At 53.4% G+C, this 55,578-nt stretch carries 61 protein-coding genes (1 of these 61 only partly in view); 35 read left to right on the top strand and 26 right to left on the bottom strand.

Annotated elements, in window-relative coordinates; genetic code table 11:
• The 6 genes from J2X61_RS22850 to rsbW (J2X61_RS22825) all read left to right on the top strand — a co-directional run.
• Positions 1–894: the 3' portion of a PP2C family protein-serine/threonine phosphatase gene (locus tag J2X61_RS22850; protein WP_310190815.1), read on the top strand. Its footprint begins 243 nt before the window's first position; the window shows 894 of its 1,137 coding nt (coding positions 244–1,137); the start codon falls outside the window, past its left edge; its stop codon occupies positions 892–894.
• 122 nt (positions 895–1,016) lie between these two features.
• The gene (gene glgB, locus J2X61_RS22845; RefSeq protein WP_310190812.1) at positions 1,017–2,918 is read left to right on the top strand and encodes a 1,4-alpha-glucan branching protein GlgB; all 1,902 of its coding nucleotides are present in this window, start codon (positions 1,017–1,019) and stop codon (positions 2,916–2,918) included.
• A gap of 7 nt (positions 2,919–2,925) precedes the next feature.
• The gene (locus tag J2X61_RS22840; protein ID WP_310190810.1) at positions 2,926–4,107 is read left to right on the top strand and encodes a glucose-1-phosphate adenylyltransferase; all 1,182 of its coding nucleotides are present in this window, start codon (positions 2,926–2,928) and stop codon (positions 4,105–4,107) included.
• Positions 4,108–4,134: 27 nt separating this feature from the next.
• Positions 4,135–5,235 carry a glucose-1-phosphate adenylyltransferase subunit GlgD gene (gene glgD / locus J2X61_RS22835; RefSeq protein WP_310190807.1) on the top strand — a complete coding sequence of 367 codons (1,101 nt, stop codon included), beginning with the start codon at positions 4,135–4,137 and terminating at the stop codon, positions 5,233–5,235.
• Positions 5,236–5,363: 128 nt separating this feature from the next.
• Positions 5,364–5,696, top strand: a complete 333-nt coding sequence (locus J2X61_RS22830) for an STAS domain-containing protein (protein ID WP_274472146.1) — start codon at positions 5,364–5,366, stop codon at positions 5,694–5,696.
• Complete coding sequence (gene rsbW / locus J2X61_RS22825; protein ID WP_310190804.1) at positions 5,693–6,109, top strand: anti-sigma B factor RsbW; 417 nt, start codon at positions 5,693–5,695, stop codon at positions 6,107–6,109. The genes J2X61_RS22830 and rsbW (J2X61_RS22825) overlap by 4 nt, the downstream gene beginning before the upstream one ends.
• Positions 6,110–6,309: 200 nt before the next feature.
• Here the strand turns inward: rsbW (J2X61_RS22825) and J2X61_RS22820 are convergent, their stop codons facing one another.
• Positions 6,310–6,765, bottom strand: a complete 456-nt coding sequence (locus tag J2X61_RS22820; RefSeq protein WP_274472148.1) for a Dps family protein — start codon at positions 6,763–6,765, stop codon at positions 6,310–6,312.
• A 162-nt stretch (positions 6,766–6,927) separates the two neighbouring features.
• Here J2X61_RS22820 and J2X61_RS22815 point away from each other — a divergent pair, with 162 nt between their 5' ends.
• The 11 genes from J2X61_RS22815 to J2X61_RS22765 all read left to right on the top strand — a co-directional run bounded on the left by J2X61_RS22815 (position 6,928) and on the right by J2X61_RS22765 (position 14,671).
• Positions 6,928–7,383: a DUF948 domain-containing protein gene (locus J2X61_RS22815; RefSeq protein ID WP_274472149.1), complete on the top strand. Its 456-nt coding sequence runs from the start codon at positions 6,928–6,930 to the stop codon at positions 7,381–7,383.
• A gap of 15 nt (positions 7,384–7,398) precedes the next feature.
• Positions 7,399–7,767, top strand: a complete 369-nt coding sequence (locus J2X61_RS22810; RefSeq protein WP_310190801.1) for an STAS domain-containing protein — start codon at positions 7,399–7,401, stop codon at positions 7,765–7,767.
• A complete protein-coding gene (gene rsbW / locus J2X61_RS22805; RefSeq protein WP_274472151.1) occupies positions 7,764–8,222 on the top strand; it encodes an anti-sigma B factor RsbW in 459 nt (152 codons plus the stop codon). Before J2X61_RS22810 ends, rsbW (J2X61_RS22805) begins: the two co-directional genes overlap by 4 nt.
• Positions 8,219–8,989, top strand: coding sequence for a sigma-70 family RNA polymerase sigma factor (locus J2X61_RS22800; protein WP_274472152.1), 771 nt, complete (start codon positions 8,219–8,221; stop codon positions 8,987–8,989). The genes rsbW (J2X61_RS22805) and J2X61_RS22800 overlap by 4 nt, the downstream gene beginning before the upstream one ends.
• A 265-nt stretch (positions 8,990–9,254) precedes the next feature.
• On the top strand, positions 9,255–12,071 hold the full coding sequence (locus J2X61_RS22795) for a CHASE3 domain-containing protein (protein ID WP_310190796.1): 2,817 nt from the start codon (positions 9,255–9,257) through the stop codon (positions 12,069–12,071).
• Complete coding sequence (locus tag J2X61_RS22790) at positions 12,068–12,934, top strand: CheR family methyltransferase (protein WP_310190792.1); 867 nt, start codon at positions 12,068–12,070, stop codon at positions 12,932–12,934. Before J2X61_RS22795 ends, J2X61_RS22790 begins: the two co-directional genes overlap by 4 nt.
• A gap of 114 nt (positions 12,935–13,048) precedes the next feature.
• Positions 13,049–13,582 (top strand): DUF1003 domain-containing protein, encoded by a 534-nt coding sequence (locus tag J2X61_RS22785; RefSeq protein ID WP_274472155.1) that lies wholly within the window; start codon positions 13,049–13,051, stop codon positions 13,580–13,582.
• Positions 13,583–13,674: 92 nt separating this feature from the next.
• Positions 13,675–13,839: a DUF1328 domain-containing protein gene (locus J2X61_RS22780; protein WP_274472156.1), complete on the top strand. Its 165-nt coding sequence runs from the start codon at positions 13,675–13,677 to the stop codon at positions 13,837–13,839.
• Positions 13,840–13,902: 63 nt separating this feature from the next.
• On the top strand, positions 13,903–14,283 hold the full coding sequence (locus J2X61_RS22775) for a YflT domain-containing protein (RefSeq protein ID WP_274472157.1): 381 nt from the start codon (positions 13,903–13,905) through the stop codon (positions 14,281–14,283).
• 36 nt (positions 14,284–14,319) lie between these two features.
• On the top strand, positions 14,320–14,466 hold the full coding sequence (locus tag J2X61_RS22770) for a hypothetical protein (RefSeq protein WP_310190789.1): 147 nt from the start codon (positions 14,320–14,322) through the stop codon (positions 14,464–14,466).
• Between the two features lie 37 nt (positions 14,467–14,503).
• The gene (locus J2X61_RS22765) at positions 14,504–14,671 is read left to right on the top strand and encodes a hypothetical protein (protein ID WP_310190786.1); all 168 of its coding nucleotides are present in this window, start codon (positions 14,504–14,506) and stop codon (positions 14,669–14,671) included.
• Positions 14,672–14,963: 292 nt separating this feature from the next.
• Here the strand turns inward: J2X61_RS22765 and J2X61_RS22760 are convergent, their stop codons facing one another.
• From J2X61_RS22760 to J2X61_RS22740, 5 genes are all read right to left on the bottom strand, one after another.
• Positions 14,964–15,164, bottom strand: coding sequence for a cold-shock protein (locus tag J2X61_RS22760; protein ID WP_274472160.1), 201 nt, complete (start codon positions 15,162–15,164; stop codon positions 14,964–14,966).
• A 72-nt stretch (positions 15,165–15,236) separates the two neighbouring features.
• Positions 15,237–15,437 (bottom strand): cold-shock protein, encoded by a 201-nt coding sequence (locus J2X61_RS22755; RefSeq protein WP_274472161.1) that lies wholly within the window; start codon positions 15,435–15,437, stop codon positions 15,237–15,239.
• 391 nt (positions 15,438–15,828) lie between these two features.
• Positions 15,829–17,442, bottom strand: a complete 1,614-nt coding sequence (locus J2X61_RS22750; protein ID WP_310190783.1) for a copper amine oxidase N-terminal domain-containing protein — start codon at positions 17,440–17,442, stop codon at positions 15,829–15,831.
• A gap of 176 nt (positions 17,443–17,618) precedes the next feature.
• The gene (locus J2X61_RS22745; protein ID WP_310190781.1) at positions 17,619–17,987 is read right to left on the bottom strand and encodes an LSm family protein; all 369 of its coding nucleotides are present in this window, start codon (positions 17,985–17,987) and stop codon (positions 17,619–17,621) included.
• Between the two features lie 132 nt (positions 17,988–18,119).
• Positions 18,120–19,679, bottom strand: a complete 1,560-nt coding sequence (locus J2X61_RS22740; RefSeq protein ID WP_310190777.1) for a copper amine oxidase N-terminal domain-containing protein — start codon at positions 19,677–19,679, stop codon at positions 18,120–18,122.
• A gap of 185 nt (positions 19,680–19,864) precedes the next feature.
• Between J2X61_RS22740 and J2X61_RS22735 the strand changes: the two genes are divergently transcribed.
• The 3 genes from J2X61_RS22735 (at position 19,865) to J2X61_RS22725 (ending at position 23,512) form a co-directional block, all read left to right on the top strand.
• Positions 19,865–20,404, top strand: a complete 540-nt coding sequence (locus J2X61_RS22735; protein ID WP_274472165.1) for an NfeD family membrane protein — start codon at positions 19,865–19,867, stop codon at positions 20,402–20,404.
• A 26-nt stretch (positions 20,405–20,430) separates the two neighbouring features.
• A complete protein-coding gene (locus J2X61_RS22730) occupies positions 20,431–21,888 on the top strand; it encodes a flotillin family protein (protein WP_274472166.1) in 1,458 nt (485 codons plus the stop codon).
• Positions 21,889–22,024: 136 nt separating this feature from the next.
• A complete protein-coding gene (locus J2X61_RS22725; protein WP_310190773.1) occupies positions 22,025–23,512 on the top strand; it encodes an HD domain-containing phosphohydrolase in 1,488 nt (495 codons plus the stop codon).
• A 60-nt stretch (positions 23,513–23,572) separates the two neighbouring features.
• Here J2X61_RS22725 and J2X61_RS22720 read toward each other — a convergent pair whose 3' ends face one another.
• The 3 genes from J2X61_RS22720 to J2X61_RS22710 form a co-directional block, all read right to left on the bottom strand.
• On the bottom strand, positions 23,573–24,862 hold the full coding sequence (locus J2X61_RS22720; RefSeq protein ID WP_274472167.1) for a hypothetical protein: 1,290 nt from the start codon (positions 24,860–24,862) through the stop codon (positions 23,573–23,575).
• The gene (locus J2X61_RS22715) at positions 24,849–25,415 is read right to left on the bottom strand and encodes an RNA polymerase sigma factor (RefSeq protein WP_274472168.1); all 567 of its coding nucleotides are present in this window, start codon (positions 25,413–25,415) and stop codon (positions 24,849–24,851) included. The genes J2X61_RS22720 and J2X61_RS22715 overlap by 14 nt, the downstream gene beginning before the upstream one ends.
• Before the next feature lie 199 nt (positions 25,416–25,614).
• Positions 25,615–26,871 carry a hypothetical protein gene (locus tag J2X61_RS22710; RefSeq protein ID WP_274472169.1) on the bottom strand — a complete coding sequence of 419 codons (1,257 nt, stop codon included), beginning with the start codon at positions 26,869–26,871 and terminating at the stop codon, positions 25,615–25,617.
• A gap of 170 nt (positions 26,872–27,041) precedes the next feature.
• Here J2X61_RS22710 and J2X61_RS22705 point away from each other — a divergent pair, with 170 nt between their 5' ends.
• From J2X61_RS22705 to J2X61_RS22690, 4 genes are all read left to right on the top strand, one after another.
• A complete protein-coding gene (locus J2X61_RS22705) occupies positions 27,042–27,485 on the top strand; it encodes a hypothetical protein (RefSeq protein WP_274472170.1) in 444 nt (147 codons plus the stop codon).
• Positions 27,486–27,731: 246 nt separating this feature from the next.
• The gene (locus tag J2X61_RS22700; protein WP_310190768.1) at positions 27,732–28,961 is read left to right on the top strand and encodes an S-layer homology domain-containing protein; all 1,230 of its coding nucleotides are present in this window, start codon (positions 27,732–27,734) and stop codon (positions 28,959–28,961) included.
• A 119-nt stretch (positions 28,962–29,080) separates the two neighbouring features.
• Positions 29,081–29,770, top strand: a complete 690-nt coding sequence (gene araD / locus J2X61_RS22695; RefSeq protein ID WP_310190765.1) for an L-ribulose-5-phosphate 4-epimerase — start codon at positions 29,081–29,083, stop codon at positions 29,768–29,770.
• Between the two features lie 572 nt (positions 29,771–30,342).
• Positions 30,343–30,834 carry a GAF domain-containing protein gene (locus J2X61_RS22690; RefSeq protein WP_310190762.1) on the top strand — a complete coding sequence of 164 codons (492 nt, stop codon included), beginning with the start codon at positions 30,343–30,345 and terminating at the stop codon, positions 30,832–30,834.
• Here J2X61_RS22690 and J2X61_RS22685 read toward each other — a convergent pair.
• From J2X61_RS22685 to J2X61_RS22665, 5 genes are all read right to left on the bottom strand, one after another.
• Positions 30,827–31,276: a PilZ domain-containing protein gene (locus J2X61_RS22685; protein ID WP_274472174.1), complete on the bottom strand. Its 450-nt coding sequence runs from the start codon at positions 31,274–31,276 to the stop codon at positions 30,827–30,829. The two genes, J2X61_RS22690 and J2X61_RS22685, sit on opposite strands and share 8 nt — an antisense overlap.
• Before the next feature lie 80 nt (positions 31,277–31,356).
• Positions 31,357–32,505, bottom strand: a complete 1,149-nt coding sequence (locus J2X61_RS22680) for a polysaccharide deacetylase family protein (protein ID WP_310190760.1) — start codon at positions 32,503–32,505, stop codon at positions 31,357–31,359.
• 129 nt (positions 32,506–32,634) lie between these two features.
• Positions 32,635–32,907 (bottom strand): helix-turn-helix domain-containing protein, encoded by a 273-nt coding sequence (locus J2X61_RS22675; RefSeq protein WP_274472176.1) that lies wholly within the window; start codon positions 32,905–32,907, stop codon positions 32,635–32,637.
• A gap of 128 nt (positions 32,908–33,035) precedes the next feature.
• A complete protein-coding gene (locus J2X61_RS22670) occupies positions 33,036–33,677 on the bottom strand; it encodes a thiamine diphosphokinase (protein WP_310190755.1) in 642 nt (213 codons plus the stop codon).
• Between the two features lie 121 nt (positions 33,678–33,798).
• On the bottom strand, positions 33,799–34,044 hold the full coding sequence (locus J2X61_RS22665) for a hypothetical protein (RefSeq protein ID WP_274472178.1): 246 nt from the start codon (positions 34,042–34,044) through the stop codon (positions 33,799–33,801).
• Between the two features lie 134 nt (positions 34,045–34,178).
• Between J2X61_RS22665 and J2X61_RS22660 the strand changes: the two genes are divergently transcribed.
• Complete coding sequence (locus J2X61_RS22660) at positions 34,179–34,916, top strand: DUF554 domain-containing protein (RefSeq protein WP_274472179.1); 738 nt, start codon at positions 34,179–34,181, stop codon at positions 34,914–34,916.
• Here J2X61_RS22660 and J2X61_RS22655 read toward each other — a convergent pair.
• Positions 34,913–35,614: a response regulator transcription factor gene (locus J2X61_RS22655; protein ID WP_274472180.1), complete on the bottom strand. Its 702-nt coding sequence runs from the start codon at positions 35,612–35,614 to the stop codon at positions 34,913–34,915. The two genes, J2X61_RS22660 and J2X61_RS22655, sit on opposite strands and share 4 nt — an antisense overlap.
• 320 nt (positions 35,615–35,934) lie before the next feature.
• On the opposite strand from J2X61_RS22655, the gene J2X61_RS22650 reads away from it, so the two are divergent.
• Both J2X61_RS22650 and J2X61_RS22645 read left to right on the top strand, forming a co-directional pair.
• Positions 35,935–36,861, top strand: coding sequence for a sensor domain-containing diguanylate cyclase (locus J2X61_RS22650; protein WP_274472181.1), 927 nt, complete (start codon positions 35,935–35,937; stop codon positions 36,859–36,861).
• A 150-nt stretch (positions 36,862–37,011) separates the two neighbouring features.
• Positions 37,012–38,640 (top strand): S-layer homology domain-containing protein, encoded by a 1,629-nt coding sequence (locus tag J2X61_RS22645; protein ID WP_310190752.1) that lies wholly within the window; start codon positions 37,012–37,014, stop codon positions 38,638–38,640.
• A 786-nt stretch (positions 38,641–39,426) separates the two neighbouring features.
• Here J2X61_RS22645 and J2X61_RS22640 read toward each other — a convergent pair.
• Genes J2X61_RS22640 through J2X61_RS22620 form a run of 5 tightly spaced genes read right to left on the bottom strand, consistent with a single transcriptional unit; the run spans position 39,427 to position 41,389 of the window.
• Complete coding sequence (locus J2X61_RS22640) at positions 39,427–39,888, bottom strand: spore germination protein GerPE (RefSeq protein WP_274472183.1); 462 nt, start codon at positions 39,886–39,888, stop codon at positions 39,427–39,429.
• 3 nt (positions 39,889–39,891) lie between these two features.
• Positions 39,892–40,074, bottom strand: coding sequence for a spore gernimation protein GerPD (locus J2X61_RS22635; RefSeq protein WP_274472184.1), 183 nt, complete (start codon positions 40,072–40,074; stop codon positions 39,892–39,894).
• A gap of 2 nt (positions 40,075–40,076) precedes the next feature.
• Positions 40,077–40,871, bottom strand: a complete 795-nt coding sequence (gene gerPC, locus J2X61_RS22630) for a spore germination protein GerPC (protein WP_274472185.1) — start codon at positions 40,869–40,871, stop codon at positions 40,077–40,079.
• 42 nt (positions 40,872–40,913) lie between these two features.
• Positions 40,914–41,123: a spore germination protein GerPB gene (locus J2X61_RS22625; RefSeq protein WP_274472186.1), complete on the bottom strand. Its 210-nt coding sequence runs from the start codon at positions 41,121–41,123 to the stop codon at positions 40,914–40,916.
• Between the two features lie 38 nt (positions 41,124–41,161).
• The gene (locus J2X61_RS22620) at positions 41,162–41,389 is read right to left on the bottom strand and encodes a spore germination protein (protein ID WP_274472187.1); all 228 of its coding nucleotides are present in this window, start codon (positions 41,387–41,389) and stop codon (positions 41,162–41,164) included.
• 139 nt (positions 41,390–41,528) lie between these two features.
• Here J2X61_RS22620 and J2X61_RS22615 point away from each other — a divergent pair, with 139 nt between their 5' ends.
• Entirely contained in the window at positions 41,529–41,984 is a 456-nt protein-coding gene (locus J2X61_RS22615) for an Hsp20/alpha crystallin family protein (RefSeq protein ID WP_310190746.1), read from the top strand.
• Positions 41,985–42,068: 84 nt separating this feature from the next.
• Here the strand turns inward: J2X61_RS22615 and J2X61_RS22610 are convergent, their stop codons facing one another.
• The 3 genes from J2X61_RS22610 to J2X61_RS22600 form a co-directional block, all read right to left on the bottom strand.
• Positions 42,069–42,593, bottom strand: a complete 525-nt coding sequence (locus J2X61_RS22610) for a C40 family peptidase (RefSeq protein ID WP_310190743.1) — start codon at positions 42,591–42,593, stop codon at positions 42,069–42,071.
• 204 nt (positions 42,594–42,797) lie between these two features.
• A complete protein-coding gene (locus J2X61_RS22605) occupies positions 42,798–44,171 on the bottom strand; it encodes a sensor histidine kinase (protein ID WP_274472190.1) in 1,374 nt (457 codons plus the stop codon).
• Positions 44,168–44,920: a response regulator transcription factor gene (locus tag J2X61_RS22600; RefSeq protein ID WP_274472191.1), complete on the bottom strand. Its 753-nt coding sequence runs from the start codon at positions 44,918–44,920 to the stop codon at positions 44,168–44,170. Before J2X61_RS22600 ends, J2X61_RS22605 begins: the two co-directional genes overlap by 4 nt.
• 215 nt (positions 44,921–45,135) lie before the next feature.
• Here J2X61_RS22600 and J2X61_RS22595 point away from each other — a divergent pair, with 215 nt between their 5' ends.
• The gene (locus J2X61_RS22595) at positions 45,136–45,459 is read left to right on the top strand and encodes a hypothetical protein (RefSeq protein ID WP_274472192.1); all 324 of its coding nucleotides are present in this window, start codon (positions 45,136–45,138) and stop codon (positions 45,457–45,459) included.
• Between the two features lie 72 nt (positions 45,460–45,531).
• Here the strand turns inward: J2X61_RS22595 and J2X61_RS22590 are convergent, their stop codons facing one another.
• Positions 45,532–46,497, bottom strand: a complete 966-nt coding sequence (locus tag J2X61_RS22590) for an aldolase catalytic domain-containing protein (protein ID WP_274472193.1) — start codon at positions 46,495–46,497, stop codon at positions 45,532–45,534.
• A 168-nt stretch (positions 46,498–46,665) separates the two neighbouring features.
• Here J2X61_RS22590 and J2X61_RS22585 point away from each other — a divergent pair, with 168 nt between their 5' ends.
• The 4 genes from J2X61_RS22585 (at position 46,666) to J2X61_RS22570 (ending at position 50,466) form a co-directional block, all read left to right on the top strand.
• On the top strand, positions 46,666–47,493 hold the full coding sequence (locus J2X61_RS22585) for an inositol monophosphatase family protein (protein WP_310190738.1): 828 nt from the start codon (positions 46,666–46,668) through the stop codon (positions 47,491–47,493).
• Positions 47,494–47,563: 70 nt separating this feature from the next.
• On the top strand, positions 47,564–47,974 hold the full coding sequence (locus J2X61_RS22580) for a hypothetical protein (RefSeq protein ID WP_274472195.1): 411 nt from the start codon (positions 47,564–47,566) through the stop codon (positions 47,972–47,974).
• A 177-nt stretch (positions 47,975–48,151) separates the two neighbouring features.
• Positions 48,152–48,931 carry a hypothetical protein gene (locus tag J2X61_RS22575; RefSeq protein WP_310190735.1) on the top strand — a complete coding sequence of 260 codons (780 nt, stop codon included), beginning with the start codon at positions 48,152–48,154 and terminating at the stop codon, positions 48,929–48,931.
• Positions 48,932–49,110: 179 nt separating this feature from the next.
• Positions 49,111–50,466, top strand: a complete 1,356-nt coding sequence (locus J2X61_RS22570) for a dicarboxylate/amino acid:cation symporter (protein WP_310190733.1) — start codon at positions 49,111–49,113, stop codon at positions 50,464–50,466.
• A gap of 100 nt (positions 50,467–50,566) precedes the next feature.
• Here J2X61_RS22570 and J2X61_RS22565 read toward each other — a convergent pair whose 3' ends face one another.
• Together J2X61_RS22565 and J2X61_RS22560 are read right to left on the bottom strand one after the other, a co-directional pair.
• Positions 50,567–51,820: a BaiN/RdsA family NAD(P)/FAD-dependent oxidoreductase gene (locus J2X61_RS22565; RefSeq protein ID WP_274472198.1), complete on the bottom strand. Its 1,254-nt coding sequence runs from the start codon at positions 51,818–51,820 to the stop codon at positions 50,567–50,569.
• A gap of 226 nt (positions 51,821–52,046) precedes the next feature.
• A complete protein-coding gene (locus tag J2X61_RS22560) occupies positions 52,047–52,925 on the bottom strand; it encodes an FAD:protein FMN transferase (protein ID WP_310190729.1) in 879 nt (292 codons plus the stop codon).
• Between the two features lie 232 nt (positions 52,926–53,157).
• On the opposite strand from J2X61_RS22560, the gene J2X61_RS22555 reads away from it, so the two are divergent.
• The gene (locus J2X61_RS22555) at positions 53,158–53,841 is read left to right on the top strand and encodes a response regulator transcription factor (RefSeq protein ID WP_274472200.1); all 684 of its coding nucleotides are present in this window, start codon (positions 53,158–53,160) and stop codon (positions 53,839–53,841) included.
• Positions 53,838–55,358: a sensor histidine kinase gene (locus tag J2X61_RS22550; RefSeq protein WP_310190725.1), complete on the top strand. Its 1,521-nt coding sequence runs from the start codon at positions 53,838–53,840 to the stop codon at positions 55,356–55,358. Before J2X61_RS22555 ends, J2X61_RS22550 begins: the two co-directional genes overlap by 4 nt.
• The last annotated feature ends 220 nt before the right edge of the window (positions 55,359–55,578 follow it).

The following is a 55,578-nucleotide window of genomic DNA, read 5'->3' as shown; positions in this document are numbered from 1 at the left end:
GATATCCCGATTATTTTCGTAACGGCCATGGGCGATTCCAACAAGCTTGCGGAAGCTTTGGACGCCGGTGCGCTGGATTATGTGATGAAACCGATCAATAAGGTGGAGCTTCTGGCCCGTATCCGGTCTACGCTTCGTTTGAAATATGAGAAAGATTGGCACAAGGAACGCGACAAGCGGATCAAAACCGAGCTCGACCTGGCGAAGCAAGTCCAGCGCAGCGTGCTCAGCAGCCCGATCGATCAGGAGAATATTCAAATCTCCGCCGTCTATAAGCCTTCTTCCGAGCTGGCTGGTGATTTCTACGCGTGGTATCCGGTCGGACCGGGCCGTTACGGGGTTATTCTGCTCGATATGATGGGACACGGGATTTCTTCATCGCTTGTGTGCATGTATATTTACTCGGCTTTGAAGGATACGATTGCGCATATCGGCGATCCGGAAGGCGTCATGCGGGAGCTGAACGCGAGGATGTATCAGCTGCATCAGCCGGATAGCTTGATCAATTACTATTTTACGGCGATCTATATGCTCATCGATACGGAGCAGCATACGATCGAATATGTCAATGCGGGGCATCCGGCCGGACTTGCGCTGGTGGACGGCGAGGCTCGCGAGCTGACGGAGGGATGCTGTGCAATTGGCTTTTTTGGGGACATAGAAGTGACGAAGGGCCGGCTGCGCTATGAGCAGGAAGCCCGGATCGTGTTGTTCACGGACGGTTTGTCGGAATGGCTGGATGAGGAAGAACGGGATGGAGTGGCAGCAATCAAGATGGGTTTGCTGTCCGCAAACGGGCACGACCCCGAAGGTTTTGTCGAACGGTTAGATGCCCGCGAACAAAGCGAAACGCCGCAGGATGATATGTGTCTTGTGATGGTGAGCGTCTCCTGAAAAATGTAGAGCAGAACGCACAAAATTACCCTGATAATGGGAAATTTGTGCGTTTTTTGTTTCAATCGGCCCAAGCGTGTGTAATAACGTGTATGAATTTAATCAGCGGGGAGGAATAGGGAATGACCATGGCCTCAGCACCCAATCCGGACGCGATTTATTTATTACACGAGGGTACGCAGTATCAAAGCTACCGATTTCTAGGGGCTCACATCGTAGAGAGGGATTCCGTTAGAGGCGTTCACTTCGCCGTCTGGGCGCCCAATGCGAAGCAGGTGAACGTATCCGGCAGCTTCAACGGCTGGGATGGCCGACATCATGGCATGACGGCCTCGGATGGCGTATGGACGCTGTTCATACCGGAGCTTGAGGAAGGTACGCTGTACAAATATGAAATTATCACACTGGACGATGAATGTTATTTGAAAGCGGATCCGTACGCCTTCTCTTCGGAGCTTCGCCCTGGGACCGCCTCCAGAGTTACCTCGCTGGACGGCTATGTTTGGCAGGACGGGGAATGGCTGTCCGGGAAAGCTGAGAGCGGGTTGTTGCGTCAGCCATTATTGATTTATGAAGTGCACTTGGGAAGCTGGAAGCGCAAGGAGGATGGGGGCTTCTACAGTTACGTGGAGATAGCCGACCAGTTGGTCGATTACGTGGCCGAACACGGCTTCACGCATATTGAGTTGATGCCGCTTGCCGAGCATCCGCTCGACCAATCGTGGGGGTATCAGGTGACCGGGTATTACTCGGTGACAAGCCGGTTCGGCACCCCGCAGGAGTTCATGTATTTGGTGGACCGCTGCCATCAGCGGGGAATCGGCGTCCTTATGGATTGGGTGCCGGCACACTTCTGCAAAGACGCGCATGGCTTGGCCCGGTTCGACGGAACGCCGCTGTATGAATATGCGGACAACCGCAAAGGAGATCATCCGACGTGGGGGACACACGTGTTTGATTACGGGAAGCCGGAAGTGCAAAGCTTCCTGATCTCCAATGCGCTATTCTGGATGGACGTTTATCATATCGACGGACTGCGGGTAGATGCGGTATACAGCATGCTGACACTGAATTTCGGCAGAAAGGCGGAGGACTGCATCACGAACGAGCAGGGAGGCGAGGAGAATCTGGAAGGCATCGCGTTTCTCCGGAAGCTGAATGCGGTCGTTTTCGCGAGATACCCGGATGCCTTGATGATGGCCGAGGACTCGAGCTCGTTTCCCGGTGTGACACGGGGGGGCGACCAGGGCGGATTAGGTTTCAATTACAAATGGAACCTGAGCTTCTCATGGCATACGCTCGATTACATGAAGAAAAGCGATGAAGAACGGACAGGCCTGAAGCCGCAGCTCACACATTCGCTGGAAGAGGCGCGGAAGGAGAATTACATTCTTCCTTATGCGCATGATGAAATGGTAGAGCCGGATAAATCGTTGCTTGGCAAAATGTCGGGAACCGACAGCTGGCAGCGCTTCGCAAATCTGCGCGTACTTTACGCTTACATGATCGCCCATCCGGGCAAAAAGCTGCTGTTCATGGGCAGCGAATTCGGCCAGATGCGGGAGTGGAGGCCTGAAGCGGCGCTCGACTGGGAGCTGCTGAAGGACCCGGCGCATGAACAGCTTCGGCAGTATACGGCGGCTTTGAACCATTTTTACATATCGGAGAAAGCACTGTGGGAGCAGGACTTCGACCCTAGCGGGTTCGAGGATGCAGACTTGGAGGGGGCCTCGGACGGGTTGGTGCAGTTTACCCGGCAGGGGAAGGACGATGAGGAGTCGTTGATGGTCGTCTGCAACTTTAGGCCGGAGCCGCATGAGGGCTATCGCATAGGGGTTGCCAAGCCTGCGCGGTACCAGGAAGTCTTTAACAGCGATCGGCACGAATATGGCGGTTCGGGCGTAATGAACGCTCCTGTCCTCATAGCCGAAGAATGGTCGTGTCAGAATCGTCCTTATAGTATTGCAGTTACGATACCGCCCCTGGCGGCAGTGATGTTCAAACAAACTCAAACGGAAGGATGAGATTCAGATGAGAAAGCAGGAATGTGTGGCTATGCTGTTAGCCGGAGGCGAAGGCAGCAGACTTCGTCCGCTCACCCAGCATATGGCGAAGCCGGCGGTTCACTTCGGAGGCAAATACCGGATTATCGATTTTGCACTAAGCAATTGCCGTCATTCGGGGATCGGTACGGTCGGCGTGTTAACGCAGTACAAGCCTGCCGCATTGCATGCGCATATTGGGAGCGGGGACGTCTGGGCCGGTGCCGGCAGCGGGGGAATTACGATTTTGGACCGGAAGGCTGGCGCATCCAATGCCTACTCGGGAACAGCGAATGCCATCTATCAGAATCTGGACTATCTTCGGGCGTATAACCCGAGCTATGTTCTCATTCTTTCGGGCGATCATATCTATAACATGGATTACCGCAAAATGCTGAAGCATCACCAGGCTTCGGGGGCCGACGTCACCTTGGCGGTTATGCCTGTCAAGTGGGAGGAGGCGAGCAGGTTCGGTATTGTTACCACTGATAAGCGGGACCGGATTACCGAGTTCGTCGAGAAGCCGTTCAGACCGCAGAGCAATCTGGCTTCGATGGGAATCTATATTTTTAACTGGAAGACTCTGCAGGCGAGCTTGGAACAGGATGCCGGGCATACGGCGTCAAGCCATGATTTCGGGCAGGACATTATGCCAGGCTTACTGGCCTCCGGCGTCCATCTATCCGCCTACCCATTCGAGGGGTATTGGAAGGACGTCGGCACAGTCGAGAGTCTCTGGGAGTCTCACATGGATTTGCTCGGCTATCATCCGAAGCTGCAATTGGAACCGGAGCTTTGGCCCGTACTGACCAGGCGGCGCAATCTTCCGCAGAGCCATGTGGCGCTGGATGCCCGTGTCAATAATGCGGAAATCGGCGATGGCGTGTCCATATACGGCAATGTCAGCCATTCCGTGCTGTTCGACGGCGTGAGCGTAGGCGATCACAGCCGGGTGCTGAACAGTGTAATTATGCCGGGCGTACAGATCGGGCGCCATGCACTCGTGCTGAATGCTATTGTCGGCGAAGGCTCTGTGATCAAAGACGGCGCCATCGTAGGAAAGCCGGGCGAACCCGGCATCACCGTGATCGGCGAACGCACGGTTGTGGGACGGGCTTACCCGGCTGCGCTTCCTGCCAAGCTGACGGGAACGCGGTTGAATTTCATTTAGCCCGCCGGGTCCGAAGGAGGATGCTTTATGGAACATGTTCTCGGTATGATCGACCTGATGAACGACGGGGCTCATTTGTCCGCGCTCACACGCTGCCGGTGTACAGGCGCCGTCCCCTTCGGGGGCCGGTACCGGTTGGCCGACTTTGCGCTGTCCAATCTGAGCCGTGCCGGCATTCGGAAGGTCGCCGTGCTGCCGAGTCCCAAAGCGGACTCGCTGCTTCGGCATATGGGAGACGGCCGTCACCATGGCCTCGAGACGCTGGAGACGCTGCATGAAGCGTATGGCGACTGGCCGTACGGCCGTAACTGCCTTGATGCGTTGCAATCCAGGCAGGAAACGTACGTGTTGATTGCACCCAGCAGCGTCATTTATCTATCGCCGTACGAGCGAATGATGGAGGACCATATCGGCAGCGGCGCGGACATTACCGTGCTCTACAAGCATTGGAGCGAGCTGGACTCTTATGCGCATATGGGACAAGCGTACCGCTTGGAGATGAACGAGCATGGCCGTGTGGTGCAAGCCGTCCCTGCCTATCATGCGCTGCCGGATCAATCGCCGCAAAATATCGGCTTGGACACGTTCATCATGAAGCGGGACCTGCTGATCGATCTCGGCCGGTTCCGAGCGAAGCAACAGCGCAGTCTGACTATGAGCGAGCTTGTGTGGGCTCACTTGGACGAGCTGGATGTGCATGGGTTCATGAACCATGGCTATGCCGCTAACATTGACTCCATCGATAGTTACTACGCTCACAGTATGCACCTTTTGCAGCCGCAAGGGTGGCGGCAGTTCATGCAGCATCAAGAGGCTGTTTACACACGGCCGAATGAGGAGCAGGCGATAGCCTGCCACCCGCAAGCTTTGATTCGCAATGCCTTCGTGGCGCCGGGCTGCCGGATAGAGGGGTATGTGGAGAACAGCATCTTATTCGCCGGCGTTGCCGTTCAGCCGGGTGCCCAAGTGCGTAACAGCGTTATTATGCACGATTGCGTCATCGAGGCGGGAGCGGTCTTGGACAAGGTGATTTTGGACAAAGAGGTCACGATTGAGCGGGAAACGGTCGTTCGCGGCGAGTACACCCACCCATATGTCGGTGAGAAGCACGGTGTATTGTCCTCGTAGCAGGATTGTTCGGCTGGTGAGCCGTTTTCCTGCAACTGCTTAAGAGGCCGGCCTCGCCGCAAAGCTTGTGTAAAGCTCGGACGCTTGTTACACTTGAAGGAGCAAAGACGATAAAAGGAGTGTGGCTCATGTCAACAGTCAAGTTCCAGATTGATCAGGAAGAATTGGAGACATCCATACAGCTTCATCTCCGCGGAGAGCTTGATTTGGCGGCGGCTCTAACGTTCCGCCATGCGCTCGAAGCGGTCGTGCAGCGGACCGACAAGGCATTAGTTCTCGAAGTAGGCGAGCTCAAATATATAGACAGCACAGGGATCGGCATTGTGGTCTCCGCCATGAAGATCCGGGACGAGTTGAAGGCGCCGTTCGCGGTGCGCAACGTTCCTTCCGGCATTAGACGGCTCTTCGATCTGACGGGTATCTCCGGATTTCTGAATGAAGGGATCGAAGGAAGCGCATGAATGTCGTTCGACTGCATATCCCCGCAGCAGCGGAATATTTGGATATCGTCAGGCTTAGCCTGTATGGTATTGCGTCCAAGATGGGCTTCTCTTACGAGGACATCGAGGATCTGAAAGTCGCGGTCTCGGAAGCCTGCAACAATGCGGTGCTTCACGGGGAGACCTCGTCTCCCGTAGGCCAGATCCAGATCAGCTATGAGCTGGGGGATGGCAAGCTGACCGTGAAGGTGAAGGATGACGGCCCCGGTTTCGACTACCAGTGGCCAGCGGAGCCGCCGGCCGTGCCGGCTTCCGGTCCGGTGAGCGAGCTGCAATCCGGAGGCCTCGGTATGTACTTGATGCAGGCACTGGTCGATGAGGTGTCCGTGAACACCGCACAGGGAACCGAAGTTACACTAGTGAAATATGTTTAAGACGAAAGCTCGCCCCAAATCGGTTCATACCGGCTTTGGGGTGAGCTTTTTGCTTATGGCAGGCCTGCAAGGTGGGCAGCAGCGGATATTGGAAGCTCTATGCTTGGTCCCGTGGTACTGCGGGGATTCGCCCAATAGCGAGCCGTATTTCCGCAACTCGCAAGAAAGGCTGTTCACCTACGGTGAACAGCCTTTCTTGATTATCCGAGATATGCTTGAAGCATCCAGCTGTGTTTCTCCAGCGAGGAGCGAATCCCGATCAGCATGTCCGCTGTTGGCTGGTCCTTGCTCTCCTCAGCCAGCTCGATGGCTTCGGTCAGCTCCGTGCAAACCGTGTTGAAGTCGTCGGCCAGCTGTTTCACCATGTCCCCTGCAGACGCCCCCTTAGCCGCTTCTTTGATGGAGGAGAGCTCCAGGTGCTCCTGCAGGGTCGCCGTCGGCACCGCACGCAGCGAGAGCATGCGTTCCGCGATGACGTCCAGATGGAGCGCAGCTTCGGTGTATAGCTCTTCGAATTTGATATGCAGCGTGAAGAAATTCTCGCCTTTCACATACCAATGATAGTTATGCAGCTTCATATACAGAATTGAGAAGTTGGCGACCTGCTTGTCCAGGATGTCGGTAACCGCGTTTGTTTTGGTTGCTGTTTTCACCATGAGTAATTCCTCCATTCATTGGGTAAGGTTGTTTCTTACTTTCTTACCATGTACGTACCCTGTGCGGTGACTTTTGAAACGATGCCGGAAATTTGTTCGGAGTGTTTCATCCGCGAAGGTTCGGGGTATTGATAAGTAATCAAGCAAACAGGGGTGATTGGTATGTTAGTCCAAATTAGCGCAGCCATTGCTGCCGTAGCGTTCGTATTCCTTGTCTTCTATCTCATCCAAACCTTGAAATCGCTGAAGCTTTCTTTGGATCAAATCACTCTGACAATGGGCCAGATGAAGGAAGAGGTATCGCAAATTTCTTCAGAAGTGCAGGATGTCATTCTCAATACGAATGAAATGGCTGTCGATGTTCGAGGGAAGCTGGCTAAGCTGAATCATTTGTTCAGCTCTGTGAACGATATCGGCCAAGTGATCCATGAGCTGACGAGCTCCGTGAAGCAATCGGCAACGGGCCTCATCGATGCCGTCAAGCAAACGCGCTTACCGACAGAAACGCCGGCACTCAGCCGGAAATGGCAAACGATTTGGCAAGGGGCTCAGGTTTCCTTGGAAATGTGGAAGAAATTAAAAGCGAAGAAATCACCGCACGTCGGTGTTATGAAATAGAGAGGAGTCAATCTTGTGAATATACGTAAATTTACCGTCTACAAACAAACGAATGATAAGGAAAATATCATATACTTGAGTGGGGAGCTTGATCTGTCTGCAGCCTCCGAACTGGCGGCCGTATTGGATTCCGTCGTCTCCCAGAAGGATCAGCAGCTGACCTTGGATCTCAAAGAATTAAGATACATCGACAGTACCGGCATCGGCATGTTCGTCTCCGTGCTCAAAGTTAGAGCCGCGATGGGCGCACCGTTCCGTATACAGCATATCCCGTCCCGAATCGGGCGCTTATTCGAAATAACGGGCGTCGCCCGCTACTTCGTCAACGGCGAGCTTCAACTGCAAACACAAGGTCAATCAGAAAGGAAAGAAGAAATCATATGAGCCCATACATCGGACTTACGATCCCTGCCCAAGCGGAATATTTGGATATTGTACGACTTACCTTATACGGAGTGGCTTCTAAAGCCGGCTTTTCGTTCGAAGACATCGAAGATATGAAGGTGGCGGTGGCGGAAGCTTGCAACAATGCGATATTACATGCTTATGAACATGCCCAGTCAGGGACAGTGGAGATTCGCTTCGAGCAGCAGGATGGCTGCCTGCAGATCGCCGTCAAGGACCAGGGTGCAAGCTTTCATTATGTGCAGAGGGATTCCGAGGCGGTTACCCTGCATCACAAATCGATCGGCGAAGCGGCGGTGGGAGGTTTAGGTATATTCTTGATGCAAGCGTTGATGGATGACGTACAGGTACGGACGAACAGCGGCCAAGGCACAGAGGTTGTCATGAAGAAGCAGTTGGCAGGGCAGCTGAACAGAAAAGAGGAGATGGTATGAATGCTAATGCATCGTCCTCCAAGCCTTTATATGACATGTATGTGAAGATGAAAATCTACAAGGAAACGTCTTGCCCAGAGACGGCTACGGAATTGCTGCTGCACTACGAACCGATCGTTCGTATGGCGGTCGGCAAAATGTCACGGAGCCGTCCTGATTTATATGAAGATTTGTTCCAAGTCGGGCAGATGTCGATGTTGAAGCTGTTCGCCCAATACGACAGCACGATGGATACGCCGTTTGAGGCCTATGCCATGAAAAGCTTGATCGGCCACTTGAAAAATTATTTGCGAGACAAGTCATGGTACATACAGGTTCCGAGACGGATCAAGGAGAAAGGGACGCTTGTTCAGCGGGCTCTGGATGAGCTGACCGTCCAACTTGAGCGCTCTCCGAATGTCGACGAAATTGCGGCTTATTTGGAATTGAGCGTAGAGGAGACGATTGAAATCCTGGCTGGGCGCGACTACTATCACTACACCTCGCTGGACACTCCGCTTACAAGCGAAGGCGACAGCGCGACGATCGGCGATATGATCGCCGGGGCGTCAGACGATTTTCAATCGATTGAGAGACGGATGGACCTCGAGGAGGCCATGACTTGTTTGAAGGAGGAAGAGCGCAAGGTGATCGGCCTCATCTACCGGGAGGGGCACTCGCAGCGGCAAATTGCCGACCAGTTGGGCATTTCGCAGATGAGCGTTTCCCGGATTCAGAAGCGGGCCATGGTGAAGCTGAAGGAGGTTCTTACACCGGGCAGCACATAGAAGGGGTTGCGGCTGGGCGATGAACTTGGTACATCGTTCCAGCCTTTCTTCGTATGTACCGAGTTAGGGGGATGCAGCAAGGCCTGTTCCCGTAGCGTTTGCACCTTGACAGGGCAGCTATCCGTCCATGATAAGAGGGGCCGATATTTTCTAGTATATGTCAGCTAGTGGGCGTACTCTTTCTCTCTACCTCCTTAATTATGGTATAGTGAGAATAGTAGAATGTTACCATAACGTTCTCTATGAACTGTGTTGGGAGGCAGCTATGAACTTATTTTTGCGTATGAATATCCGCACCAAAATCTTGCTGGGATATGTTTTTATTATCATATGCTTAGGCGTGGCAATTTTGATCGTAAGCAGCCGTGTCACTGCGCTGCAGAAGGAAGTTAACTTCATATCCAACCACGATTTGGAAGCCCACGATTTGATTAATGCGATTCAGAAAAATATGGTAGACATGGAAACCGGTATGCGGGGCTACATCATAACAGGGGACATCTTATATTTGGAGCCCTATGATACCGCCGGCAAAACCTGGCTCGACAATTATAATAAGCTGATGCAGCTTGTAGATTACAACCAGGCTCAGAAGCAAAGCCTGGAGGCGATCAAGCCGACGATTCAGAGCTGGATCCGTACGGCCGGCGATTATGTGATCAACTTGAAGAAACAAAACAATCAAGCTGCTATCGATGACTATTTTAAGCAAAACTCAGGAAAAAAGTTGATGGATCAGCTGCGCACGCAGTTCGATTCCTTTCTTGCCGCTGAAAAGCAGCTTACGGCTGCCAGGGCTCAGCAGCTGGCGCAAAGCAATTATAATCTTAAAGTCGTGCTTTTTACGCTGCTCGGCATTATTTCTATTTTTGCGATTCTCGTAGCGCTGCTGCTCTCCAACTCTATTACGAAGACGATTAAGCAGGTTACAACGATGATCCGCTATATTACCTCTTCCGAAGGCTCCCTGGAAACGAGGATCGCTGTTTCTACGCAAGATGAGATCGGTGAATTGGCGGGAGCGACGAATGATATGCTGGAGGACTTGGAGAAGCAGAACTGGATACAAACGAACATCGCGGAAGTAGCCACTCTATACCAGGGGATTAACGATGTGGGCTGTTTGAGCGAAGTCTTCATCAGCAGGCTTGCTCCAATGCTCGGCAGCGTCTATGGCGTTGTCTATCTCCGTGAGCAGCATGGGACCGATACCCGCTATGTGAAAATTGCCGGATATGCCGTATCCGGGGAAGCGGCTGCCGCCTCCGTCTTCAAGCCGGGCGAGGGCTTGATTGGGCAATGTGCGCTGGACCAGCGAATCTTCTTGATCGATAGTCTGCCGGAAGACCATGTGAAGATGACATCGGGCCTGGGGGCGTCCAAGCCGCGCAGCCTGCTGGTTGCGCCAATCCTTGTCGATGGCCGGACGGAGGCCGTCATCGAGGTGGCTTCGCTTCATTCGTTCCAGTCGCAGCACTTGACGCTGGTCGATTCGCTGCAGGAGAAGTTCGGCTCGGCGATTGCTAATGTACGCAGCCGAATGGAAGTCGAGCGGCTGCTGTCCGAGTCGCAGATGCTGACGGAAGAGCTGCAAGCCCAGTCCGAGGAGCTGCAGGCTCAATCGGAAGAGCTTCAGATGCAGCAGGAACAGCTGCGTATGACGAATGAATTCCTCGAGGAGCAGAACCATTTCTCCGAGCAGAAGGCGCTGGAGCTGAAGAAGGCGAAGGACGAATTGGAAGAGTACTCGCAGAAGCTGGAGACGAGCTCGCAATACAAGTCCGACTTCCTGGCGAACATGTCGCACGAGCTGCGCACGCCGCTGAACAGCATCATGATTCTCTCCCAAATGCTTGCCGAGAATAACGGCGATCTGCAAATGTCCGAAATCGTGGAGTACTCCCGTGTGGTGAATGCCGCCGGGAAAGACCTGCTGGCGCTTATCGACGATATCCTGGATTTGTCCAAGGTCGAAGCGGGCAAAATAGATATTATGACCGATGACTTCAATGTGACCGAGCTGCCGCAATTAATGAAGCTGATGTTCGCTCCGGTCGCGGAGAAGAAGGGACTGGACTTCGATGTCATCCTGGAGCCGGATGTGCCGAATGTCATTGCGACTGATGGTATGCGACTTCAACAGATCTTGAAAAATTTGCTGTCCAATGCGTTTAAATTTACGGAAAAAGGTTCCGTAACGATGAGAATCGCCTTGGCCGACCCTGGGCGTGTCAAGGAGCTGCTGCATCGGGATCCGGAGGAAAAGGTGCTGGCTATCTCGATTACGGATACCGGCATCGGGATTCCGATCGACAAGCAGCAGGTTATTTTCGAGGCGTTCCGGCAAGTGGACGGCACGACGAACCGCCAGTACGGCGGAACCGGGCTCGGGCTGTCCATTTGCCGCGAGTTTACGAAGCTGTTAGGAGGCTCCATCGTGGTGAAGAGCGAGCTTCACAAAGGCAGCACGTTCACCTTGTACGTACCGAATGCCAGGGAAGCGGATCCTCATGCGGCGAAGAACAATAACGCCCATCAAGGCGAGATCGCTGCAGCTGTTGAGGAGCGTTCGATCGTCTCGGTCTCCGTATCTGCCTCCGCCTCCGCACAAGAGCCGGAACAAAGCCGCACCGCGGCAGCGGTCGGGGACGAGCTGCTGTTGTCCGAAGCGGTTCACTCGGATGCCCAGTTGTTCCACGGCAAGAGGGTGCTGCTTGTCGATGACGACGCGCGCAACGTTTTCGCGCTTGTGACGGCGCTGGAGACGAAAGGCGTGACCGTGGACGTAGCGGAGCACGGCAAAGAAGCCATCGAGATGCTGGGCGAGCATGCCGAGTATGATCTCATTTTGATGGACATTATGATGCCGGTGATGGATGGTTACGAAGCGATGCAGACGATCCGGGGCGACATGCAGATGTCTGATTTGCCGATCATCGCCTTGACGGCTAAGGCCATGAAGAGCGAGAAAGAGAAATGTCTGGAAGCGGGCGCTTCCGACTATATTACGAAGCCTTTGAATATGGATCAGCTATTTTCGCTTATGCGTGTATGGTTAACGAAGCAGGTGAAGAAACGATGAATCGTAAGTCCATAGAGGAGCCCGTCACTCATGGGAAGCAAGCGTACGAGGACGAGCTGCAGAACATTGAGATTAACCTGCTGCTCGAAGGGCTCTATCAGATGTACGGCTTCGATTTCCGCCATTACGTTCGCTCTTCCTTGCGCAGGCGTATCCTTAACCGCATGAAAGCGGAGAAATTGCCGAATGTCACGGCGCTGCTGGGGAAGGTGCTCCATGAGCCCGGCTTCGTCGACCAGCTGCTGAATGACATGTCGATCCGCGTGACCGAGATGTACAGGGACCCGAGCTTTTTCCGCGCCTTCCGCAACTTGGTCGTTCCCGAGCTCAGGCGGTATCCCGAGATCCGTATCTGGCATGCAGGCTGCGCCACGGGGGAGGAAGTATACTCCATGGCGATTCTGATGCAGGAGGAGGGACTCGCGGAGCGAACGAAGATCTATGCGACGGATATGAACGAAAGAGCTATTGAAGCCGCACAGAAGGGCGCATTCCCGCTGAAGCAGATGCAGGCCTTCACGAAGAACTATTTGGACGCCGGCGGAACGAAGGCATTCTCCGAGTATTACACGACGGACCATCAGTATGCGTACTTCCAGCCGCTGATGAAGGATAATTTGATGTTCGCCCAGCATAATCTGGCGACGGACGGTTCCTTTAATGAGTTTCATGTGATTTTGTGCCGCAATGTCATGATTTACTTCGATAACCGGCTGCAGACTCACGTGCACAGCCTTTTTCACGGCAGCTTGGTATCCGGAGGGTACTTGGGCTTGGGCAAGAAAGAATCCATCCTATTCGTACCGGAGGGTGTGAACTACGAGGAGTTTGTTCCGCAGGAACGCATATACCGCAAGAAATGAACCGCAGGGGACTTCGAATGAAGAGCCCAAGCGGTTTTTTGCTGTTGTTTCGACCGCAGATCAGGCGGTTAATTTACTTCTAGATTGTATTTTGATATGAAAAGAGGGATAACGATGGGGAACGAGAAGAGACGGACCGGTGAGCGCATGCCGGAGAAATTGTTAAGAGAGCTGGATAACGAAACCGATGCCAAGCTGAATATCGAGCAGTTGGCCCGGATCACCGCCATGGTTCGCGAGTATCAGGGAAACATCAAGTCTCATCTGACGCATCAGCAGGAAAAGAAGTCGACGTGGGCCGACCGGCTGGCGGATCGCATAGCGTTTTTCGGAGGAAGCTGGACGTTCATTGTGTTCTTCGGCTTGTTTCTGGCAGCATGGATGGCGCTGAATCTGACTCGCTTGGCCTTCGATAAGCCTCCGTTCATATTGCTGAACCTGATTCTGTCCTGCATCTCGGCATTCCAAGCGCCTGTCATTCTAATGAGCCAGAATCGTCAAGCGGCCAGAGATAAGCAGGAGGCTATTCTGGATTTCGCCATTAATTACCGGGCGGAGCAGGAGAATATGGAGCTGAAGGAGCTATTGGAACGGCTGGACAGCAGATTGGAACGGATGGAGCAGCGTGTGTTGGACAAAATGCAGTGAGAGTGAACAAGCCTTGTTTCACATGATGGACAAGCGGGTATTAATGATCATAGCCAAGAACAACAAATAGATCATGAAAGAAGGTGTTTCCTATGTTAGGTTGGGCTATCATGTTCCTGATTATTGCGCTAGTCGCAGGAGTATTCGGATTCTTCGGCATTGTTTCAACAGCCGTAGGGATTGCCAAGGTATTATTCTTCGTGTTCCTGATTATGTTCGTCGTCTCGCTGATTTTCGGCAGACGGAAAGGCTTCTGACGATTACCGTAGTGAGTAGCCAGAGGCTTCACCTATACCCTATTCGATTGAGGAGGAACGACCATGAATACTTATCCAAGAGTGAGTGTGACATCCAACCTTCAAGAAGCGCAGGAGCAAGTGAAGCAGCTATACCGCGAGGGTTTTGCAAGGGACAACATCTATGTACTGACACATAGTGAGGACGGCACGGAATTCGTTGCCAACTATACGGGTGCAGAGCAGATTACGATGGCGGAGGAAGGCGTGTTGACGTCGATCGCCAATCTGTTCCGATCCCGCGGCGAGGAGCTCCGGGCGAAGATGAGAGCGCTTGGTGTGTCCGAAGCCGAGGCGACCCGGCTGGAGAGCGAGTTGGATAGAGGCAAGATACTCGTTCTCGGGAAGCCTTCGGGTGAAGGCATGGTGTATGATGAGGCTGATTTCCAACGGACGATATTGTAAAGGAGAAGGTGTCCCGCTGACGGGGCACCTTTTTCGTTGTCCGCGGCGATGCGGCGTGCAGGGCTGGCTAACGGACCCCACGGCCGTTATTCCGGCGCGATCGGAGCGGTCGCGAGTCTAACGGACACCGGAGCGCTTATTTGCCGGTTTCGCGGCGAAATCTCGCCGAAATGGGGCAAATAGCGGCAGCGGTGTCCGTTAGAGAAGGAAAGCGGCTCAAATGCGTGGAATAAGGGCCGCTGTGTCCATTGGCCGGGGGCGGGCTTCGCCGGCTAACGGACCCCACGGCCGTTATTCCGGCGCGATCGGAGCGGTCGCGAGTCTAACGGACACCGGAGCGCTTATTTGCCGGTTTCGCGGCGAAATCTCGCCGAAATGGGGCAAATAGCGGCAGCGGTGTCCGTTGGAGAAGGAAAGCGGCCCAAATGCGTGGAATAAGGGCCGCTGTGTCCATTAGGCGCAGCCGGGTCTCCGTCGCAGCCGATCTCACCTTCCCGGCCAGCGCAGTCGGTTCCTGGGTTGCCGTCCCCGCCGGCGACACGGCGCAGCCGTCCCCACCGGCTACCCGTCGCAGCCGTCCCCGCCGATCGCCGGCCGAAAAATGAGAAAGCCCTATATACCAGAAGGTATACAGGGCTTTTTCGGGGCTTCTTCGTACTGCCATCGGCTGATCCTTTAAATCAACGCCTGCTGCTTGTGTTCGATAAGGTAGGGAGCATCTTGGAATCTTTGACCATGGCAGAATGACAAATCGGACATTCCGGACTTTCTTCGAATGAAAAGTTATCTCTCATCCAACAGGAGCACTGTTCCGTGCTGCAAGTCCAAATGCTCGTTTGCTCTTCGGGAACTGGTTCCATCGATTTCTTTGAAAAGTACATATGAAACTCCTCCTTGTCATCGTAGATTCAGACTCAGACTCGCAAGCAGTGTATAGCAATATGGAGTAAGGACTACAGCTTGACTACATTTTCAGCTTGCGGTCCGCGGTTACCTTGAACAACTTCAAATTGTACGCGTTGGCCTTCATCCAAGCTTTTGAAACCTTCCCCTTGAATTGCGCTGAAGTGAACGAACACGTCGTTGCCGCCTTCCACTTCAATGAAACCAAAACCTTTTTCTGCATTGAACCATTTAACCGTACCTGTTTCCATGTAACATAAACCTCCAATAATTTGTTCCTGCGTATCGACTTTTGGTTAGTGTAAAACCTGATAGCTTGTTAACAACGCAGCTTTGATAATATATCCAGTTGGAAGGGAGCTTATTCCAATTTCATGAAAATTTCATTTCCGGGCGGATTGACCTCTGCCAAATGCTGCATTTCACTGAGGCTGCTTGCCGCAGCAAAGCCCTGACGCGGGCTCTAACGGCGAATCCCCGTCCCTAGCTGCCGCACAGGCCTCGGTCCAGCGCCACGGCGCCGAGCGGCCGCCTGTATTGGAGGCCTGTACGCTTCCGCCACAGCCAGCCTTACAGCCGCCGATGGCCCAACCAAAAAAGCTCGCCCCAAAACTCAGACGACCTGAGGGGCGAGCTCTCCTGCTATTCGCGTGAAATATTCACGCTGTAGGTATCCTCATCGAACGCGACTTTGCACCCAAGCTGCTCGGCGATGAAGCGCAGCGGTACGAAGGCTGCGCCGTTCTTCAGAACAGGTGCGCTGTCCAGCTGCACGGACGCACCGTTCACGCTCGCGGCTGTGGAGTCCAGCGTCAGCACAAGCGTCTTCTCGGTCAAAGCGTCCTCGACCTTGATCTGCTTGGCGGCTGCATCCCATTTCACCTCGGCGCCCAGCCGCTCGGAGAGGAAGCGCACCGGCACCATGGCCGCACCTTCCTCGTTAATGTACGGATGACTCGCATCGTACGGCGAGTATTCTTCTTCTTCTTCACTGAGCAGAAGACGGATATCCTGCTTGGCTATCTTGAGATCGTGCCGCAGCAAGTTGTAGAGCGGGGAATCCTTCTTGATCGAGCCGAGTACGGCAGCGCCGTTGTCCTTCGAGATACTGTCCAGATCCTGCGTCCCGCCGGAAACATCAATCGCCGCCGCTTTAACCGGCTTGTTGATATTCCAGATTTCGTTGGTATAGGCGAGCTTCACAGCGCTGACGCCAGAGCTTGGATCGGCGATCGGCAATGTCAGCTCGGACTGAACCTTGCGAATTTGTTTCTCGCCATCTATGTACAGATCGGCTTTCAGTGTGGTCTGGTCGCTCAGGAAAGCTTTGGCCTGCGGGTCCGAGAGGGAGGTGCGCATTTGCTCCATATTCTTATCCCAGTCCTTCAGTTGTTTCCCCAGCATTTGGTTGATGGTTGTATACAGGAATTCGACGGCCAGCGTTTTGTTATCCAAGTAAGCGGTGGCAAGATCGGCATATTCGGAATGCGTCTCTTCTCCGGCGGCGGAGGCCTTCATGGATTCCTTGATGACCGGCACGAGGATGTCGTAGAGATGGCCGAGCATCTCCTTCAATCCTTTCTCATCCGCTGCTACATTCGTCAAGAATGCTTTGAGCAAAGGGAGCAGTTCGCTGCCCTTAATCTCGATTTGAACTTTCTGCAGCGCGAGGGTTTCGTTGTAGACAGTATCCGTAACGGACGAGACGGAAATATGTTCAGGGTTCGGCAAGTTTGTAATGAAGAATCTGTATAAAGCCGGCATAAGCTCGTTCATTTTAGCGATCAGCTGCTGCTGCATCTCGGCGGAAATCGCCGCCGCAGCGGGAGATACAGCAGCTGCTGTATCGTCGAATCCCTTCGCCATATGGATAGAGAAGGGTTTCTTCGCACCTTCGACTTGCAGGATGAAGGCCTTTCCGTTCCATGTCATTTGAAAAGGAATCGATCCCTTGCCATACGTCAACGCACCGTCAACCGACATGTTCATTTTGTCCTGCAGCTGAATGTTTCGCAATTCCAGCTTGGCATGGTTCAGTGCTTCGATGGCTTGCTGGTCTTCTGCGGATAATCCGCCGGAATTGGTTGTGACAAGGTCCAGTTGAAGCGTGGTTTTGGCCGAGGCGGACTGCAGGGTGGCATTGTTCAGAAGAGCCTGTCCTACATCCAAGCCTTGAATTGTTTGGCAGCCTGTCAGCACCATCAGCATCACAGCCAATGCAGCGGAAAGCCACCATGTCATTCTCTTTCTTAACATCTACGAATCTACTCCTTATTATGAAATTGCTAGAGAATAATAGCTGCGATAGATTATACGCATGGATGAAGAGAAAGATGCGGTGGATACAGTAAATTATTACAAATCATGGGATCCGCATATGGCCAAAGAAAAACGCCCCCAGGTCCAAGCAGACCGTAGGGGCGAGATCGTATTTAGGCAAGAAGTAAAATGACGAGCAGTTCGAACAGCACCAACGTCAAAATCTGATTGTATTGAGCGGGTGTGTATACCGGTCTATGGCCTTGATGATGCGGGCCCATCGGAGTCGTCTGCAGATAGGCGTGATGCCCGTCAACGTTGACCAAAACTCCCTCATACGTATGCCCGTCTAGGGTTGTGACACGAATCGTGCGGCCGACATAGGGGTGAAGCGCGTTCATGATCATATTTCTTTTATGCCTCAATTGATTCGGCCAATTGGGTTCTGCCTGATAGAGGACATGGGGACCGTGCTGTCCATGGTGGCCGTGCTGGCCGTGCTGGTCATGTTGACCGGGTTGGAACGGAGGATTCGTATACATGGTTTTCGCTCCTTTATTCGTTACGGCTGCTTCGAGCAGACGCATGTTGAATGCCTAGATGTATATAGACTATTCGCCCACCCGGAAAAGGTTCCGATAACGCAGCACAGCACATTCCGCACAACCCCGGCACTAATCCCGCTTGATCGTTACGACTCGCGTATCATCGTCGAACGAGACGACACCGCCGAGCGATTCTGCGATGAAACGGATCGGGACGAACGTAGAGCCATTAACGAGCGTTGCTGCGCTCTCCAGTTCGATTGAAGCGCCGTCAACGCTGGCGGTGCGGCGATCCAGCTTCAGGACGATGATCCTGCCGGACAGCAAGTCTAGAATGGTAACTTCCTTCGTATCGGCATTCCAGCCGACTTCAGCGCCTAGCTTTTCCGAAATAAAACGGACCGGCACCATCGTTTTACTGTCTCCGTTGATGAAAGGCTGCGGAGTATCGCTTGCCGCCGGATCCCCGCTTTCATTTAATTGCAAATGGACTTCTTTTCTCGCGATTTTCGCGTCTTCTCTCAGCAAAGTGTAGATGAGCGAATGCCGGTCGAGGTTGCCCAGCACTCTGTAGACCGTGGAAGCATCTACACCGACGGGCACGAAGCCGCCGGAGATATCGATCGAATCAGCCTTCACCGGCTTATTCACATTCCAGGTCTCGCTAACGAAATTCAACTTCAAACCGGCAACCCCAGTGCCCGTATCCGGCATCGGCATGCTCAGCGCCAAGCTTTGTTTCCGTACCCCGTGATCGCCGTCTACGTAGAAGTCCGCCGCCAGCGCGGACTTGCTGCCGAACATAGCGTGAACCGGCAGGACGCCTTGTTCTCCGTCGCCCGATATAACGGCGGCTAGCGACTCTGCCGCTTTGGCGAGATAATCATGGACAGGCTGATAAATGAAACCGACAGCCAACGGCTTATTGCCGAGCAGCTTTAGCGTGAAGTCCGCTGAACCCGATGCGATCTCTTCCTGAATGATCGGGTACATGGCATCGTACAACTGGCTGATCAGCTCTTGCAGCCCTGCTTCATCGGCAAGAATCCCGCTAAGCAGCCTGTCCAGCAGGGAGGCCAGTTCCGTGCCGGTTAGCTCCATATGTACCTTCTGAAGGGACAGGTCCGCTCCGCCAACTTTCTCCGTAACGGAGGAGACCGCAATGCTCGGAGGATTCGGCATATTCGCTAGAATAAACCCGATGACGGCGGGCTTAATCTCCGCCGCTTTGCTGCCGATCTGCTCTTGAAGTGCGGCAGGGAGCAGCTTGGTGAACGATGCGTTCGAACTCCCCAAGAGGTCGATAACAACCGGCTTCTTCCCGCCCTCGACCTGCCAGATGAGCTTCGTGCCGTCCACGGCAATCTGGAAAGGGATCGTACCTTTCCCATATGTGATCGTGCCGTCTGCCGAAAGCTTCTGCGTACTCTCGGTTTTCACATTTGCAAGTTCGATTGTCACTTTGTGCAGGGCGCTAAGGGCCTGCTGCTCAACAGCGCTCAGTTGGGAAGTATCCCCGGGCACAAGCTCGATCTGCAGGCTGCCTGCGGACTCCGAGGATGTGGCTGCCGAACTTTGTTGAATGGCTGCAGCCAGGTCTACGCCTTGTACGGACTGACAGCCCGTCAGCGTCAACAGCAAGAGAACCCATGCGGCGGAAACCCACCAGGTCACTTTCTTTTTATACATGTGCTAATCTACTCCTTAGGTTTAATAGAATAACATAAAGACGCCCAATGATTATACGCGAGCCGAAGAAGAAGGATTCGCACCTCATTTTATGTTTTTTGACCGAAACCTTTTATTACCAGTTGAGTCTATATTTATGAGGTGAGAGATGCGCTTCGGCAGGAAGCCCTAAGGAGGTGACGTCTATGATGACTTTGTTTGCCATATGTTTCTTTACAGGCCTTGTATTGACGGTGCTGCTCACGTTTTTCGGCGGCGATTTCTTCGAATTCCACGGGGATGCCGGGGGAGGACATGGCCACGGCCATGGGGGACCGTCCTTCTTCAACCTGTCCTCGCTGTTAGCCAGCTTGACGGCATTCGGCGGGATCGGTTATATGCTTGGCGAGCTCGGCATGACGAACGCTTTGGTCATTTTGCTGATTGCTATCGGTTCCGGCCTCGTGATGGGATGGCTGTTCTTCCTCTTTTACGTCAAAGTCATCTACAAACATGATAACAGTATGAAGGAGAGCGATTTTGAGCTTAGCGGACAACTGGGCAGGTTGATCGTGGGAATTAACGGCCATGGCATCGGCGAGATGGTCATTGTCATGCAGGGGACCAAGCGCTCTATCAGCGCTCGATCCGCGGAGGGAGAGTCCATTCCTAAAGGGGCTAAGGTAGTTATTTTGCATATGGATAAAGGTGTTGCGACAGTAAGCAGATTCAGTGATCTGGCCTAAATACACTCTCGGGAGGTAATACGTTCATGTTGACGGTATTGTACACGGTGGCAGCGATCGTGATTGTCGTTTTTATTTTACTTACCACCATTGTCAGAGCCTATAAGAAAGTGCCGCCGAATGATGCGATGATCGTGTTCGGTTTGGGGGGCAAGCGCGTCGTGCAGGGCGGCGGCACCTTCGTCATTCCGGGCTTCCAGAGCTTCAAAACGATTTCCATGATGCTGATGAGCTTCGATGTGAAGCCGGACCAGCCGATGTTTTCCTTGCAGGGCATAAGGCTCAAGATTGAAGCGGTTGCTCAAATCAAAATTCAGAGCGATCCCGTCGCCATCGCCACGGCCTCCGAGCAGTTTCTGGATCATACGCTGCTGGAACGCGAGATGATGATTCTGCACTCTGTAGAGGGACATCTGCGCGGATTGGTCGGACAGTTGACGGTCGAAGCGATTCTTAAGAACCCGGATGAGTTGAACAGCAAGATGAGAGAGACGTGTTCGGAGGATTTGGATAAAATGGGTCTCAGCCTGATCTCCTTCGTTCTCAAGCGCGTGGCGGATGATCAAGGTTATATTGAGAACCTCGGTGTTCCGGAGATTGAGCGCGTCCGCAAAAGCGCCAGCATCGCCAAGGCCGAAGTCGAGCGGGATATCCAAATTCGCCAGGCGGACACGGAGAAGGAATCGGCCATCCGGCGAGCCGAGGCGCACCAGCTGAAGATTGAAGCGGAGACGGCCGCTACGGCCAAGGAGGCGCAGTACCGCAAGGAGCTCAGCATGAAGGAGGCGGAGTTCAAGCAGGAAACGACCTCCCGCCAAGCCGAGGCGGATTTGGCCTATGAGCTGAAGCAGAATCAGATCAAGCAATCGCTCGTGACCGAACAGGTGCGGATTAAGCAGATGGAAGCCGAAGCGAACAAGAACGTTCGGCAGATCGAGGTCGAGCTGAAGCAGAAGGAGCTCGAAGCGACCGTCATCAAGCCGGCCGAAGCGGAGAAGCAGGCGGCTATTATGCGCGCGGAAGTGAGCAAGCAGCGGCAAATTCTCGAAGCGGAGGCCGAAGCCGAGTCGACGAGAAAACGCGGCGAAGCGACGGCTGAGGCCGAGCTCGCCAAAGGGAAGGCGAATGCGGAGGTCATTCGCTTGGCCGGTCTTGCGGAAGCGGAGGCGCTGGAGAAGAAAGCCGAGGCTTACAAGCAGTATACGCAAGCGGCGGTAACGGTGGAGATTCTGCGGATTCTCCCGGAACTGGCGGAACGCATTGCGGCCCCTCTGAGCAACGTGGATAAGATCACGGTGATCTCGCAAGACGGCGCGACCTCCGGCGTGAACCGGGTGACGGGCGACATCGCCAAGATGATTGCGCAGGTGCCCGAGATTACGCAAACGCTGACAGGTCAAACCGTCACCGATCTGGCGCGCGCCTTCCTCGGCAAAGACGCGGACCTAACGGCGAAAACCGTTATGAATAAGGATACGGAATAAAAGGATGCCCTCGGTCTTGCTGTTCTAAGGCTGAGGGCATTTTTCTCTGCGGCGAATGTCGAATTGCTATACAATAGGAGAGAAGCTGGGATGTTGGTTGGGTCCCAGAGTTTAGATTGAAACGAGGCAGTCCATCATGCATATTTACCGCAAGTTTCTGCGAGATTTGATTCGCAACTATATCATAGGCTCCGGCATTGCCGTTGTGGTGGTAGGCGGGGTTATCATTTCGACGACGCTAGCGATTTCGAGTGCGGAGATGGTCCGCATTTTCTTCATTATGATCTTATCGCTCTGTGTGATGATCCTGGCCGAGCTGCTCGTATTTCGCCGGCATATGCAGCCGATTCGGGCTATGCTAGTCCGGGAAGCGCCCGAACTTGCCGTCATCCGCGAGGCTTATGTGCAGACCCACCGCTTCCCGGCGCTCTCGGTGAAACGAATTGTGGGGCCGCACTTTCTAGGCCTCTCCGTCCCGGCGATGGCGATGGCCTTCATCGCGATTAAGGCGGGATGGCTGTCGCTTCCGATGTATTATCTCGGCCTTGCCGGCGTTGGAGCCGTACTGGTGGCCAGCATGCACGCTTTGCTGGAATTCTTCATGACGGCTCAGGCGATTCGCCCGGTCCTTATACATATCCGCGATGTAGGCGGGCGGCTCTATGGCGAAGATGTCTCGCTGGACGGGCGGGTCATCGTATCCATTCAGCGCAAGTTTCAACTGAGCGCCTTTCTAATCGGGACGATGCCCTTGTTCCTGTTCAGCTTGGCGACGCAAATCCGCCTTATTTCGGAAGCGTCGCATGTATCCGTCGATTATTGGAAATGGGCGGGCCTTATTCTGCTGCTCGGTGTCGGCTTCTCTTCGTTGGGGGCCAGGATGCTGGCGAGAGATATTCAGCAGCCGATCGAATATTTGCATAAGGCGATGAAGGACGTCCAAGCGGGGGATTTGCAAGTGCGCGCGTCGGATTTATATTCCGATGAGTTCTCGCGGCTTGTGGCCGGCTTCAATCATATGGTCAAAGGCCTGGAGGCCCGCGAGCGCATGAACAATCAGCTGCTTCAGAGCTATTACGCTACGCTCGCTGCCGCTCTGGACGCCAGAGATGCTTATACGGCCGGTCATTCCACACGCGTCGCCCAATATTCGCTGATGATTGGCAGAGCGGAAGGGCTGAGTGAGCGGCAGCTGGATCTCCTGAACAAAACGGCGCTGCTGCATGATATCGGCAAAATCGGCGTGCGTGACGATGTGCTGTTGAAGGAGGGCCGGCTGACCGACGAGCAGTTCGAGATCATCAAGCTGCATCCGGTGCTGGGTGAATCGATCTTGAAGCAGATCGAGCCCGCCGAAGCGATGGCTCCGCTGCTTCCCGGCGTGCGCTCGCATCACGAGCGCTATGACGGCAAGGGATATCCGGACGGCCTGCAGGGCCAGGATATTCCGGAATTCGGGCGCATCATAGCGGTAGCGGATGCGTTCGATGCGATGACGTCCGACCGGCCGTACCGGAAGGGGATGCCTGCGGAGAAAGCGCTGGCCATTCTCCAGGAAGGGAAGGGGACGCAATGGGATCCCCGCTATGCGCAGTCGTTTATGGATGCATATACGAAACGGTAATACAAAGGGGCCACCCGGCGGCAGAAGGATCTGCACGTGCGGGTGGCCCCTTATTGCATGCTATTCAGCTGCTCGGGCCAGCTTATCCGAGAGCGTCGGTTCCAGGAAGCGGCCGACCTTGTCAATCCACTCCTCGACGTAATGATCCGTGGCCCACTGTGCCATCACCAGCTTCTCGCCGGGTAATAAATCCAGTGTAAGCTGCGGAGCGCTGCCCGGCGCTTGGCCGTAAGGGTAGAACTTGAGCTGATCTTTCTCGAAGATCACGATCATATCGCCTAGCGGCGATGTCAGCGCATCCGTCGCTTGCGGCCAGGTGGACTGAATGCCGCTCCAGGTACAGCACAGCTCGTCGTGATTCACGACCTTCTCCGGCAGCTCGCGCGGGAAGTCATGCAGCACGTAGCTGTCAGGCGCTGTGGAGCTCGCGCGCGGTGTCTCCGCGACTTTGCCGACCCAGCGACCGGGTTCGCGCTGTATCGTCCAGCTCTGGGATGTGAGATCTCCGCGCAGTCCGCTGGACAGGGAGGCAAGCGTGCTGTCAACGTTCGCATTCGAGCCATAGACATCGGCAAGCGATACGTGATTCTTGTCCACCGGTTTATTATAGAACTGGATGGTGTGCCCTTCCTTCAATTGCGGGAGAGTACGCACCCAGATGCGGTCCGCCTGATAAGGGACATTGCCCCGCAGCGTCTGCTCCGACTCGGCAATCGACAAGTACTGATTCCCTGCGAAAAGCAGCGTTTCCGTGCGATTCAGCTGTTCGCTTTCCACATCCGGGAATACTTCCGGCTTGGCAGGCTGATCGGCTAAGTGCGCGGATAAGTAGTGGAATTCATCGGTCTTCGTTCGATGAACGAGCGAGTCGATCTTCCAGAAGTTTTGCTTATAGGGCATGAGAATTCCTGGGCCCTCGGATGTTAATTGCAGCTGTCCGCGAACAGGCGCGATCAGCATCGTGCGATACGTACTATAGGGCATTGGCTTCACCGACCGCCCGGATTGGGCCTCTGCAGGCTCCTGCTCGGTCCTTAGCCCAATGAGCAAAGCCGTCGTAATCGGCGTCGGCGAGTGGCTGACGGACGCTGCAGCCGTTGTTAAACCGGCGTCTGCGACAGGAGCGGCTTCGCTCTGGGTATGCAGCGTTCCCCATGGGAAAAGCAGCAGGGCTGCGGCGACCGCGCCGATGCCTGCGAAGCAGAACACGGGCCCTACCTTCGGCTTCGTTCGTTCCTTGCGCTCGATCGCGTCTTCGATGTCGCGTTGAAGCTTGGAAGTAAAGCCGGGGCGCTCAAGCGGTCCTGATTCCAATTGTTTGCGTAAATCATCCGGATCAGGATTGTTCAAGAGCCTCACGCTCCTTCAGTTTGACCACCTTGAGTCTGGCGTGGTGAAGCCGCGATTTGACGGTACCCTCCGAGATGTTAAGAATGGATGCCATTTCTTTGGTGGAGAGCTGGTAATGAGCATGCAAAATAAGAATCTCCCTGTACTTCGGAGGCAGGGAAATCACTTTTTTCCAAATATCGCTTGCGTATAATTTCTCCATGGCTTCCGTTTCGGCAGATTGTGATGTGCCCGTCGATTGGATGAAGCCGACAAGCGTCACTTTGCGCCAGAAAGCCTTGCGCAGATAGTCGTAAGTTGTATTGCGGGTAATCGTAAGAAGCCAGGTCTTGACCGAGGCCTCACCGCGGAATGTAGTAAGATTGCGATAAACTTTAAGGAATGCATCCTGTGTAATATCATCGGCTAAATCCGAATTGCGGCAAATGCTGAAGGCATAATTCCAAACATCATTGCCATAGGTTTCCATCAGATTACGAAGAATAACTTTCTGATCTGTGGTTTCAGATACGTATTTCAAATATTCAAAAACATGGACACCGGTCGTCTCCATTCCCTCACCTCTCTGAATTAGACGCGTGCAGCCTGAAAAAGTTCGATATCCGCCTAAAAAAATTTACTGCACCCTATAACTATACCATTCGAATGCAGTAAGGAACATCGGTCTATGATTCAGAGAAAGGATCGAAAAAAGTGTGTCCAAATAGACGGGGACGGGGCCGGAAGGAGGCAGGAGGCGCGGGCGGGAAAGTTCAGTCCTCGTGGGGGTGTTCGATTTTGCCTACCGTGATTGCTTTGTAGCGCCAGAAGGTTTCGTTAATGAGTGCCGCCTCTTGGTCATTCAAATATTGAACCAATACCGTGACTTCAGGTACCTTATTGGGACGGCGGGAGAGGCTGTGCTTGGATTTCAACAGCTGTCCGATGATGAACCCGATCAGGAAGCCGCCGATGCCGTAGAGCAGCCCCCAGATAATAGGGCCCCATTCCAGCACGAATCCTAAACTGATACCGATCACGCTGCAGGCCGTCGCGCTGGCAAAACCGATTTCAACGGCTTTGGTTGTCTGGTCGAAGCGCTGGTCGACGATAGACAACGATTTATCTCGATGAGCGTTCATGAGGACAGGCAGAATCCGGCCGGACGGAATCCCGCTGTGCTCCAGGATGCTTAGAGCTTGTTCCAGCTCCGTGCTATGTTCAAATGTACCGATTATCCACAGTGGAATATGGTTTGCGCTGCTGCCGCCCATGATTCGATTCCTTGCTTTCTCATAATAATCCGTCAAATATTGGCGCTGTGTTATACGAAACAACCGATTCTGTTCAATAGAGCTCGAATAGGCATGGAACATGGCGCCTCCGAGCACGGAGGGCATGAACATCAGCCACTGAGGCTGCAAAATGCTGGCCACCATCCGGTTATGTCCCAGGATTAGCGCCATAAGGGCCTCATAACTGTGAGAGAAAGTGATGTAAATCCACCACCAGAGAATGCCGTAAAAGCCCAACCAGATATGTTTATTGTAGAGCTGTCCCAGACCGGGAAAAAAGAACGAGCAGAAAGCGGCGACAAGAGGCCGTTTCTTCTCGAGGAATTGAATGCCGGTTGAGCGCATGAGATGAACCGGAATCCGGCCGTTTTCCAAGATAGCCAACTCATAATGCTTGTTCGTTTCGAGCGCGCTTCGGTAGCTGTCCCAAATCGCAAAGAAATAAATAATCATATAGCCGTACAGCCACTGAGGGTGCAGCACCTGCTTGGCCATTGCGAAGTTGCCGCTGAAGGAATACACCATACCCTCATTGATATGGGCTAATGTATTAATGATAACCTCGGATAAGGTCAGCAGAACGCCTGTCGTATTTTTGTACATGAGCAGGTGTCCGAAACCAGGGAAGGAAGCTGACCACCACGCCACCATGACCGGATTGCGCCGCTGGGCATAAATAATATCGAACCTTCGTACGGAGGCCATCATCCATCGGGGAGTGGAATTTGTCGACAACGTAAATCCATCCTCTCTGCGTTTGGTCTAGTATCACAACAATTGGCATTTATTATGCAAAATATGGGATGCAAAATTTGTCGCAACAGTCTTGACAATAGAAGGCCATAACACGCAATATGAAGGTAGGATGATGTCATCAAACAGGTCCTTCGGAGAGGAAGAACACCATGAATTTCGTTGAGCATATTATGGATCACCTGCGTTCCGGTGCCATTAACAACTATCCGCAGCCAGTTTCACTGAATATGGGACTAGCGTATACGGTTAAACTGGAAGACAGAAAGACGAATTTAATTTGGTTGCCTTTTGAATATACGGGACTTGCTTACGTGGATATGGGACAGCAAGTGAATGTTTATCCCTATTATCGAGGCGTCATATTTGAAGAGGTCGAGCTTTCCCGCGGTACGGATCTGCATAAGCCCCAAACGGAGGAAGCCTTCGTTAAGACCTTATTTCACAAAAGCTGGGAAATGCATCAGCTGCTCCAGCAGGAGAAATATGCCTATTTGCAAGGCAGCGCACCGGATTTCTTGACCAAGATGCTGTACATAGCCGATTGGCTGCGCTATTATAATTCGGCCGTAACCGTAGGCGCACGAAAATCATAATCGCCGTTCATAGTAGGACCATAACATCTACAGGTGTAGAGGGTATGGTCCTTTTTGCTGATCTGGGAGACGGTGCCGGCCGTTCTGACAGGTGCTGGCGGTGCGGCTATAGACCCAAGCCTGACCGGGTTTGTCGCGTCTTCCTTACTAGGCATAAAGCCTGTTCTCAAAGCTGAATAGAAGGCTTATTCTAGACAATGGTACAAGTTGGTACCGAATAAATTGTAGAGAAGCGGAGAATCTTGTATGCGGCAATTGAATAAATGGCTAACCATAGCAGCGGTATGCTGCGTAATAACCATAGGCACTCAGCAAGCGAAAGTTGAAGCTGCAGCCATGAAGGATGTCAAGGGGCACTGGGCGGAGCAGACGATTAACCAGATGTCGCAGCAAGGGCTGCTTGACGGCTTCCCGGACGGGACCTTTCGGCCCGACGACGCGGTGACGGCAGATCAATTCGTGAAAATTGTGCTGCTTGCTTTCACCGATATATTTCCCAATGGGGAGCGGAATTGGAGAAGCAGTTTCCTGCAATCGTTAAGCGCCGGCAATCAGAGCATTTTGCAGCAGGATTACCGGGACTTCACATTCAAGCCGAGCACGGTCGGCTATTGGGCCAAACCTTATTTGGATTTGGCCAGCGATCTTCATTTCATAAGCAAAGGCCAATTCCCGGATTACAAGGCGAAGCTGAAGCGGGAGGACGTTGCAGAGATCTTATATTATTTACTTAAGGAAACCGAGTATTTGGAGGACGAAGCGTACAGCCTTCGAGCGGCCTCCCAGTTCGGCGATCTGCGGAGCGCGACAGCAAGACAGCAGAGGTTCATCGGGGAAGCGATGACGAAGGGGATCATGGAAGGATACCCGAACGGATACTTCGGTGTCGGCCGTGACGTAACCCGTGCCGAAGCGCTGCAGATCATTACACGGCTGCAGACCAAATCGAAACGGATTAGCGTCAAGAACGAGGGCGAGGCGTTCGTCAAAGTCGTGCCTACGAAGGATGGCAGCTACAAGAAGTTGATCTTCCCCGATCAGCGCATGCTGGAGGCTTACGATGTTATGGAAGAAGCCGGCAAGCTGCGCGGGACGAACTACGATCTGGAGGAAACGACGCTGCGCCTGTTCCGGAACGCGGAGGCCAAGGCCGTTGCCGTGAACGGCCCGACCGCCGGAGTCCGCAACAGCAATGAGGCCTCCCTGTGGCTCGATCCGCAGTTCGCCACTTACGGCGTAACGGTCCGCTTGGAGGACGGCACATTGGCCCGTAATATGGAGAGCATCCGGAAGTTCACGGATAACCTGTTCGGCTATGATGCCGACATTTTCTATCGTCATTTCACGGAAGCCTGCGCTCAGGCGGCGGCCCAAGGCGTATTGGAGACGACGACGAAGCAGATCGGGAGCTTCTCTGTGGAAACGCGTTTGGAGCCGGACGGCAAAACAATTGTTTTCTCGATCATACACGCTTAGCGGATTGGATGAGGTGTACATACAAGTTGTACGCCTCTTTTTAATTTGAGCAGGTATCTAGCTAACATGTACGTACAAGTGTATAATGAGTTATTATACACGGAAGGTGATGAGAGCAAGTGCTGGACAATTTAAAACAGGCGGTTCTGGAAGCGAACCTGGACCTGCCCAAATATCGGCTGGTCACATTCACATGGGGAAATGTCAGCGGGATTGACCGCGATCAGGGACTTGTCGTAATTAAACCAAGCGGTGTTCCCTACGAGGAGCTGAAAGCCGAGGATCTCGTTGTGGTGGACTTGGAAGGCCGCATTGTAGAAGGCAAGCTGAAGCCTTCCTCGGACACGCCGACCCATCTGGCGTTATACCGCGCTTTCCCGTCGATTGGCGGTATTGTGCATACGCACTCGCCGTGGGCCACCAGTTGGGCGCAAGCGGGCCGGGGCATCCCGGCGTTGGGTACGACACATGCCGACTACTTCTATGGTGAAGTCCCCTGCACACGTCTCATGACGGAAGCTGAGATCAAGGGGGCATACGAGCTGGAGACGGGCAACGTCATCATCGAGACGTTCAAGGATTTGGACCCGGCGATGGTGCCGGGCGTGCTGGTGAACTGCCATGCGCCGTTCAGCTGGGGCAAGGATCCGCACAATGCGGTGCATAACGCCGTTGTGCTGGAGGAAGTTGCGAAGATCGCCTACCGCACCTATCAACTGAATCCTTCGATTCAGGCGATGGATCAGACGCTGCTGGACCGGCACTTCCTGAGAAAGCACGGAGCTAACGCCTATTACGGGCAGCAATAATACCGGCGATTGACCGGAATCATAAATTTATGGGGCGACCGGGAAGCGGAGGTTGCCCCTTTTCTATTATCAGCGGCTAACGGACACCATGAGGCTGTAAATTAACTATGGACAGTTTTGCGTGAACGGACACATGCAGAGAATGTATGTGATTTTTCGTATACATTTTGTGGTCTCCCACAGATTTCCGAAGTTATATACAATTAATCGAAAGCCTCACCACGGCCACGGCCGTTATCCTAATGGACACAGGCGCCTCTATACACCGACTTGGGAGTGAGGACGGGCAGAAATGAGGAAATAAAGGTGCTGGTGTCCGTTAGCCGCAAAAGTAGGGGGATTTCCCGTTCCGGAGGGGGGCCGTGCCTATGCCTGTGTACACTTACACGATCCCGTCGGTCAGTCTTTACCGATTCCGGCTCTGGGCATCGCGGCATCCCATTTTCACAGCCTGTCCCACGGGAAGAATGCCGATCTTGGCCGAGATTCCCACTCCTCATCTTTGGCGGGAATGAACGCTTAATGGTATGATGAGAGTGCAAGACGATTAGGGGAAGAAGGATGATGAAGTCATGTTTACGAAAGCCAACTACGATGGAACAAGAGAAGACAACTATGCCTTGCTGATTCAGCAAGTTGAAGCATTGATACACGATGAGCCGAATCGCATTGCCAATTTGGCCAATGCCGCGGCGCTGCTCGGACAGTTTCTGACAGAGATCAACTGGGTGGGGTTCTATCTGCTGGACTCGTCCCAAGAGAAGGAAGAGCTTGTGCTGGGGCCCTTCCAGGGACTGCCTGCATGCGTGCGAATTCCGCTAGGCAAAGGGGTTTGCGGGACCTCGGCGCAGCGCCGGGAAACGGTGCTTGTACCGGACGTGCATGCGTTCCCGGGGCATATCGCCTGCGACGCCGCTTCCCAATCGGAGATTGTCGTGCCGATCGTGCGGGGCGATGAGCTGATCGGCGTGCTCGATATCGATAGCCCGATCCTGAGCCGTTTCGATGAAGTCGACCGGCGTTATTTGGAACAATTCGTACAGAAGCTTGCAGCCGCTATGTAATCTCGTATTGCAAGGCGAGAATGTCTTCAAGATCATCTTCGGAACAAAAGCTGCAGCTTGCGAGAACGTTGTTACGCCGCAAGCGACTATACAACATAATCAAATGACTGGTAAGCTGCTGTTCCAGAACCGGATCTGCGATGCTGAATTCAATCCCGTATTCATAGAGGGTTGGCTTCAGCATCGTTTTTCGTTTAATGACGCCCAAAATTTTCATTTCTTGATGAAACAGAAGGAAAGTAAACTCCAGCAGCAAGCTCATCTCGGTAGGAAGATTCAAGGGGGTGTGCATGCGGATCCCGCCGGCACTGATATCCTTGATCATGATTTTGGAGTGTTTGGTTTCGATTGCTTTATTTTTGATCCCGATGATTTTGAACATGGCGGATAATGGGATTTGGAGATGAATCCTGAAGCTGGAGCGCTTATTTGGCTGTGACATGAAGATGCTCCTCTAGGTTAATAGGTATATTATACTATAAAAGTAGTCATTTTGGTTCGCATAATTAGAAAAGAAGCCCCCTATTTAGGGAGCTTGGCAGCGAATGCTTTCAAATTTTCCTCACCGTTAACGAAAATCCGCTTTAGCTGGTAAGGCGGCTGCTGGTTGGTGGCTACGCCTTGCTCGGTGGTAAATGCATACCGAAACCCGTGCTGCTTCAGGATCTTCAGCGTTGTTTTATTGTATTCCCCATAGGGATAGCAGAAAATATCGGCTTTCGTTCCCAATTTCGCTTCAATTTGTTTCCTGGCTTCCACGATTTCATAGGTCTGCTCATCCGCTCCAAGACGAGGGAGGTGAGGATGTGACATGCCGTGCGGTTGAATATCCCAGCCTGCCTCGTGGAGCTTACGGATCTGCTCCCAGTTGAGATAGCCATCCTGTTCCGTCATGCCTGGGGAAACGAAGAGCGTCGCGGGGAAGCCGTATTTGGCCAAAATCGGCATCGCTTGCTCATAATTGTCGATGTAGCCGTCATCGAACGTAAGCAGCACCGGTTTCTCCGGAACTTGGAGGGAATCGTCTCCTTCCAGGAGGCGGATGAATGTATCAAGCTTGAGAGGGGTGTAGCCTTGCTTATGCAGGTAGGCCATCTGCTCCTTCAGTTTGTCCGGAGAGATCACGACGATATTGCCTGGATCTATCGCAACACTATGGTAGTTGAGCACGGGAATGCTTACCTTCTTCAGTGCCTTGGGAACGTAAGTCGCCGCGGTAACGGTAACGGTGGCTGGCGGCTCCGGCTTCATGTCCACTGGCAGTGGACTTCCCGGGGAGAGGGAGAGCTCTGCAGGTTGGCTAAGGTCCGTATGCGGGCTTGACCCTGTATGCTCGCTGTGCTCTGCGCCCTGCTCTCCAAGCGTCCGCTCTGCAGCCGGCAGCGGTTCCGCAGCGGGAGCTTGCTCGGGAGCTGCTAACCCGACTTCGACCGTCCTGGCAGGTTCAGACGACATGTCCGCGATGCGTACAGGCTCCTCGAGCCGTGAAGCCCCGGCAGCTTCCTCCGCGGAATCGGGGGCTTGTCCGCCATGCAGAGATGCGGCAGCGGGGACAGCTCCTTGCTTGCTGTAGCTGGAAGCGGGTGTGCAGGAGGCTATAAGGAAGAGAAGCAAAGTGAAAAGCCCGGCAGATTTGGCAAGCGACAGGACTTTTTTACCCGTTATGTTCATAGGTTCACACCAACCGTTTCTAGAGAAATAATCTATTACTCTATTTGTAAGCAATGGCTGGGGGAAATATACATAAAACAAAAAACTGGCAGAAGGGACTGATGACAGTCTCCAATGCCAGTTCAAGCGTTAATACATGTTGCCGATGATGGTAGCGAGTAGCTTACGCATCGAGCGTGTGCCGACTTTATCCATAATTTTATCGATATGAACCTTAACGGTCTTTTCACTTATGCTGCAATGTGCTGCCAATTCTTTGTTGCTATAGCCATGAAGAGCGATAAGTCCCATAATCTCAGCTTCCCGATTCGTAAGCAGGTGGATTTCTGCAAATTGGGAGATGACGGATTGCACACTTTTGGGTTGGACGATCCGAATTAAATTCTCTTGTGCATAGGGCATGCTTGGACAACCTCAATATCTATTAGTAATATCTGGTGCAAAGTACATTGTAGCAGAGATGTGCCCTGTAGCTTTGCTACCAGATTTGTCTATTTTCTAAATTTTGCATGAAAAAATGTCCTTCGCGCCTAATCCTTACTTTGGATCACAAGCAATAATCCCGAGCTGATCTCAATCAAGCCCTCCGGTTCCGTGAGAATATTGCTGATTCCAAGCGATTGCCCGATGACTAACGTAGCCTGGTGCAGCGGGTATTGAAAGCCGTGAAGCGTAATGCCGGTAACCTCCAAGCTTAGCGGGAGCAAAGAGATATGAGAATAGCGGCCCCGCTCGACCCGCGTCGATTGATTCATCACGAGGATATGATTATTAGCGTCTATAATCGAACAGGAGATCCCCAGCTCGGTACTTTTGCGCAGCAGGTGCACATTCGCCAAGGAATGATCGAACCGTGTGCCTAGAGCGCCGAGAATAAGAATATGGTCCGGGTGCCGGTCCAGCGCCCAATTGAAAGCCATTTCCGTATCGGTCAAATCCTTATGCACCGGATCGCATTCGATGAAGCTGCGGCTGGACGAGCGAATGAGGTCCAACTCCTCTGCGGTCACCGAGTCGAAATCTCCCATCGAGATGTCCGGTTCATAGCCGTGTTGAATAAGAAATAAGGCTCCGCGGTCAGAACCGACCAATACGTCAGCTTCTTGGATGATGTCAAGTGCCCAGTCGCCGAGCGTGCCCCCCGTAACAATGATGATGCGTTTTCCGTTCATGCTTGATCCCCCAGCGTCATTATCATCCCCTTAGTATACCATAATCAAGCAAAAAACCGAGCCGCATCCATCGCAGCCCGGTTCCATGATTAAGTTCTGTTATTGATGACGGTTGCTGATTTCAATTTTCGCCGTCAGCATCGTGATTTACGCGCTTGCGCATCGGGTTCAGCTCCGACTGATCGTGATCAATTTGGGCCTCATCTGCGAAGCCCTGAAGTTCCCAAGTGGTGCGGCCCAGGATAAGATCCGCCGGAAATTCATCCCCGCGTTTCAGTGTTACCTCTTGTCCAGCCTCATTGGCATAAATGCCGTCTGTCTCCACGACATCGCCTGTCATTGGATCCATGGATTTGTCTTTCGACATGCCGTATTCCTCCTTTCCTGTTGCTTATCCATACGATTTCCAAGCGTGGAGGAAATTATGAGTAGATTCGTGTAGAATGAGAAGGTTGTCATGGAAGGCTAATAGAAGGATTGGACAGAAAGGGAAGGAACATCATGGCATTATGGGGGACAATGGTGAACGCAATCGCCATTATCGTAGGGGGATTATTAGGGATGGCGCTGCCCCGCATCTCGGAAGGCATCAAAAGCACCGTCATGCAGGGCCTTGGGCTTGCCATTACGGTGCTGGGCATCACGATGGCCTTCAAGTCGAATAACATCGTGCTCGTTATTATGAGTCTCGTTGCCGGAGGGATCGCGGGTGAGCTGCTTCGCATCGAATACAGGCTTGCCCAGCTCGGTGATTGGCTGCAGGCCCGAATGAACCAAGCGAACGCCGGGAACGCCACCGGCCGCATCTCGGAAGGCTTCGTGACATGCACGCTGGTGTACTGCATCGGAGCGATGGCCATTCTGGGACCGCTGGACGGCGGTCTCCGGCATAATCATGATATTTTGTACACGAAAGCGCTGTTGGACGGATTCCTGTCCATTATTTTCGCATCGACCTTGGGGGTCGGCGTCATCTTCTCAGCAGCATCGGTGTTCATTATGCAAGGTACGATCGCCTTAGCCGCAACGTTCATCGCAATGGCCTTCAGCCAAGCGTCGCTGGATGCAATGATCGTTCAGATCACGGCGGTCGGCGGTGTTCTGGTTATTGGCGTAGGCATCAATATTTTGCAGATTAGGAAAGTAAACGTTGCCAACATGCTGCCGGCACTGGTGATAGCGGCGGCAGCCGTACCGCTGCAGCAGCATATGGCCGAATGGTGGCAAAGGTTCTTCTAGACGGCGGAACCGTTGAATTTGTAGCCGACGCCCCGAACCGTAATAATATAGCGGGGCTCGGCCGGATTCGCTTCGATCTTCTTGCGCAGATTGCTGATATGTACGATGAGCGTTCGCGGGTCTCCCATACTATCGAGACTCCAGATCAGCTCGAATAGATGTTCGATTTTATATACCCGGTTAGGGGTCTTGGCCATTAAGGAAAGCAGATCGAATTCTTTGGCCGACAGCGAGATCGTCTGCCCGTTCACACGAACGATATGGCTGACCAGATCGATTTCGAGTCCGGGGAACCTCACAAGCTGCGGATCGTCCTGATGCTGCTCGCGAATAGAGTTGCGCCGCAGCAGGGCCTTCACTCTGGCGACAAGCTGGCTAGGGCTGAACGGCTTCGTCATATAATCGTCGCCACCCATACTCAAGCCGAGAATCACGTCGATGTCTTCGCTTTTGCAGGAGATGAACAGGATCGGCGTATTACTTGTCTTACGCAGCTGCCTGCAAACTTCTATACCATCGAGTCCCGGAAGCAAAATATCCAGAACGATAAGATCGGGTTTGTGCTCTTTCACGATTTCGAATACGTCTTGTCCATTATTGGCGCTGATAACTTTGTATCCTTCTCGAACTAGGTAAAGCTGGATCAATTGGACAATTTCTTGCTCATCATCTACTACTAGAATTGTTTCTCCTGCCATAACTAGAAATCCTCCTTAGTAACGGAACGGCTCTACGAAGGGAACGGTTCCCCGCTCACTAATGTTAACCTCATTATAGAACGAATCTCCCAGAAAATTCTATCCTTTTATTGCCAAAAAGTGAGATTTGACGCGGTTCCTGCAAGCGGGAGGGTGTAATGGACTATGTATTTTCTCGACTTTTGTAGAAACATGTCGAAAAACAGAAAATGCTTTCGCCAATTAACGCAAAATTTAGCTGGACTTTATCAAATCTTTATGTTTCCATGCTAATCTACCTTAGTCTCTATGCAGAAGCACACGAGGGGGCGACGAAAGTAATGAGTCATTCGGCTGATAAAAGTTTTGCGGTACCCCCATGGATGCAGAAGGATATATTCGTACGCCAATTCATCGAGCAAGCGTGGGATTTATTTTGTATATTCGATGTTCATCGAAATTTAACCTATGCCTCCAAGAGCTTCAACCCGGTGATCGGCTTCATTCCTGAAGATTTTCTGCAGGTGGTTGAGCTCATTGATTCTGAATATCGCATGGATTTACATAAAATGTTTATTCGAACGGTACAGACGTGCTGCAGCAGCAAGCTGGAGTTTCGGATGAAAGGAACAGGCGAGAGCTATAATTGGTTCGAATGCACCTCGATGCCGATCCGCGATGCGGCGGGGGAGCTCGCCGAGATCTGCTTCGTGCTGAATGACATCACGCTCCGCAAGAACCAGGAGAACCGCCTCATCGCCATGGCTTTCCACGATCCTCTGACAGGCTTGCCGAACCGCAGGCTGTTCAAAGAGCATTTGCATCAATTGCTTATGCAGGCCAAGCGGATGGACCGGTATTTTGCCCTTGTCTATTTGGATATCGACGATTTCAAGCTGATTAACGACACCATGGGGCACGATGTGGGGGACGCGTTCCTGCAGCATTTTGCCCAGCGTATTCAAGGCTGTCTTCGCGAAGTGGATATGTTTGCCCGGATGGGCGGCGACGAGTTTACCATTCTGCTGCCGGGCGTAGATTGCGAGGAGCATGTCAGAGGCGTGGCACAGCGGATTCTGAACTGCGTCGATCAGCCATGGGAGGTCTTGGATCAGGTTTTTAGGGCTACGGTCAGCATGGGGATTACGATGTATCACTCCGACACGAGGGAAGCTTCACAGATGCTTAAGGAAGTGGACATTGCGCTTTACCAAGTCAAGGGCAAGGGACGCAATCATTATCAATTCTATCAACCGAAATCCCGATAACGTACTCTATTAACAACCGCCGCGAAGGGCTAAGCCCCTCAGATAGCGGTTTTTTTGGCATTTACCCAATATTTACTCCTAGCCTATTAGCAGTCTTTCAAGGATGATAGAAGAATGTGATGAAAAGGTAGAAGGAGATGAGTGGCCAAGATGAGGTTGAGAAAAGGCCTTGTTGCCTTAGCGGCAGCGGGATTATTGACGATAGCGACAGGCTCGGGGTTGTATCATGCTCAGGCTGAGGCTGAGGCAAGTTCCGCGCAGGGTAAGTTCAACATGTCTTATATCTTTTTCGGCAATCCGAGTTCGTATACGGCTCAAGTAGATAAAAGCGGTCAAACGCTCGATGTGGTTTCTCCAAGCTATTTCCATCTTCAATCCGATGGCAGCCTGGAGCTTTCCGCTACGATACAAGCTTCTTTCATATCGGACATGCATGCGCGCGGGAAACGCGTCGTCCCGTTCCTGAGCAATGATTTCGACCGTGCGCTGGGAGAGAAAGCGATTGATAACCGGGAGGCGCTGGCGAATCAAATCGTGCAGGCCATTCAGACGTATAACCTGGACGGCATCCAATTCGACATTGAGAATGTGGATGGCGCTTACAGAGACGGGTATACCGATCTTGTGAAAAAGCTTCGTAACAAATTGCCGAGCGGCAAAGAGGTATCCGTTGCGGTGGCGGCCAACCCGACAGGCACAACCGGCAGTTGGATCGGCTTATACGACTATAAGGGATTGGGCGCCGTTGCCGACTATCTGATGGTCATGGCCTATGACGAGAGCTACCCGGGCGACCCGACACCGGGGCCTGTAGCTAGCTTACCCTTCGTGGAGAAATCCATTCAGTATGCCGTTTCGCAAGTGCCGGCTGAGAAAGTCGTTCTCGGTGTCCCGTTCTACGGCAGATACTGGAATCAGAATCCCGCGAGCAACGGCGCCGGTGTTACCTCTCAAATGGTGCAGAAGCTCATCAGCACGTACAAGGGGTCCGTCCAATATGATCGTGCGAGCCAATCGCCGGTTGCCAGCTTCACGATCCGTGAGGAGGATACGGCCACAAGCATTAACGGCCAACCGTTAGAACCCGGCGATTACACCGTTTGGTTCGAAAATGAGCAGTCCATGAAGGAAAAGCTGAAGCTGGTGAGCAAATACAAGCTAAAAGGTACCGGCAGCTGGAGCTTAAATCAGGAGACGGCGGATACCTGGGGGTATTTCGGCCTCTGGGCTGACGGCTTCTACTTCACCGATATGCAAAAGCATTGGGCCCAAGACGCTGTGCTTGCCGCGGCGAACCGCGGCTGGATGCTCGGCCCGGCCGCAGACCGGTTCGCGCCTGATGCGGCGCTGACCCGCGCAGAAGCCGCGACGATTATGGTGCGCGTGCTTGGCTTGGAAGGCGAGTCCGCGGGCAGCGGCTCGTTCACGGATGTGCCTGCTACGCATTGGGCGTGGCAGGATATCCAGCTCGCGAAGAAGAGCGGGCTGATCGAGGGGATCAGCGCGGACCGCTTCGCGCCGGATCAAATCATGACGCGGGAACAGATGAGCATGCTGCTCTCCCGCGCTTTGCACTTGACTTCGCAGGGCGGCTCCGCCTCTGCGAAGCGCTTCTCCGACGTGCCGGCGGACCGATGGTCGGCGGAGGCTATTGCTGCGATGAGCAGCAATGGCCTTGTCGACGGCTTCGCGAACGGCACGTTCCGCCCGGGCGCGTCGCTCACGCGTGCGGAGATGGCGGCGCTGCTGAGCCGCGCGCAGCCGCTGCTTACGAAGTAAGCAGCTGGGTGCGGCTGGCCGGTGGTGCCTCGCTCGCACGGACGCACCGCAAGTGCTCGGCCCCTGGAACCACGGGCGCCGCTTGCACTAACGGACACCAGAGCCGTTAATCGGGCGAAAATGGGGCGTCCTCAACGCTAACGGACCAGGGAGCCGTTATTTGCTGGAATTCGGCGGATTCGCCCGGTTTTGAGGCAAATAACGTCGCTGGAGTCCGTTAGAATCGTGGAGCGCCCCAGAACCGCGGAATAAGCGCTGCTGTGTCCGTTAGCTTGCCGGTGATTCACTCGCACGGACGCACATGCTAGTGCTCGGCCCCTGGATACCACAGGCGCCGCTTGCGCTAACGGACACCAGAGCCGTTAATCGGGCGAAAATGGGGCGTCCTCAGCGCTAACGGACCAGGGAGCCGTTATTTGCTGGAATTCGGGCGGATTTGCCCGGTTTTGAGGCAAATAACGTCGCTGGAGTCCGTTAGAATCGTGGAGCGGCCCAGAATCGCGGAATAAGCGCGGCTGTGTCCGTTAGCTTATCTCAGGGGCAAGTAAGGCGCCCTGTCAGAAAATAAAAGTACAGCTAAATCATCTGATTTAGCTGTACTTTTTGCGCATTTTTGCACCGTCCCATCCGCAGCCGAGCGGAGGATGGTGATCTTACATCAGCCCCATCATAAGCCGCGGAGGATGGTGATCTTACATCAGCCCCATCCGCAGCCGAGCGGAGGATGGTGATCTTACATCAGCCCCATCATAAGCCGTGGAGGATGGTGATCTCACGTCAGCCCCATCATAAGCCAAGCGGCGGCTTGATGGCAGGGAGCAGATCGCCGATGACGTCCGCCTTCCCCAAATTGATGAAAGTGGTCTGCTCCTTGGGGCCGGGTTTGTTCGTGACGAATTGGCGAATGTTCATGACTCGGGATTCTCCGCTGGAGATGCGGTTGCTGCCGATCTGCAGCACGGACGTAGCGGAGAGGCCCAGGATGCGAAGACCTCGTACCCGAATGAAGGAGCCCAAGTTATCCACACACATTGTGAAAGGCTCCGGGGGCTGAGGGATCGGGATCGGGCGCCGATAGAACGGATAGGCTTTGAAGCTTCCCTCATTGCCGTAATAAATCGGCACCTCGCGCTGCACGGCGAAGACGTTGGTATTCAGCGCGGTATTGACGTTATCTCCGACCTGCATCACGCTGCTGATGCTGATGGAATTAACATAGACGTAGCCCACGATCGATAGACGGGCCACTGGCTACACCTCCGCTGGAAGCGGGACGAACGGAGAGATGATGACGGATTCCGGCGGCGTGTCGAACATCGAGGACAGAGAAATGACCTCCGTATCGCCGATAAGGAAGATCGATGAACTCGCTACCCCGACGATGCGGACATCGCCAACGAAAATTTGCTTGTTTTCCACTTGCAAGTTGAACATGGCTATCCCTCTTTTCTTGGCAGACTGGATATGTAGTTTTCGATTGCCGAAATGATGTCCTGCTTAGTCTTCTCAACGATGCTTGTCGTTACGGCTTCCATCGGTTCTTTGAACCCGACGCCGCGGTACTGGTTGACGTAATGCTGGATTCGGTTGTCCAATTGTTTGCGGATATCGTCGATAATAAGCTCCTTATAGTCTTCATCCAGATGATACTGGTATTTCTGTTCCAGATTGAGCATGTCAGCTTGAACGCCATACTGCAAATATTGGGCGATGCTGTCCCAAACGTCCCGCTGTACGCCGGATCCGGTGGTGCTGCGCGGTTGTTCCTGCTGCCCCTGCCGCGATTCCTGGCCTTGACCCGAGCCTTTTCCTTGACCGGCACCCTGAGTGTGCCGCTTCTTAGATCCGATTTCCGGAGCAATCACTTGCTCAGGCCCGATCCCCAATTCCTGCCCCTGAACCTGCGCCTGCTGTCCTTGGAAGAAAGGGTTCTGATCCTGACCGGCCGTATCCTTCCCGACTGAGGCACCATTGACTGTGAAATCATCAACGTTATCCAGTGAGCTTGGGCTGATGCCGATGGTTAGCGTTCCGTCGAGCTTCTCCACTTTGAGTTGATCGAAGTTATACTCGATTTTATCGATGTGGAACCTTTTCTGATCTTTCAAGGCATCGAGGTCCGATTGCAGCTTTTTGACGGTCGTTTCGAGCTCGTCGATCCTCCGCTTCTGCGTTTCGATAAAGGAACAGACCTGCTCAGCCCATTGCTGCCATGTAATCAAGTTAGGCAATGTATGGCACCTCCTTCCGATATGGTTAGGCCAGGCGGCAGCTTAAGTGGGTGGCGGCAAACGCACGAGGGCGACCGGGTTGACCGGGCTTGAGCCAAGCTCCGGGGTGGGTTCGACAAAGCCGCCGGTATTATAAAGATTGGATAACGAGCGGATCGATCCCGCGGTGCCAATCTGGAGCACGGAGGAGTTGGCCACGGAGTTCACTTTCAGCTGTTGAATCATGATGGTTTGATGAATGATCATGTTCATAGTGGAGGAACACCTCGCTATCCTTGAAGTCGCTCATACTAGACGATCACTCCGCTAGTGGCGTTCGCTTCGATGAGATCGGAATCATTGGTCACGGTCGTGCTGTAGGCATTATACACGCGCGGGAAATCTCCCGTATTGAAAGAGCCTGCGCCAGCAAAAGTTTTGGATGAACTGTTAGGGGCGATGATGAAGGTATCGCCGAAGTGGACGACAGAGCTAGACCCCACGCTGATAATTTTCACGGTTCCTACGATTGACGGCATAGTCGGTCTCCCTTGTTTCAGGCTTTATCTCACCTTCAGTATATGAGGGTATTCGCCTAGAGGTGACCTGTTTTCAGGACGGTGTCACATTCGCGAGTAGGCACATATACTGGTGCATGAGATAAAGGAGGTGATGGGCATGAACGGCTTTAATCGTCATCCTTGGCTGAAGTGGGAGCAGGTTGAGAAGTTCCTTGGGCAAAAGCTGCCTTTCGGTGAAAAAGGGCAGACCTTTCTAGATAATATGACGTGGGTTGAGGGATATGTACAGGACATGCTGAAAAAAGCGATGCCGGGCCTGAGTGCAAGCATGTCCACCCATGAGGCGGAATCGGAAATCTTCGAAACGCACGAACACGTTATCATTAAAGTGAAAATTCCGAAGGGGGAAGACCCGAAAGCGCTGCAGGTGTTCGTCAAATCGAACCAGTTGAAGCTGACGGGCTTTCTGAGCGGCAACAGCAAGATTGTGAAGCTGCCGACGCTTGTATTGCCCAGAACGGCGAGAGCGAGCTATAAGCAGCGTCAGCTGCAGATCAGGGTGCGCAAGCGCGGTTTGAAGGAGAATTACGTGGAGACGTACATTCGCTATTAAGCGTGCTGCACGGCAACTGAAAAAAGCATCCCGGCGGGATGCTTTTTTTGAACCGTTCTTTATGGATAAGCTTATAACTGATTCCTACAGTACGCGGCGAGCCGTCATGTAACGGGAGGACCAAGTGCCGCTGTGGATGTTCGTGATGCGTACGCCGCCGGCGCCGTAAGTGTGCAGCAGATTGCCGTTGCCCATGTAGATCGCAACATGGTTAATTACGCCCGGTTTGCCGGGAATCGAGAAGAACACCAAGTCGCCTGTGCGTAGGTTGCTTCTGGATACGTAGCTGCCTACGTGCGCTTGATTTTTGGACGCACGAGGCAAGCTGACGCCTACGCGTTTGAACACGTATTGCGTGAAGGACGAGCAGTCGAATGTCCGGGTCTGACCGGCTTTCGCACCGAATTGATAAGGTCGGCCCAAATAATTTTTCCCGATCGAGATGACACTGCTTGCACGGGAAGTCGCCGTGATGGACGCATCGATTGTCGTTGCATCCGTAGCCGCGTTAGCTTGATGAGGCGTGGAGATCATACCGGCGGATAATCCTATAGAAACGGTCAATGCCGTAATTGCTAATGTTTTGTACCATTTAGTTTGCTTCTTCATCTGTGTTTCCTCCTAAAGTTGAGTTGTTTGAACGGCTCTTCGCCAGACTCTTCTATGTGAGTAACTTTGGGTTGTCTCGTTGACATGAACCCAGTATACCAGATGAAAAATAACCTATTATTTACCTTGCAACCTTTTTCACTATGCGGTTACTGGCATTATGGTGCTTTCTGAGAAAACCGTGAGAATCGTATTAAAATGTTTTTATTGACACGCTTTCAAAAGCTTCGCGGTCACGGTAGTCCCTTGCCCCACGCGGCTTTCCACTTCGATGGCGCCCCCATGCTTCTGCACGATATGAAGGGCGATGGCGAGCCCGAGACCAACTCCGCCTTGCTTCCGGTTCCTTGCTTTATCGCTCCGGTAGAACCGGTCGAACAAGTGGGGGATATCGCTTTCGGCGATGCCTATCCCGTAATCGGTGACCTGGAGGACCACCCATTTGTTCTCAAGGAGGCCGATGGTGAGCATGACCTTCCGTCCGCTGTACTTCAACGCGTTATCGAGCAAAATGATCAGGAGCTGCCGGATTTGATGGGAGTCTCCGGTCATGAGCAGCTCCTCGGCGTCAGGCTCCAGCTGCCGCACAACTTCAATTTCCCTGCCGGAGGTCAGGCGCAGCGAGGCGGCCGTCTGCTCGGCGAGCGGCAATAAATCGAAGGTGATGCCCTGCTCGCAGTTCTGACGCACAACATCGGTGAGGGAAAGCAGGTTCTGGGTCAACTGCTTCAGATGGGCGGATTCGGCGATGATCGCCTCCAGCGCTTCTTCCCGCAGTTTCTCATCATGGAGCGCCCACCTCCGCAGTAAGCTCGCATAGCTCTCGATAATCGTAAGCGGTGTGCGCAGCTCGTGAGAGGCATCGGCGAGAAACTGCTCCTGCTTCAGGAACATATCCTGCAGCCTGTCGATCATTCGGTTGAAAGTGGCGCCGAGCTTCATCAATTCATCGTTCGAGTCTTTGGTCTGCAAGTCGATATGCCGGAACGAGCCGCTCTCCTCAATGTTCTGCATCGTAGCAACGAAGTGCTGCAGCGGCTGGAAGAGGACGTTCGTATAGAAATAACCCCCGATAAGCGCCAGAATCAGCGTCCCGGTAGAGGTTAGCAGAAGCACGGAGACGAGCATATCCGCGTATTGGTCCAGCCTGCGCAGGCTTCGCCCGATTTCCAACGTTGCAACCTGGTGGCCTTCTTTGAAAACCGGCATTTTCACAAAAACGAAAATCCCGTCCGATGCGGTTTCGACGTTTACCGTATCTTTATTCACATAGGCAGGCGGATAGTTCAGCAGAACGGTTTCCGAACTGACTTGATAGATGACCTCTCCGTTCGGAGCGACATAGCGCAGCATCTCCTGCGGGATCAGCAGTTCATCCAATTGCGAATTGTTGCGCCAGTACTCCGGGTGGTTCGGCAGATCCCGCAGCAGGAGCGTTCTCGCCTTCTCCTTCAGCAAGTCGGCCTCGCCATTGGTCGTCACCCGGATGAACATATAGTAGACGAGGGTAAAGGAGATAAAAAGGATCATCATCAGCCCGACGGCGACCCCGAGCGTAATTTTCAGCTTCAGACTCATAGCGGCTTCTGCTCGGCCGGCTGCATTTCGTCGTCCGGATCTTTATCCGGCGGCACCGATTCCGCTTTCAGCAAATAACCGACTCCGCGTATCGTCTGAATGAGCTTGGAGGAGAATGATTTATCCACCTTCTGCCGGAGATAGCGGATATAGACGTCGACAACGTTCGTGTCCCCGACGAAATCGTAGCCCCACACCTCGGAAATAATCTGCTCCCGCGTCATCACTTCGTCCTGATGCTGAATCAGGAAGCGCAGCAGCTCGAATTCCGTCGGTGTCAGTTCGATCGCTGTTCCTTCGCGGACAACGGCTCTGCTCTTCAAGTCCATCGTCAGGTCATCGACTTTCAACAGATGCGGTTGCTCGGCGGGCTGCTCCTGCAGGCTTCTCTGCCGCAGCAGGCTGCGGATACGAGCCAGCAGCTCCACCGTCGCGAACGGTTTGGTCACATAGTCGTTGGCTCCTTGATCCAAGCCGCTGACACGATCCGAAACGGCATCGCGTGCGGTCAGCAAAATGATAGGGAGCGCAGCGTTCACCTGGCGGATGCGGCGCAAGACTTCCAGGCCGCTGAGCTCCGGCAGCATGACGTCCAGCAGAATTAGGTCCCAATCGGTCTCGGACAAGGCTGTTTCCAATCCCGAGCGCCCATCCGGCCTCGTATGTACTTCATAGCCCTCATGCTCTAGCTCCAGTTTCAGCACACGGGCAATGCGTTCTTCGTCCTCGATCAGCAATATGCGGCTCATGCGGAAAGATGTCACTCCCATTCCCGCCTGAAGCGGGTGTCAATTCGTCCTCTTAGTTTCTCAGGCCCGGCACGTTTACATACATGCACACCCGTATTCGGAGGAATCTGGAATCCCGCAAGCCCAGTCTTGCTTGAAACGTCCATTCGCCTAGTCCACGTTCACCCTTCCCGACATAAACTAGCACAGAGAAAACCGGCAAAGGAGCAGGATGCATGAGCATATCACCGGACAAAAGGGTGCGCGCCAAGACGATACAGCGAGTGGCGATATTGCTGCAGGATCAGGATGCAATCGGAAGAGTCTATGTGGAGCTTGAAGGCGGATTGAAGTCGCGCGAAGTGATGGTCGAAGCGTTGAAACGATTGGAGGATGGCTTGATTTATGCCGATGAGAATTGCAAAGAGGTTATCAATAGCGAATATATTGAATTATCCCGTAAAAAAGGAACGGGCCGCCGGGACGAAGAGGAGTTCATCTTCCTGATTGACCGGGAATATGCCGAGGATTACGTCGTTTCCGCCAAAATTATTAAATAAAAGAAAACCCCTTGCCGGGGTTCAAGGTAAAGCCTTGAACCTGCGGGCAAGGGGTTTGTTCACCAATGCACATTAGCCTTTGTGGGAAGCAGGCACAGTCTCGACGGAAGTCAAACGGTCGTAGAAATCGACGAAGTTGTTTCTTTCCGGGGAGCTAAGCTGCGCCATCGCAGTACGCGGATGCTCATCCAGCGCGCCGACGATCATATAGGGGATGAGGTAACCCCAGTCCCACTTCTCGCGCATCGTGATCATGTGCTTTTCAATGATTTCAAGCACAGGACGGATGTCGTAGCGAGCGCCTTTCAGGTAGCTGAGCAGCAGCTCCGTCGTACAGTTGCCGGCTGCGCGGCCCATGCCGTACACGGAGGAGTCCAGGAACGATACGCCTCTGGAAGCGCCCGTAATCGTGTTGGCGAAAGCAAGCTGCATATTGTTGTGCATATGCAAGCCGAGCTCTTTCTCCGGCAGCAAGCGCTGGAACTTGGTCACGAGATAGTCGATATCTTTGGGAGCCATGCTGCCGTAGGAGTCTACGATGTAGACGACGTCAACCGGGCTTTTGTTAATTTCTTCGAAAGCTTCAACGAGCTCATTCTCCATAACGTGGGAAAGCGCCATGATATTCAAGGACGTTTCGTAGCCCATGTCATTAAACTTCTGTACAAGCTCAAGACCTTTGTCCACATCTTTGATGTAGCAAGCGACGCGAATCAGGTCAAGCAAGCTGTCTTCACGAGGCAAAATATCCTTCTCGTCCACACGGCCGATATCTACAAGAGCGGAAAGCTTGGTATCTGTCTTCTTGGTAATCACATCGCGCAGGAACGCTTCGTTTAAGAATCTCCACGGTCCGGAAGCTCCGCCTTTCAGCAGCTTCTCCGAGTTTTTGTAGCCAATTTCCATATATTCTACACCGGCTGCACTTAAGCCGCGATACATGTCTTGGACAAACTCCACACTAAAATCCCAATCGTTCACCAGACCGCCGTCCCGAATCGTACAATCCAAAATCTTGTGTTGATGATGCTTAACCATGCTCCGTATAGCCCCTTTCGACTGCTCATGTCGCTTAAGATTTTGCTATATTATCACTTATGAAGAGGTGGCTTGTCAATGCAGCAGGCTTCATATCTGTCAACTTTTGCAGGCAACATATGGTAAAATGGTCGAAGTGTGATAGATCCTGTCAGGGGGAATGGCTGAATGAATCGTAACGAATTGACGCATGCCAGAGAGATTGCCGCACAAGCGGCGAAGAAAGCAGGGGAGTTGGCCAGAGAGAGGTTCGGCAGCAAGCTGGCTGTTCAGCATAAGGATGATCGGGGCGATTTGGTGACGGAGATTGATGAGAAAGCGGATCAGTTGATTGTCGCCGCTATCGCGGCGGCGTTCCCGGAGCACCGGATCTATAGCGAAGAGGCCGGCGAAGGCGGAGCGGCCAGCGAGTGGGTGTGGCATGTCGATCCGCTGGACGGGACGAACAATTATGCGCTGGGCATCCCGCTTTACGGGGTTTCCGTCTCTTTGAGCTATCAGGGCCGGATTATGCTGGGCGTCGTCCATGACTCGGCACTGGGGATCGGGTATTCGGCCGTGAAAGATGAAGGCGCATGGCAGGATGGCATCAAGCTGAAAGCGCAGCCCGGCGGCGCATTGGCCAAATCCACGATTTCGTGGATTCAAGGCCATGGCGTGGGCAAAGACGACCGGGACGCCCTTAAGCTCAGACATCATCTGGAGCACTCGTTGAAAAGGGTGCTGCGCGTATGGGCGCCGTCCCTAACGTGGGCGATGCTTGCCAGAGGGGACCTGCACGGTATTGTCCTGTACAATTCCGAGGGTGAGGATTTGTATGCGGGGCTGCTGCTGGCGCAGGAGGCGGGGGTGAAGGTGACGGACTTCGCCGGTCGCCAGCTTGCTGTACTGGGCGGTGCCGCGCCGCAAGAAGCGGAACTGCCGCCTTGCATCGTGGCCGCGGTGCCTGCGTATCATGACGAGCTGCTGCGATTGGTGCAGGATGCGTTGAAATAGAATAGGAGGGGAACAAGTTGCAGAAGCTAATGGCAGACTTTTCATTTAGTGGAAGAAAGGATGCTAGAGGATGAAGAACTTTGTTCCTATTTTTTTTGAATTCGAGAAGGAGCGGGATGCCCTGCTGGCCCTCGATACGCTCGAGGAGCTGGGCTACAAGCCTGAGCTGCTGGAAGGCGAGCGGTCGACGCTGCACATCCATCTCGACGATCAGGAGATGACCTCAGCGCTCGAGATCGCGCAGGCTCACGGCGGTCGCTTGGTGGAGCGGCAGCCTGAGCAGCAATCGGAGGCGTCGGCATACGCGATGGCCTACGACCTCGAGGGCTCGATCCGCATTCCGGCGCACACGGTGAATGAGGATTGGCCCGACGGCTATGCCGCCTCGACGGACGCCGACGCCGTGCCTAGCGACGAGGAGGCGGCCTTCGACCCGTCCTCGGACGACTACAACCATTTCAGCGCCGGCATTCGTATCTGACATTCGGCAAGAAGCTCATACCGCTGCTGGAGGGGGCGGAGCCGACCGCTTGGGACTGGCCGGCTTTGACCCGGGCGGCCGCCTTTTTATGGCAGATGGCTTCTGAAGGCGTAACTTTTCGCAGGCTGCAAACGTCTGGTAGATATAGGAAGCCAAACGGAGAAGGAGCGGGTCGCGATGAGAAGACGTTACGTAGGGGCTGCATGGGCAGCGGTACTCGTCAGTTTGATGGCGGGATGTATGGATGATCGAGCGGTGAATGGCAATGCAGGCGGGAGTCCAAGCGCGAGCGGAAGCCTTGCGGGCACCATCTCGCCGGCGCCTAGCACTGCTCCAACCGTATCTGCCCCGCCGGTGAAGAAGCCGAATCCGGTGACAGCGGAACCGTCCGCCACGGCACAGCCGACGAAGCAGCCTGTGCCGACGTCTTACGCGAAGGAAGCCGATGCGAAGAAAGCGATCGAGCAGCGTGCCCAAGACACGGTCCAAGCGCTCAAGGACCACGATATGAGCAAGCTCGCGAAGCTCGTGCATCCGAAGAAGGGCGTGCAATTTTCGCCGTATTCCCACATTGACACTACGCATGATGTCCGAGTCCAAGGAAGCGGACTGGACGCGCTATGGACAGATACCAACACAACGCATTGGGGCACGTTGGACGGCTCGGGCGACCCGATCGATCTGACTTTCCCGGATTATTGGAACAAATTCGTATACAACCAAGATTTTGCAGCGGCGCCGCAAACCAGCTACAACACGATTCTAGGCAAAGGGAATATGGTCAACAATGTGTTCAGCATCTACCCGGTTGCGTCGTTCATTACAGTAGAATATCATTTCCCTGGCATCGATCCGCAGTTTCAGGGAATGGACTGGACCAGCCTGCGGCTCGTTTATGAGAACTCGGGCGGACAATGGTACTTGGTGGCGGTCGTACATGATCAGCACACAATGTAAACTTCGTTCGTAAATCGGTTTGCAATTCGCAAGAAAACCGCATTTTACCTCGCTTTTTCGAAGGTAAAGTTCGGTTTTTTTTGCGTTTTTGAAAATTAACCATTGACAGGTAACTCCTTATGTCATATTCTTATGGCATTAACCCGAGTAAGTACGTAGGAATTAAGGAGATGATTCTAGTGCAAAACAACCTGGTCACCGCATTTTCAACGAACTGGGTCAGCTTAGTTGTATCCATTCTCATTATTGGTTTGCTGTTTTTCTTGGCCAGAAAAAGAGTAAGCTTCGGAAACCGCGTTTTCATCGGTTTGGGTCTCGGACTGGTAGCCGGTATCGTATTTAACCAACTGCATTTGGAGTATAAGAGTGTAAGCACGATCGGAACGATTTATGTCAACTTGATCAAAATGCTCGTTATGCCTCTAGTCCTCATCCTTGTTATTAATAGTATTTCTTCATTATCTTCGTTAGGCCAGCTTCGCAAATTGGGGCTGAAAACGATCGGCTGGTTCTTGTTAACAACCGGTATCGCCGCCATCATCGGTCTGGTCGTTGCGCTGGCAATCGATCCGGGCAACGGGATTGCACAGGCTGTGCAGAAAGATTTCAAAGCAAGAGAAATTCCGACGTTCTCCCAAGTTATCCTCGATCTGGTGCCTTCTAACCCGATCAATGACATGGCCACAGGCAAAGTCGTGCCGGTTCTGATCTTCGCGATCTTCGTAGCCGTAGCGATCGTACACATCGGCTCCAAGAAGCCGGAAAGCGTTGAAGCAGTCAAATCTTTCATCACTTCGGCTACAGCGGTCGTTCACCAAGTCGTCAAGTATGTCATTCGTCTGACACCTTACGGTGTATTCGCACTAATCGCAGCTATGGCGGCGAAGTACGGTTTGGAAACACTCGCTCCGTTAGCGAAAATTATTTTGACTTCGTATGTGGCATTAATCATCCACTTCGTCCTGATCTTCGGCGGATTGGTGCTGCTGGTGGCGAAAGTTAACCCGATTAAATTTTTCAAAAAGGCGTATCCGACCATCGCTGTCGCATTTACAACACGAAGCAGCTATGCAACGCTGCCGGTGAACTTGGAAGTCATCACGAAGCGCCTTCGCGTATCCCCGCGTATTGCTTCCTTCGTAGCGCCGCTTGGCGCAACGATGAACTTCAATGGCTGCGGCGGGGTTTGGCCGGCGGTTGTGGCGATCTTCGTAGCGAAGGTTTACAATCTTCCGATGGGGCCGTCCGAGTATTTCATTCTTATCCTGGTGAGCGTCATTTCCTCCATCGGTGTGGCAGGCGTTCCGGGTCCGGCGGCCATCTCGACGACGGTTGTATTAACAGCTCTTGGCTTGCCTCTGGAAGGTATGGGGCTTGTGCTTGGCGTTGAGGCGCTGATCGACATGGGTCGTACAGCGGTTAACGCAACGGGCACAACGGTTACGGCGCTGCTTGTAGCGGAATCCGAAGGGGAATTCGACCGTGTGGCATTCGATCGTGACGAGGAAGACGATCTCGAAGCGGTTACAGCATAATAAATTAGCAAAAAGGCTGTCCGAAGTCATATTAATGACTCGGGCAGCCTTTTTTTATGTTCAAAAGCATCTGACGGAACCGACGGAGGTGCTTCCGCATTTAGGGCTGAGCCGCGCTGGTGCCGGCCGTGTAGCCGGTTGAGAAAGCGGCTGTAATATTATATCCGCCGGTATAGCCGTGAATGTCCAGCACCTCGCCGCAGAAGTACAGCCCGTTCACCAGCTTCGATTGCATCGTGCTCGGCTCGATTTCTTTGAGATGGACGCCGCCGCCTGTCACGAAGGCTTCCTCAATCGACAGCGTGCCGTGAATGCGCACGGGGAAAGCTTTCATCAGCTTGCAGAGCTCGAGCCATTTCTGCTTCGGAATGTTATCGTACGTCAGCTGCTCGTCCAGACCGGTTCGCTCCAGCAGCATCGGGATCAGGCGCTCGGAGAGCAGCCCTTTGAGCACATTCTTAATCGCTTTCTTGGCCTCGGCCTGTGCCAGCGCCATGCTCTCTTTATACACATCGTCCGCACTTCGATCCGGGAAGAGATCCACAGTGAGCAGCACCTCCCGGCGCTCCGACTTGGCCAGCTCCTTCACGACGAACTGGGAGCAGCGCAGAGCGATCGGGCCGGACAGTCCGAAGTGGGTGAAGAGCATGTCTCCCCGGTGGGAGACGATGGCCTTCCCTTTCGCGTTCCACACGGTCAGGGACACGTCCCGCAAGGAAAGCCCCTGCAGCTCGCGGCCGCGGATCCAGGCTTCCTTCGAGGTCAGTGGAACCTCGGTCGGGAAGAGCGGCGTGATCGTATGCCCGCCCGCCTCGGCCCAGGCGTAACCGTCTCCCGTGGAGCCGGTGTGCGGGACCGAGCAGCCTCCCGAAGCGATGATGACGGCGCGGCTGTTCAGCTTCTCGCCGGAATGAAGCTGGACGCCTTGGACGGCTCCGTCTTGGTACAGCACTCTCTTCACCGGGCTGTTCGTCCGGATCTCCACGCCCTGCTTGCGCACTTGGCCGATCAACGCGTCTACGACGGTCTTGGCCTTGTCGCTGACGGGAAACATTCGGCCGTTATCCTCTTCCTTCAAGGGAATGCCTAATCCTTCAAAGAATTCGATAATGTGCCTGTTGCCGAACTGCGTAAGAGCGCTGTACAGGAAGCGCCCGTTGCCCGGAATATGCTTGATCAGCTCGTCCATATCCTTGTTGTTCGTAACGTTGCACCGGCCGCCTCCGGAAATCCCCAGCTTGCGGCCCAGCTTATCCCCTTTATCCAGAAGAAGCACCCGGGCTCCCTGCCGGCTTGCCGCAATACTGGCCATGAGGCCGGCCGAGCCTCCGCCGATGACGATGACATCATACATCCTGCAATACCTCTCGTTCATTTTTGGAAAATTGTATCACGATTTCGATCCAAACCCAAATGATACGAGGGGAGAATCCGCTCTTCCGAAGAGCAGAGCAATACATGTACGCCGCATTATACTAACAACCTGTGGATAACTTGTTGATAAGAACCCGCGGATTGTGGGTAAATCCTCAGGGTATTGTGGATAATGTGCGCAATTATGTGGATAAAGGTTCCAAGTCTTAGGATACCTTATCTTGAAAATGATAGTGATCGATGTGCATATCGATCCATCTGCGCTGCAGGGAGGCCTTGTTCCCGAAGTAGTGGAGCTCTTGTGCAGACGAAAGGACAACCGCCTCGCATACAGATGTGCGTGCGCCCATCAGCTTCAGGCCCTCTTGGATCCCGAGCTGCGCCAGCGTCTTTGCCCATACCTGGCACTCCACGAGATCTTGCCCGGCTACGGTGCATTGCACGACGTCGCTTACGGGCCCCGAGGCAGGATGCTCGAGCCGGCTATAGGTCGCTAGGGAGCCTTCGGGCATCGCGACGGCGCCCAACTTGGCGCTAGGCTGCCAGGGACTCTGAATGCCGATGACCCACGGATCGATGCTTGCCAAGTTCCGGCCCCACACGGTAATAGCGCCTCCGGCCAGGATGAGGCCTTGCTCCATGGACAGCCTTTTCCGCATATATTCCGCTAACCGTTTAACCGCCCAGCCATGCTCCAGCCCCCTTAAGTCGATGTTCGAATCCTGGGGAATCTTAATCGATTTCATGGAAGGGTCGACTTCCCATTCAAGGGGAGAGGCCTGCGTGCCGTGAGCTAGAAGCGGGTTGTAGCAGCCGTCGGTTACCGCTTGGTACATTTCGGCTAGGAATAAGACCTCGAGCATGGTATTCGAGACCATGCAGTTTTCGCCGGCCAACATATTCAGCAGAGCGATTTCACTGCCCGCCAGCAGCGGATTGAACCGCTTCTCGACGTCGCGAAACCAATCTTCGGTGATTTGCGTTACAAGGGAGCGGTCTTTCTCGCCGCAGCGGAGCAGCATTTCGATTTCAGAGTCCAATGCATGGAAATGAAACGAATGAAAGGATGGGGTGATAGGCTCCATAAGGTTTCCTCTTTTCTTTGATGTCCTGCCGTTGATGAACCTATTATAGAGTCATTAACTGAGATTCAATTGATAGTTGGCTGAAAAAATACTGAAAGAAATGACCGCGGGCGGCCATTTCTCTTACTTTCAGCAAGCTTTCAGCTTGTGCTCAGGTTGCTTTTAGGCAGGATATGGGATACTGACTATAGAAAAAGTTCTGTATTGAATCGAACACGGAGGTACACACCCCATGCGCCAATTAAAAGGAATCAAAATTTTGCTCGTTGACGACGAGCCTCATATTTTAGAATTTTTGGAGCTCGGCCTGACGAATGAAGGTTTCGAAGTCATGACTGCTACGGACGGGCTCTCCGCCATTACGACGTGCAATAAATTTCAACCTCATATTGCGATTCTGGATGTGATGATGCCGGGAATGGACGGTTTCGAAGTGTGCCGGATGCTCAAGAAAACCGAGAACATCGCCGTCATTATGTTGACGGCCAAAGATGAGATCGATGACCGGGTGAAGGGGCTGACCCTCGGAGCGGACGATTACATGGTCAAGCCGTTCAGCTTTGAAGAGCTGCTGGCCCGCATCTATGCGCGGATTCGGAACCATTTTCCCAACCTATTCGGCGAGGTTGTTATCGGACCGCTCCGCATGGACGACCGGCGCAAGGAGATCAGCCTTCATGACAAAGTGCTGGAGCTGTCTCCTACGGAATATGAGCTGCTTAAATTCATGGCCATTAATCACGGCCTGGTGCTCAGCAAATCGATGATCCTGGATAAAGTCTGGGGCTACGACTTCGGTGGCGAAGAGAACATCGTGGAGGTGTACATCCGATCTTTGCGGGATAAGCTGGGCGATAAGGAGCATAAGCTGATCCGCACGATTCGCGGCGCCGGCTACCGGATGGATCTGACATGAAGCGGAAGGGCCGGTTTGCCGATCTCTTCGTGATGAGTTCCTTGAAATTTCAGCTGCTGTCCAGAACGCTGCTGGTCATGTCGGCGCTGCTGCTGCTGATTGGCGTTTTCCAATATGTCGTCATGCAGCGGTTCATGTATCAGAACAAGGCGGAGACAATCCGCAACCAGCTTGCTGCGCTTCCTCCGAATATGTGGCAGCGCTTCGGCATGCTGGACGGCCAGAGCGCGTTGATAACGAAGCAGGAGTCGAATCGGGATAACCACAATTATGGCGGAGACCTGAAAGACCCCGAACGGATATTCATCTCGGAGCTATCCATCGCCTTGATTGATAATCAAGGGAATTATAAGCTCATCTCTTCGCCATTCGCGGAGCCGACGCCTCAATTGGATCAAGCGGAGTATCTGGAGCTCATGAGCAAGAAAATGAAGCTCAATCACCGCATTATGAAGGACGCCAGCGGCAATGAGCAGCTGGTGGTGTTTCATCAGACCGGCGGAGAACGCGGCGGACCCGGCGGTCCGGGGGTTCAAGGACTAATTCAAGCCAGTGCCAGCGTCGCGCCCATTCGGGACGTTCTGTTCCAGCAGCTGCTTACGTTCGTCTTCCTTTCTTTGTTAGCTATGGTAATGGGGCTGTTAGGCTTCCTGCCTGTGTTAAGGCGGACGCTGGTTCCGCTCTCCAATATGGTCGATACGGTCAAACAGATTGATGCCGGCAACCTTAACGAGCGTTTCCCCGAGCATCAAGGACAAGTGGAGATGGATCAGCTGGCTGCTTCCTTTAACGGGATGTTGGAGCGGTTAGAGATTTCGTTTGAAGCGGAGAAGGAAGCCAAGGAGCAGATGCGCCGTTTTGCAGCCGACGCCTCGCACGAGCTGCGCACCCCGCTCACCTCGATTCACGGCTTCCTCGAGGTGCTGCTTCGCGGAGCGTATCAACAGCCGGATCAGCTGTTGAAGGCGCTGAAGAGCATGCACGGCGAATCGGTCCGCATCAAGAAATTGGTCGAAGACCTGCTCATGCTGGCCCGGCTGGACAGAACCCCCGCCTTTCAGAAGTCGGAAGGCGTTCTGGATGAGCTGCTGCATGAGATGGAGCCGCAGCTTCGCCTGCTGGCCGGGGAACGTACCGTTACGTTCAGCTTGGCGCCGCAGACCCGGTATGCGTACGATCCGGATAAAATCAAGCAGGTTGTCCTCAACCTGTTTCACAACGCCATTCAGCATACGCACCCGCTGACGGGCAAAGTCGATCTGACGCTGGAACGAACGGCGTCGGGCGTGGAGATTGCGGTGCATGACAACGGGGAGGGGATTGCCTCGGAGCATATACCGCATTTGTTCGACAGGTTCTACCGCATCGATTCCTCGCGGGCGAGAAGGAGCGGGGGCGCTGGCCTCGGCCTGTCGATTACCCACTCCATTGTGGAGCTTCATGGGGGAACGATCGAAGTGAGCAGTGTAGCAGGGGAAGGCAGCACTTTCAAGGTGCTGCTGCCCTTGGTGAAATGAAGAAGGCCCTTTCCTGGTAGATGGTCAAGACCCCAAATTGTAGACATTGAAAAAAAGCCCTATACGGCAAGCTGGCGCCGATACTCTATCGGTGTCAGCTTGTTTAGCTTTAATTGGATACGTTCTCATTATAAAATTGGATAAAAGCCTCAATTCGTTGTTGAGCTTCTTCAATCGAACGGATATCATATGGGTAGAGCGCTTCCGCTTTAAGATGCGA

Source organism: Bacillus sp. 3255, assembly GCF_031456485.1.
Classification (GTDB): domain Bacteria; phylum Bacillota; class Bacilli; order Paenibacillales; family NBRC-103111; genus Paenibacillus_E.
Note: the sequence above shows the minus strand (reverse complement) of the source record. Positions and strands in the feature narration are given on the sequence as shown.

Bases quoted from the DNA above. Each gene is read 5' to 3' on its own strand.
- glgB (WP_310190812.1), top strand. From the start codon at position 1,017: ATGACCATGGCCTCAGCACCCAATCCGGACGCGATTTATTTATTACAC.
- J2X61_RS22840 (WP_310190810.1), top strand. From the start codon at position 2,926: ATGAGAAAGCAGGAATGTGTGGCTATGCTGTTAGCCGGAGGCGAAGGC.
- glgD (WP_310190807.1), top strand. From the start codon at position 4,135: ATGGAACATGTTCTCGGTATGATCGACCTGATGAACGACGGGGCTCAT.
- J2X61_RS22830 (WP_274472146.1), top strand. From the start codon at position 5,364: ATGTCAACAGTCAAGTTCCAGATTGATCAGGAAGAATTGGAGACATCC.
- rsbW (WP_310190804.1), top strand. From the start codon at position 5,693: ATGAATGTCGTTCGACTGCATATCCCCGCAGCAGCGGAATATTTGGAT.
- J2X61_RS22820 (WP_274472148.1), bottom strand. From the start codon at position 6,765: ATGGTGAAAACAGCAACCAAAACAAACGCGGTTACCGACATCCTGGAC.
- J2X61_RS22815 (WP_274472149.1), top strand. From the start codon at position 6,928: ATGTTAGTCCAAATTAGCGCAGCCATTGCTGCCGTAGCGTTCGTATTC.
- rsbW (WP_274472151.1), top strand. From the start codon at position 7,764: ATGAGCCCATACATCGGACTTACGATCCCTGCCCAAGCGGAATATTTG.
- J2X61_RS22800 (WP_274472152.1), top strand. From the start codon at position 8,219: ATGAATGCTAATGCATCGTCCTCCAAGCCTTTATATGACATGTATGTG.
- J2X61_RS22795 (WP_310190796.1), top strand. From the start codon at position 9,255: ATGAACTTATTTTTGCGTATGAATATCCGCACCAAAATCTTGCTGGGA.
- J2X61_RS22790 (WP_310190792.1), top strand. From the start codon at position 12,068: ATGAATCGTAAGTCCATAGAGGAGCCCGTCACTCATGGGAAGCAAGCG.
- J2X61_RS22785 (WP_274472155.1), top strand. From the start codon at position 13,049: ATGGGGAACGAGAAGAGACGGACCGGTGAGCGCATGCCGGAGAAATTG.
- J2X61_RS22780 (WP_274472156.1), top strand. From the start codon at position 13,675: ATGTTAGGTTGGGCTATCATGTTCCTGATTATTGCGCTAGTCGCAGGA.
- J2X61_RS22775 (WP_274472157.1), top strand. From the start codon at position 13,903: ATGAATACTTATCCAAGAGTGAGTGTGACATCCAACCTTCAAGAAGCG.
- J2X61_RS22765 (WP_310190786.1), top strand. From the start codon at position 14,504: ATGCGTGGAATAAGGGCCGCTGTGTCCATTGGCCGGGGGCGGGCTTCG.
- J2X61_RS22760 (WP_274472160.1), bottom strand. From the start codon at position 15,164: ATGTACTTTTCAAAGAAATCGATGGAACCAGTTCCCGAAGAGCAAACG.
- J2X61_RS22755 (WP_274472161.1), bottom strand. From the start codon at position 15,437: ATGGAAACAGGTACGGTTAAATGGTTCAATGCAGAAAAAGGTTTTGGT.
- J2X61_RS22750 (WP_310190783.1), bottom strand. From the start codon at position 17,442: ATGTTAAGAAAGAGAATGACATGGTGGCTTTCCGCTGCATTGGCTGTG.
- J2X61_RS22745 (WP_310190781.1), bottom strand. From the start codon at position 17,987: ATGTATACGAATCCTCCGTTCCAACCCGGTCAACATGACCAGCACGGC.
- J2X61_RS22740 (WP_310190777.1), bottom strand. From the start codon at position 19,679: ATGTATAAAAAGAAAGTGACCTGGTGGGTTTCCGCCGCATGGGTTCTC.
- J2X61_RS22735 (WP_274472165.1), top strand. From the start codon at position 19,865: ATGATGACTTTGTTTGCCATATGTTTCTTTACAGGCCTTGTATTGACG.
- J2X61_RS22730 (WP_274472166.1), top strand. From the start codon at position 20,431: ATGTTGACGGTATTGTACACGGTGGCAGCGATCGTGATTGTCGTTTTT.
- J2X61_RS22725 (WP_310190773.1), top strand. From the start codon at position 22,025: ATGCATATTTACCGCAAGTTTCTGCGAGATTTGATTCGCAACTATATC.
- J2X61_RS22715 (WP_274472168.1), bottom strand. From the start codon at position 25,415: ATGGAGACGACCGGTGTCCATGTTTTTGAATATTTGAAATACGTATCT.
- J2X61_RS22705 (WP_274472170.1), top strand. From the start codon at position 27,042: ATGAATTTCGTTGAGCATATTATGGATCACCTGCGTTCCGGTGCCATT.
- J2X61_RS22700 (WP_310190768.1), top strand. From the start codon at position 27,732: ATGCGGCAATTGAATAAATGGCTAACCATAGCAGCGGTATGCTGCGTA.
- J2X61_RS22690 (WP_310190762.1), top strand. From the start codon at position 30,343: ATGTTTACGAAAGCCAACTACGATGGAACAAGAGAAGACAACTATGCC.
- J2X61_RS22685 (WP_274472174.1), bottom strand. From the start codon at position 31,276: ATGTCACAGCCAAATAAGCGCTCCAGCTTCAGGATTCATCTCCAAATC.
- J2X61_RS22680 (WP_310190760.1), bottom strand. From the start codon at position 32,505: ATGAACATAACGGGTAAAAAAGTCCTGTCGCTTGCCAAATCTGCCGGG.
- J2X61_RS22675 (WP_274472176.1), bottom strand. From the start codon at position 32,907: ATGCCCTATGCACAAGAGAATTTAATTCGGATCGTCCAACCCAAAAGT.
- J2X61_RS22670 (WP_310190755.1), bottom strand. From the start codon at position 33,677: ATGAACGGAAAACGCATCATCATTGTTACGGGGGGCACGCTCGGCGAC.
- J2X61_RS22665 (WP_274472178.1), bottom strand. From the start codon at position 34,044: ATGTCGAAAGACAAATCCATGGATCCAATGACAGGCGATGTCGTGGAG.
- J2X61_RS22660 (WP_274472179.1), top strand. From the start codon at position 34,179: ATGGCATTATGGGGGACAATGGTGAACGCAATCGCCATTATCGTAGGG.
- J2X61_RS22655 (WP_274472180.1), bottom strand. From the start codon at position 35,614: ATGGCAGGAGAAACAATTCTAGTAGTAGATGATGAGCAAGAAATTGTC.
- J2X61_RS22650 (WP_274472181.1), top strand. From the start codon at position 35,935: ATGAGTCATTCGGCTGATAAAAGTTTTGCGGTACCCCCATGGATGCAG.
- J2X61_RS22645 (WP_310190752.1), top strand. From the start codon at position 37,012: ATGAGGTTGAGAAAAGGCCTTGTTGCCTTAGCGGCAGCGGGATTATTG.
- J2X61_RS22635 (WP_274472184.1), bottom strand. From the start codon at position 40,074: ATGTTCAACTTGCAAGTGGAAAACAAGCAAATTTTCGTTGGCGATGTC.
- J2X61_RS22625 (WP_274472186.1), bottom strand. From the start codon at position 41,123: ATGAACATGATCATTCATCAAACCATCATGATTCAACAGCTGAAAGTG.
- J2X61_RS22620 (WP_274472187.1), bottom strand. From the start codon at position 41,389: ATGCCGTCAATCGTAGGAACCGTGAAAATTATCAGCGTGGGGTCTAGC.
- J2X61_RS22615 (WP_310190746.1), top strand. From the start codon at position 41,529: ATGAACGGCTTTAATCGTCATCCTTGGCTGAAGTGGGAGCAGGTTGAG.
- J2X61_RS22610 (WP_310190743.1), bottom strand. From the start codon at position 42,593: ATGAAGAAGCAAACTAAATGGTACAAAACATTAGCAATTACGGCATTG.
- J2X61_RS22605 (WP_274472190.1), bottom strand. From the start codon at position 44,171: ATGAGTCTGAAGCTGAAAATTACGCTCGGGGTCGCCGTCGGGCTGATG.
- J2X61_RS22600 (WP_274472191.1), bottom strand. From the start codon at position 44,920: ATGAGCCGCATATTGCTGATCGAGGACGAAGAACGCATTGCCCGTGTG.
- J2X61_RS22595 (WP_274472192.1), top strand. From the start codon at position 45,136: ATGAGCATATCACCGGACAAAAGGGTGCGCGCCAAGACGATACAGCGA.
- J2X61_RS22590 (WP_274472193.1), bottom strand. From the start codon at position 46,497: ATGGTTAAGCATCATCAACACAAGATTTTGGATTGTACGATTCGGGAC.
- J2X61_RS22585 (WP_310190738.1), top strand. From the start codon at position 46,666: ATGAATCGTAACGAATTGACGCATGCCAGAGAGATTGCCGCACAAGCG.
- J2X61_RS22580 (WP_274472195.1), top strand. From the start codon at position 47,564: ATGAAGAACTTTGTTCCTATTTTTTTTGAATTCGAGAAGGAGCGGGAT.
- J2X61_RS22575 (WP_310190735.1), top strand. From the start codon at position 48,152: ATGAGAAGACGTTACGTAGGGGCTGCATGGGCAGCGGTACTCGTCAGT.
- J2X61_RS22565 (WP_274472198.1), bottom strand. From the start codon at position 51,820: ATGTATGATGTCATCGTCATCGGCGGAGGCTCGGCCGGCCTCATGGCC.
- J2X61_RS22560 (WP_310190729.1), bottom strand. From the start codon at position 52,925: ATGGAGCCTATCACCCCATCCTTTCATTCGTTTCATTTCCATGCATTG.
- J2X61_RS22555 (WP_274472200.1), top strand. From the start codon at position 53,158: ATGCGCCAATTAAAAGGAATCAAAATTTTGCTCGTTGACGACGAGCCT.
- J2X61_RS22550 (WP_310190725.1), top strand. From the start codon at position 53,838: ATGAAGCGGAAGGGCCGGTTTGCCGATCTCTTCGTGATGAGTTCCTTG.